This is a genomic window from Streptomyces sp. NPDC006643, from assembly GCF_042870175.1.
In the GTDB taxonomy this organism is placed as follows: Bacteria; Actinomycetota; Actinomycetes; order Streptomycetales; family Streptomycetaceae; genus Streptomyces.
Genome location: NZ_JBIAHA010000014.1, coordinates 142,136 through 199,546 on the forward strand (window position 1 = coordinate 142,136; position 57,411 = coordinate 199,546).

Annotated in this window: 47 protein-coding genes and 1 pseudogene (2 of these 48 only partly in view); 22 read left to right on the top strand and 26 right to left on the bottom strand. The window is 70.0% G+C overall.

Annotation, left to right across the window (positions count from 1 at the left end; translation table 11 throughout):
* A protein-coding gene (locus ACFYNU_RS20170; protein WP_356591345.1) for an aminoglycoside phosphotransferase family protein crosses the window boundary here: on the bottom strand, nt 1-787 show its 5' portion. It extends 44 nt beyond the left edge of the window; the window shows 787 of its 831 coding nt (coding positions 1-787); the start codon lies at nt 785-787; the stop codon falls past the left edge of the window.
* Nucleotides 788-938: 151 nt separating this feature from the next.
* Between ACFYNU_RS20170 and ACFYNU_RS20175 the strand changes: the two genes are divergently transcribed.
* From ACFYNU_RS20175 to ACFYNU_RS20185, 3 genes are all read left to right on the top strand, one after another.
* Entirely contained in the window at nt 939-1,550 is a 612-nt protein-coding gene (locus ACFYNU_RS20175) for a hypothetical protein (RefSeq protein ID WP_356591343.1), read from the top strand.
* A gap of 299 nt (nt 1,551-1,849) precedes the next feature.
* On the top strand, nt 1,850-3,022 hold the full coding sequence (locus ACFYNU_RS20180; RefSeq protein WP_356591516.1) for a hypothetical protein: 1,173 nt from the start codon (nt 1,850-1,852) through the stop codon (nt 3,020-3,022).
* Nucleotides 3,019-3,486 (top strand): hypothetical protein, encoded by a 468-nt coding sequence (locus tag ACFYNU_RS20185; RefSeq protein ID WP_356591341.1) that lies wholly within the window; start codon nt 3,019-3,021, stop codon nt 3,484-3,486. The genes ACFYNU_RS20180 and ACFYNU_RS20185 overlap by 4 nt, the downstream gene beginning before the upstream one ends.
* Before the next feature lie 37 nt (nt 3,487-3,523).
* On the opposite strand, the gene ACFYNU_RS20190 is transcribed toward ACFYNU_RS20185, so the two are convergent.
* On the bottom strand, nt 3,524-5,707 hold the full coding sequence (locus tag ACFYNU_RS20190) for a tetratricopeptide repeat protein (protein WP_356591339.1): 2,184 nt from the start codon (nt 5,705-5,707) through the stop codon (nt 3,524-3,526).
* A 205-nt stretch (nt 5,708-5,912) separates the two neighbouring features.
* Between ACFYNU_RS20190 and ACFYNU_RS20195 the strand changes: the two genes are divergently transcribed.
* On the top strand, nt 5,913-9,185 hold the full coding sequence (locus ACFYNU_RS20195) for a tetratricopeptide repeat protein (RefSeq protein ID WP_356591337.1): 3,273 nt from the start codon (nt 5,913-5,915) through the stop codon (nt 9,183-9,185).
* 265 nt (nt 9,186-9,450) lie between these two features.
* Here ACFYNU_RS20195 and ACFYNU_RS20200 read toward each other — a convergent pair whose 3' ends face one another.
* From ACFYNU_RS20200 to ACFYNU_RS20260, 13 genes are all read right to left on the bottom strand, one after another.
* On the bottom strand, nt 9,451-10,239 hold the full coding sequence (locus ACFYNU_RS20200; protein ID WP_356591335.1) for an NADase-type glycan-binding domain-containing protein: 789 nt from the start codon (nt 10,237-10,239) through the stop codon (nt 9,451-9,453).
* Nucleotides 10,240-10,523: 284 nt separating this feature from the next.
* Nucleotides 10,524-11,105, bottom strand: coding sequence for a phage tail protein (locus ACFYNU_RS20205; RefSeq protein WP_356591333.1), 582 nt, complete (start codon nt 11,103-11,105; stop codon nt 10,524-10,526).
* A gap of 4 nt (nt 11,106-11,109) precedes the next feature.
* Nucleotides 11,110-13,128 (bottom strand): putative baseplate assembly protein, encoded by a 2,019-nt coding sequence (locus ACFYNU_RS20210; RefSeq protein WP_356591331.1) that lies wholly within the window; start codon nt 13,126-13,128, stop codon nt 11,110-11,112.
* Nucleotides 13,125-13,556, bottom strand: coding sequence for a GPW/gp25 family protein (locus ACFYNU_RS20215; RefSeq protein WP_356591329.1), 432 nt, complete (start codon nt 13,554-13,556; stop codon nt 13,125-13,127). The genes ACFYNU_RS20210 and ACFYNU_RS20215 overlap by 4 nt, the downstream gene beginning before the upstream one ends.
* 9 nt (nt 13,557-13,565) lie before the next feature.
* Entirely contained in the window at nt 13,566-13,856 is a 291-nt protein-coding gene (locus tag ACFYNU_RS20220) for a PAAR domain-containing protein (protein ID WP_356591327.1), read from the bottom strand.
* A 69-nt stretch (nt 13,857-13,925) separates the two neighbouring features.
* Nucleotides 13,926-15,890 carry a VgrG-related protein gene (locus ACFYNU_RS20225; protein ID WP_356591325.1) on the bottom strand — a complete coding sequence of 655 codons (1,965 nt, stop codon included), beginning with the start codon at nt 15,888-15,890 and terminating at the stop codon, nt 13,926-13,928.
* Nucleotides 15,890-16,735, bottom strand: coding sequence for a peptidase M23 (locus ACFYNU_RS20230; RefSeq protein WP_356591323.1), 846 nt, complete (start codon nt 16,733-16,735; stop codon nt 15,890-15,892). Before ACFYNU_RS20230 ends, ACFYNU_RS20225 begins: the two co-directional genes overlap by 1 nt.
* A 4-nt stretch (nt 16,736-16,739) precedes the next feature.
* On the bottom strand, nt 16,740-17,177 hold the full coding sequence (locus tag ACFYNU_RS20235) for a phage tail protein (protein WP_356591321.1): 438 nt from the start codon (nt 17,175-17,177) through the stop codon (nt 16,740-16,742).
* A gap of 12 nt (nt 17,178-17,189) precedes the next feature.
* Nucleotides 17,190-17,702, bottom strand: a complete 513-nt coding sequence (locus ACFYNU_RS20240; RefSeq protein ID WP_356591319.1) for a hypothetical protein — start codon at nt 17,700-17,702, stop codon at nt 17,190-17,192.
* A gap of 1,227 nt (nt 17,703-18,929) precedes the next feature.
* Entirely contained in the window at nt 18,930-19,073 is a 144-nt protein-coding gene (locus tag ACFYNU_RS20245; RefSeq protein ID WP_007457431.1) for a DUF6760 family protein, read from the bottom strand.
* Nucleotides 19,070-19,507, bottom strand: a complete 438-nt coding sequence (locus ACFYNU_RS20250) for a hypothetical protein (RefSeq protein ID WP_356591317.1) — start codon at nt 19,505-19,507, stop codon at nt 19,070-19,072. Before ACFYNU_RS20250 ends, ACFYNU_RS20245 begins: the two co-directional genes overlap by 4 nt.
* The gene (locus ACFYNU_RS20255) at nt 19,507-19,950 is read right to left on the bottom strand and encodes a phage tail protein (protein WP_189108417.1); all 444 of its coding nucleotides are present in this window, start codon (nt 19,948-19,950) and stop codon (nt 19,507-19,509) included. Before ACFYNU_RS20255 ends, ACFYNU_RS20250 begins: the two co-directional genes overlap by 1 nt.
* Before the next feature lie 60 nt (nt 19,951-20,010).
* A complete protein-coding gene (locus tag ACFYNU_RS20260) occupies nt 20,011-21,564 on the bottom strand; it encodes a phage tail sheath subtilisin-like domain-containing protein (RefSeq protein ID WP_356591315.1) in 1,554 nt (517 codons plus the stop codon).
* 239 nt (nt 21,565-21,803) lie between these two features.
* Between ACFYNU_RS20260 and ACFYNU_RS20265 the strand changes: the two genes are divergently transcribed.
* Entirely contained in the window at nt 21,804-25,529 is a 3,726-nt protein-coding gene (locus tag ACFYNU_RS20265; protein ID WP_356591313.1) for a hypothetical protein, read from the top strand.
* A gap of 52 nt (nt 25,530-25,581) precedes the next feature.
* Complete coding sequence (locus tag ACFYNU_RS20270) at nt 25,582-26,148, top strand: hypothetical protein (RefSeq protein WP_356591311.1); 567 nt, start codon at nt 25,582-25,584, stop codon at nt 26,146-26,148.
* A 72-nt stretch (nt 26,149-26,220) separates the two neighbouring features.
* Here the strand turns inward: ACFYNU_RS20270 and ACFYNU_RS20275 are convergent.
* The 4 genes and pseudogenes from ACFYNU_RS20275 to ACFYNU_RS20290 form a co-directional block, all read right to left on the bottom strand.
* Nucleotides 26,221-28,264 (bottom strand): annotated as a pseudogene (locus ACFYNU_RS20275) (ATP-binding protein).
* Complete coding sequence (locus ACFYNU_RS20280; RefSeq protein ID WP_356591309.1) at nt 28,261-29,013, bottom strand: DUF4255 domain-containing protein; 753 nt, start codon at nt 29,011-29,013, stop codon at nt 28,261-28,263. Before ACFYNU_RS20280 ends, ACFYNU_RS20275 begins: the two are co-directional and overlap by 4 nt.
* 31 nt (nt 29,014-29,044) lie before the next feature.
* Nucleotides 29,045-31,012 carry a VWA domain-containing protein gene (locus tag ACFYNU_RS20285; RefSeq protein ID WP_356591307.1) on the bottom strand — a complete coding sequence of 656 codons (1,968 nt, stop codon included), beginning with the start codon at nt 31,010-31,012 and terminating at the stop codon, nt 29,045-29,047.
* Nucleotides 31,013-31,504: 492 nt separating this feature from the next.
* The gene (locus ACFYNU_RS20290; RefSeq protein WP_356591305.1) at nt 31,505-32,131 is read right to left on the bottom strand and encodes a response regulator transcription factor; all 627 of its coding nucleotides are present in this window, start codon (nt 32,129-32,131) and stop codon (nt 31,505-31,507) included.
* Nucleotides 32,132-32,344: 213 nt separating this feature from the next.
* Between ACFYNU_RS20290 and ACFYNU_RS20295 the strand changes: the two genes are divergently transcribed.
* The gene (locus tag ACFYNU_RS20295; RefSeq protein ID WP_356591303.1) at nt 32,345-33,691 is read left to right on the top strand and encodes a hypothetical protein; all 1,347 of its coding nucleotides are present in this window, start codon (nt 32,345-32,347) and stop codon (nt 33,689-33,691) included.
* Nucleotides 33,692-33,753: 62 nt separating this feature from the next.
* On the opposite strand, the gene ACFYNU_RS20300 is transcribed toward ACFYNU_RS20295, so the two are convergent.
* Nucleotides 33,754-34,590: a DUF4157 domain-containing protein gene (locus ACFYNU_RS20300; protein WP_356591301.1), complete on the bottom strand. Its 837-nt coding sequence runs from the start codon at nt 34,588-34,590 to the stop codon at nt 33,754-33,756.
* Nucleotides 34,591-34,903: 313 nt separating this feature from the next.
* Here ACFYNU_RS20300 and ACFYNU_RS20305 point away from each other — a divergent pair, with 313 nt between their 5' ends.
* Nucleotides 34,904-35,845, top strand: a complete 942-nt coding sequence (locus ACFYNU_RS20305) for an SDR family oxidoreductase (RefSeq protein ID WP_356591299.1) — start codon at nt 34,904-34,906, stop codon at nt 35,843-35,845.
* Nucleotides 35,846-35,877: 32 nt separating this feature from the next.
* Nucleotides 35,878-36,711: a helix-turn-helix transcriptional regulator gene (locus tag ACFYNU_RS20310; RefSeq protein WP_356591297.1), complete on the top strand. Its 834-nt coding sequence runs from the start codon at nt 35,878-35,880 to the stop codon at nt 36,709-36,711.
* Nucleotides 36,712-36,735: 24 nt separating this feature from the next.
* On the opposite strand, the gene ACFYNU_RS20315 is transcribed toward ACFYNU_RS20310, so the two are convergent.
* Entirely contained in the window at nt 36,736-37,173 is a 438-nt protein-coding gene (locus tag ACFYNU_RS20315; RefSeq protein ID WP_356591295.1) for a VOC family protein, read from the bottom strand.
* An 87-nt stretch (nt 37,174-37,260) separates the two neighbouring features.
* Nucleotides 37,261-37,422, bottom strand: coding sequence for a hypothetical protein (locus ACFYNU_RS20320; RefSeq protein WP_356591293.1), 162 nt, complete (start codon nt 37,420-37,422; stop codon nt 37,261-37,263).
* On the opposite strand from ACFYNU_RS20320, the gene ACFYNU_RS20325 reads away from it, so the two are divergent.
* From ACFYNU_RS20325 to ACFYNU_RS20335, 3 genes are all read left to right on the top strand, one after another.
* The gene (locus ACFYNU_RS20325) at nt 37,421-37,969 is read left to right on the top strand and encodes a hypothetical protein (protein ID WP_356591291.1); all 549 of its coding nucleotides are present in this window, start codon (nt 37,421-37,423) and stop codon (nt 37,967-37,969) included. The two genes, ACFYNU_RS20320 and ACFYNU_RS20325, sit on opposite strands and share 2 nt — an antisense overlap.
* A 122-nt stretch (nt 37,970-38,091) precedes the next feature.
* Nucleotides 38,092-39,006 carry a metallophosphoesterase family protein gene (locus tag ACFYNU_RS20330; RefSeq protein ID WP_388766909.1) on the top strand — a complete coding sequence of 305 codons (915 nt, stop codon included), beginning with the start codon at nt 38,092-38,094 and terminating at the stop codon, nt 39,004-39,006.
* Entirely contained in the window at nt 39,003-39,659 is a 657-nt protein-coding gene (locus ACFYNU_RS20335; protein ID WP_356591289.1) for a 4'-phosphopantetheinyl transferase superfamily protein, read from the top strand. Before ACFYNU_RS20330 ends, ACFYNU_RS20335 begins: the two co-directional genes overlap by 4 nt.
* A 98-nt stretch (nt 39,660-39,757) precedes the next feature.
* On the opposite strand, the gene ACFYNU_RS20340 is transcribed toward ACFYNU_RS20335, so the two are convergent.
* Nucleotides 39,758-40,180, bottom strand: a complete 423-nt coding sequence (locus ACFYNU_RS20340) for a DUF350 domain-containing protein (protein WP_356591287.1) — start codon at nt 40,178-40,180, stop codon at nt 39,758-39,760.
* 372 nt (nt 40,181-40,552) lie between these two features.
* Here ACFYNU_RS20340 and ACFYNU_RS20345 point away from each other — a divergent pair, with 372 nt between their 5' ends.
* Nucleotides 40,553-42,679: a glycoside hydrolase family 3 N-terminal domain-containing protein gene (locus tag ACFYNU_RS20345; RefSeq protein WP_356591512.1), complete on the top strand. Its 2,127-nt coding sequence runs from the start codon at nt 40,553-40,555 to the stop codon at nt 42,677-42,679.
* A gap of 239 nt (nt 42,680-42,918) precedes the next feature.
* Nucleotides 42,919-43,272, top strand: a complete 354-nt coding sequence (locus tag ACFYNU_RS20350; RefSeq protein WP_356591285.1) for a GNAT family N-acetyltransferase — start codon at nt 42,919-42,921, stop codon at nt 43,270-43,272.
* A gap of 395 nt (nt 43,273-43,667) precedes the next feature.
* Here ACFYNU_RS20350 and gndA read toward each other — a convergent pair whose 3' ends face one another.
* On the bottom strand, nt 43,668-45,107 hold the full coding sequence (gene gndA, locus ACFYNU_RS20355) for an NADP-dependent phosphogluconate dehydrogenase (RefSeq protein ID WP_356591283.1): 1,440 nt from the start codon (nt 45,105-45,107) through the stop codon (nt 43,668-43,670).
* A 365-nt stretch (nt 45,108-45,472) separates the two neighbouring features.
* Between gndA and ACFYNU_RS20360 the strand changes: the two genes are divergently transcribed.
* The 8 genes from ACFYNU_RS20360 (at nt 45,473) to ACFYNU_RS20395 (ending at nt 55,139) form a co-directional block, all read left to right on the top strand.
* Entirely contained in the window at nt 45,473-46,570 is a 1,098-nt protein-coding gene (locus ACFYNU_RS20360; protein WP_356591281.1) for a DUF1996 domain-containing protein, read from the top strand.
* Between the two features lie 173 nt (nt 46,571-46,743).
* A complete protein-coding gene (locus ACFYNU_RS20365; protein WP_388766941.1) occupies nt 46,744-48,462 on the top strand; it encodes a discoidin domain-containing protein in 1,719 nt (572 codons plus the stop codon).
* Nucleotides 48,463-49,016: 554 nt separating this feature from the next.
* Nucleotides 49,017-49,778, top strand: a complete 762-nt coding sequence (locus tag ACFYNU_RS20370) for a DeoR/GlpR family DNA-binding transcription regulator (protein WP_356592519.1) — start codon at nt 49,017-49,019, stop codon at nt 49,776-49,778.
* A gap of 169 nt (nt 49,779-49,947) precedes the next feature.
* Nucleotides 49,948-51,306 carry a sugar ABC transporter substrate-binding protein gene (locus tag ACFYNU_RS20375; RefSeq protein WP_356592517.1) on the top strand — a complete coding sequence of 453 codons (1,359 nt, stop codon included), beginning with the start codon at nt 49,948-49,950 and terminating at the stop codon, nt 51,304-51,306.
* The gene (locus tag ACFYNU_RS20380; RefSeq protein WP_356592515.1) at nt 51,303-52,286 is read left to right on the top strand and encodes a sugar ABC transporter permease; all 984 of its coding nucleotides are present in this window, start codon (nt 51,303-51,305) and stop codon (nt 52,284-52,286) included. The genes ACFYNU_RS20375 and ACFYNU_RS20380 overlap by 4 nt, the downstream gene beginning before the upstream one ends.
* Nucleotides 52,283-53,200: a carbohydrate ABC transporter permease gene (locus ACFYNU_RS20385; protein ID WP_356592513.1), complete on the top strand. Its 918-nt coding sequence runs from the start codon at nt 52,283-52,285 to the stop codon at nt 53,198-53,200. Before ACFYNU_RS20380 ends, ACFYNU_RS20385 begins: the two co-directional genes overlap by 4 nt.
* On the top strand, nt 53,197-54,186 hold the full coding sequence (locus ACFYNU_RS20390) for a zinc-dependent alcohol dehydrogenase family protein (RefSeq protein ID WP_356592511.1): 990 nt from the start codon (nt 53,197-53,199) through the stop codon (nt 54,184-54,186). Before ACFYNU_RS20385 ends, ACFYNU_RS20390 begins: the two co-directional genes overlap by 4 nt.
* Nucleotides 54,183-55,139 (top strand): PfkB family carbohydrate kinase, encoded by a 957-nt coding sequence (locus ACFYNU_RS20395; protein WP_356592509.1) that lies wholly within the window; start codon nt 54,183-54,185, stop codon nt 55,137-55,139. Before ACFYNU_RS20390 ends, ACFYNU_RS20395 begins: the two co-directional genes overlap by 4 nt.
* Nucleotides 55,140-55,215: 76 nt before the next feature.
* Here ACFYNU_RS20395 and ACFYNU_RS20400 read toward each other — a convergent pair whose 3' ends face one another.
* Complete coding sequence (locus tag ACFYNU_RS20400) at nt 55,216-56,571, bottom strand: GH1 family beta-glucosidase (protein ID WP_356592507.1); 1,356 nt, start codon at nt 56,569-56,571, stop codon at nt 55,216-55,218.
* 47 nt (nt 56,572-56,618) lie between these two features.
* Nucleotides 56,619-57,411, bottom strand: partial view of a carbohydrate ABC transporter permease gene (locus ACFYNU_RS20405; RefSeq protein ID WP_356592505.1) — the 3' portion only. 86 nt of this gene lie beyond the right edge of the window; 793 of the gene's 879 nt are visible here — the last part of the coding sequence; its start codon lies off the right edge, out of view; it ends in the stop codon at nt 56,619-56,621.

Below are 57,411 nucleotides of genomic sequence, written 5' to 3' on the forward strand. Positions count from 1 at the left end.
GGCGTTCGGCCGTTCCCGGCGGATTGCGAGGCTGCTCGGGGTTGTCGAACGACAGCAGGAACAGCCACACCAGCGCGAGAAGCCTCCGGCAGTACCGCAGCCGAGCGTGTTCCCCGGCGTTCAGGTCGAACTCGGCCAGGAACGTGTCGACATCGAGCGGGTGGTCCACCCAACTGCCCACATGCTCGGTGATCTCCGCCAGCTCGAAGGCGCGGTCGCTGAGGCCCGAGTCCTCGAAGTCGACGATCCGCACGCGCGTGCCGTCCCAGAGGTAGTTGGCCGGATTGCCGTCACCGGGCCCGAGCACGCGCGGCACATCCGGTCGCCCGGCTCTCTCCATGCCCGAGCGGGCCAGCCACTCCAGCCCCAGGTCCATCGCCCGACCCACCGCGTCGCCGACGCGTGGGCGAGCCCGCGGCGCCCAGGTGTGAATCTGGGCGATAAGCTGCTGCTGCCGCCCAGGTCTGTCGGGCACCTCCTCCAGTACGTGGCCGGGCACCGCCGCGTACAACTCACCCAACGCGACTGCCAGCGCTTTGAGTTGCCGACCGGTGAGCGGCTTTCCCCGGAGCTGTTCGCCCGGCAGCCGGGACATCACCATGACCGGCTCGTCGGCCGTGAGGTCCACGCGGAGAGGGACGGGCGCGAGTCCGGGGGCGTACGTCGCGAGCAGCGTCAGCGCCCGCCACTCCCGCTCGCACCGCTCTCGGCTCCCACGTCGAAATCGCTTGGTCACCTCGGCGGATCCCAGCTCGACGGCGTGCGTGCTCCAGGGGGCAGAACTCATGAGACGCGATCCTGCCAGGCGAGGGCGGAGACCCCGGGTCGCGTCTCGGAACCACGTCGGAGCGGTCAACTCCCTTCCATAGCGCGGCATATGCGATAGATTCACCATCCCCCCACGTTCTGCGCATACGTACAGCCTGAGGGGACATCACATGATCCGCCTACGTACCGCCCTCGCCGCAGTGGCGGCCGTCGTGCTTCTGCCGCTCACCGCCGCCTGCGGCGACAGCGGTCAGGGAACCGCCGAGCGCGCCTCCACCGAGGAGCAGACCGACGCCGCCCCGGCCGACGACGAGCCCGTCGCCGAGGAGGAGCAGGCCGCCGACGAGGAGCCGGCGGAGGACACCGAACTCGCGGTCGGTGACGGCTTTCGCTACAAGGACGGCGTCAAGGTCACCGTCACAAAGGTGAGTGAGCTGAAGGCGGCCGACTTCGGCGAGTACGACGTCAAGCCCGAGGCGGACCAGACCGGTTTCCGGGTCTCGTGGGACATCACCAACGGGTCCAAGAAGCCGATGGACCTCGACGCGTGGGGCTTCGACGCGAAGGGAGCCACCACCGGCGGCACGACGGAATCGCTCTCCGCCGAGAACGGGTCCCGGCTCATGGGCGGCCGGCTCGCCCCGGGCAGGACCGGGAAGTTCACCTCCGAGTACGCACTGCCCAAGGCCGACGGTCGCGACATCGTGTTCACCATGACCCGGATGGACGAGAACGTCGACATCCTGGCCGAGGACCCCCACTGGACCGGCTCCATCAAGTAACACCCGCTGGTCCGGACCCTGCGAGCGCCACCGCAGCCCCTTGCAAGGTTCTCGCAAGGGTCCGTCAAGCCTTCCGTCCCCCCTGCCGGGCATTTCATTGGCAGAAGGAAGTTCGTGGCACTCGGAAGAGAAGTCAACAGGGGGACGCCATGTCGGCGTTGAGCACGACCGGATCGAGCACGACCGGATCGAGTACGACCGAAGCCAGCAGGTTCGAAGCCAGCAGGTTCGAAACAGGCTCCATCGCAACAGGCGCCGTTCCGGCGAACGTGGGCGAGTCACGACAGTGGCTGACCCTGGTGGGGCGCAAGAAGGTCCTCGCGGTGGTCCACACCGTGACGTACGGGAAGCGACTGCTCGACGTCCTGTCGCTGCTGGAAGCCGACTTCCGGCTCCAGGTCGTCTTCACGTCGCCGCCGCACGCCTTCGGCGACGACGTACCCGCCTTCCTCGCGAGGCTGGGCAGCATGGTGCTCCCCTGGGAGCAAGCGACGCGCATGACCTTCGATCTGGCCCTTGCCGCCGGGCCGCGCGGCGTCCAGTACATCGACGCCCCACTGATCACACTGCCGCACGGGGCCAACTATCTGAAGAGGGTGGTCGAGGGAGCGAACTCGGGTGTGGCGGGGCTGCGCAGGCAGGATCTGCTCCCCGGTGGGCGGTTACCGGCCGCCGTGGTCGTGCCGCACCAGGCCGAGCTGCGCGAACTGGCGCGCGAATGCCCGGAGTTGATCCCTCTGGCGCATGTGGTGGGCGACCCCGTGCATGACCGGATCGCCGCCAGTCTGCCGCTGCGCGCCACATACCGTCGCGCGCTCGGCCTCGTCGACGGGCAGAAACTGGTGGTCGCGGTCTCCACCTGGGGCGAGCAGTCGTCCTTCGGCCGGTTCGACGCGCTGCTGCCCCGGCTGATCGGTGAGCTGCCGGCGCCGCACTACCGTACGGCCCTGCTCGTCCACCCCAACGTGTGGGCGGGGCACGGTGCTTATCAGGTCAGGTCGTGGCTCGCCCGGTGCGCTCAGCTGGGGATCGGAATCGTGCCGCCCGAGGCGGACTGGCGCAGCGTCCTGATCGCGGCGGACCGGATCATCGGTGATCACGGCTCGGTCACTCTCTACGGGACGCTCACCGGCGCGCCGATGCTGCTGGCCGTCTCGCCCGAGCGGGAGATCAATCCGTCGTCGCCCGCCGCCGCCCTCGCGGCGCACGCGCCGACGCTGTCGCCCACCCACCCGCTGGTGGACCAACTCGACTACGCCGCACGGGAGTACCGGCCCGACGAGTACGCCGCGATCGCGTCGCGCATCACCTCGGAGCCCGGCCGGTTCAACCGGAACATGCGCGGCCTGATGTACGGACTGCTGAGGATGGGCCAGCCCGCGCACGAACCGGTGACCGTCCCGCTGCCGGAACCGCCGCCGCTGCCGCTGCCCGCGTGGGCCGCTTCCGGACGCGGGGAGGTGTCCGCGTGACACGCTTCGTCGTGCTGGAGACGAGATCCTTTCCCGGCGGGCTGCACGCGCGCGTGCGCCTCGCCACCGGGACCACGGGCCACGTCCGGTGCGCGACGGTCGTCGACGAGCACTTCGTCGTGGACGTGGACACCTGTGGGGACGGCCGCCTGCTCGACTGCGCGGATGTACTCCAGGGAAGCCGCGCCGCCCACTCGGTCGCCGACGCGATGCGCCGCCTGACGGACCTCACCTCCGCGCACCCGGCGTACGGTATCGCCGCGATACCCCTCGCCGATGTGGCGGGTACGGGCGGCTGGGCCGTGGCCGGCGGCGGCCCCGCCCGGGCCTCGGTCCTCGTACCGTACGGGCCGTATCCGGCTTCCGGCGAGCGGTCGTTGCTGCCGTCGTGCCTGCATGCCTGGCTGGTGGCGGGCCGCTCGCTGCGCGAGTGGCCCTGTGCCCGCAACGCACCGGCCGACTGAGCGGCACCACCCCGTCCCATCGGGACCGGGCCGTCCATCACGGCCCGGTCCCCGATCCCGATCCCGATCCCGATCCCGGTCCCACCTCGCCGAGCCGGCGCGCGTCGGCGGGGCTCGTGGCCTCGAACAGCGCGAGGGCCCGCGTACGGAAAGCCGCTGCGGCCCTCGCGTCCCCGTTCTCCGCCGCGCTCTCACCCAGCATCTCCAGGGTGCGCGCCTGCCAGAAAGCCGCCCCGGATCCGGTGAAGACGGCGAGCGCTTCGTTCATCCTCGCCATACCCTCCGCGTACGCCCCCGCCCGCACACCGGCGCGCCCCAGGAAGGCGAGGGCGCGCGCCGCGTCGTGCGGGTCGTTCACCGCCACCATCGTCGCGTGGGCTCGGGTGAAGCAGTCGACCGCCTCGTCCGGCGCGTCCGCCGCGAGCGCGATCTCGCCGAGAGTGGTCCGGGCCAGAGCCGCGCCTCGTGGGTAACCGCACTCCTCCCACACCTCGATCGCGTGAGTCAGGTGAGCGACGGCCTCGGCGGGCCGCCCGGCCTCGCGATGGCACGCGCCGAGGCCCAGCAGCGCCTGTCCCTCGTCCCGTACGTCACCGGCGTCACGGGCCGCCCGCAGGGAGGCCTCGTACCAGGCGGCGGCCTCCTCGGTACGGCGGGCGGCCCCCAGGCCGATGGCTCCGGAGTTGAGCATCTGGCGCTCGGCCGCCTTGTTCCCGGCCCGCCGGGCGGACTCCAGACCGATCTCGTGCGCCTCGATCCACGACGCGTAGTGCCGTAATCGCAGGAAGAGCGGCCACATGGCGTCCACGAGCATCCAACTCGTGTCGTACCAGCCGCTGTCCGCCGACGCCCGTACGGCGCCCAGCAGTTGGGTGCGGTGGGAGTCGAGCCAGCCGAGCGCCGCCACGTCGTCGGCGAACGGCAGCGGCAGGTCCGGCCGGTGGTCGTAGGTCCTGGGCAGAGTGAACTGCGCCGGGGTCAGGCGCTCCTGAGCCGCCGTCGCCGTGTGCAGGCACCAGTCGCAGAATCGGCGCAGTGCCTCCTCGCGCGCGGCGTCCGTGTCGTCCTCGTGCGCGCGGTCGTGCGCGTGGATCCGTACGAGATCATGGAAGCGGCAGCTCTCCGGGCCGACGTCCTCCACCAGATTCGCCTCGATCAGCTCGTCCAGTCGCCGCTCCGCCCAGTCCAGCGACTTCCCGCAGGACGCCGCGGCGGTCATCGCGTCGAACGTGCGCACCGGGAGCAGACCGAGCGTCCTGTACAGCCGGGCGGTCTCCTCGCTCAGCACCGCGTACGACTCGTCCAGAGCTTTGTGCACGGAGGTCTCCCCTTCGACTTCGAGCGCGGCCAGCCGGCCCCCGCCCGCGTTCCTGGCGAGGGCGTCGGCGAGCGCCCCCACCGACTGTCTGGGCCGGGTCGCGAGCCGGGCGGACGCCAGGCAGACCGCGAGCGGAAGGCCCGCGCACAGGGTCACCAGGCGGCGGACCTCGGGAAGTTCACCCGCGACGCGGTCCGCGCCGATCCCACGGCTCAGCAGCTCGACGCCGGCGGCCGGACCGAGGGCGGCGAGCTGGTGGAACCCCGCTCCCTCCATGCGCAGACCGGTCAGCCTGCGGCGGCTGGTGACGACGACGAGTCCGCCCGGCCCGCCGAGCAGCAACGGTCGGATCTGGGCGGCCGTGAAGGAGTTGTCCAGCATGACCGCGATCCGCAGATCGGCGGTGAACGAGCGCCAGAGCGAGGCCAGTTCGACCGTGTCCGTGGACGACGGCCCGGCGCCCAGCGCCCGGAGGAACTGGCCGAGGATTTCCGCCGGTCCCACCGGCCCGCCCGCCGAGTGCCCGCGCAGGTCCGCGTAGAGCTGGCCGTCGGGAAACTCGGTGCTGAGCGAACGCAGCCATTTGGACACCAGGGTCGTCTTGCCGATTCCGGCCGGACCGCTGACGACGATCAGCGGCAGCCCGGTGTCGCGAAGCCCGTTGAGCGACGCGACGTCCTCCTCCCGGTTGGTGAAGTGGGCCGGAACGGGGAGCAGTTGGCGTGGTGGCGGCGGACGTGTGGCGGCGGCCGGCGCGCCGGGCGCGGGGTGGAGATGGATGCCGCCGTGCACCTCACGGGCCTGCACGGTGGGGCCGAACAGTCTCGCCTCGCCGCTGATCTCATTCCCGTGCGGTCCTTGCGAGCCCTGCGGGCTTTGCGAATCCGTACTCGAATCACTCATCCATCTGCCCCCCACAGATCGATTGCCATTTACATGGACTGTTTCGGGTCCTACCCCGGAGCGGGTCGAAATGACCATCAGGATTAAGAACGGATCGCGCCAACTATGGCAACGGTGTCTGGCGACATTCGCCGCGTGATGTCATGCTCGTGGGCCATCCGACGTACCAGCGGGGGCGCTGGTGGAATTCCAGATTCTCGGACCAGTGGGGCTTCGGCTGAACGGGCGCTGGCTGAAGCTCGGATCGGACAAAGAGCGGATTTTACTGGCCTCGCTCGCCCTTGACGTGGGACGTCCTGTCGCGATCAGCGAACTCATGCATCGGCTCTGGGACGGCGATCTTCCGGACCGCGCCCGCGAGAACGCGCACACCTATGTCTCACGCATCCGCCGACTGCTGAAGTCGGCCGGCACGGGGCCGGGCGCGCCCAGCATCGAGGGCCGGGCGCACACGTACATCCTGCGGGCCGCTCGGGACTCCGTGGACCGGCAGCGTTTCCAGCGCTTCGTCGACGCGGCGTTCGCGGCCGACGGCGGCGACGCGAGGGCGGTGGAACTGCTCTCGCGCGCAGAGGAGTTGTGGCAGGGCGAAGCCCTGGCGGGACTGCCCGGCGACTGGGCGGAGACCGTACGGACAGCGCTCGCGGAGACGCGGCTGAGCGCCGGCGCGTCACGCATCGCCGCCGGGCTGCGGCTGGGGCGCTTCGCGGAACAGATCGGCGAGTTGACCGTACTGGTCGACCGGCACCCCGGGGACGAGACCCTGCTCGGCCAGCTGATGCTCGCCTACTACGGAAGCGGACGTTACGCGGACGCGCTCCGCGTCCATCAGCGGGCCCGGCAGTCGCTCATGGCGGACTACGGGGCGCTGCCCGGCGTCGAGTTGAACGCCATCCACCAGGGGGTGCTGGCCCGCGTACCGGCACGCGAACTGGCGCACGGGGCCGGTGCGGGGCGGCCGGGAGCCCCGCCCCTAGTGGTGACACCCGCCGCGCCCGCGCCCACGGGCGTGCCCGCGTCCACGACCGTGGCCGCGCCTGAAGCGCCCGCGCCCGTCGCGCCGACGCCCGACGCGGTCCCGCCCCGGAATCTGCCCCACCAACCCACCCTCGTGGGGCGCCGGTCGGAGTTACGGGCCCTGAGCACGATGATCACCGACAAGGGCGCGGACCGCGGGTCGGTCGTCACCGTGGAGGCGGTCAGCGGCATGGCGGGTGTCGGCAAGACGGCACTGGTGGTCGCCACCGCCCATCTGCTCGCGGGGCGATACCCGGACGGCCAGCTGTATCTCGATCTGCGCGGCCACTCACCCGCCCAGGAACCGCTCACCCCCAGGGCGGCGCTGGCGACCCTGCTGAGGCTGCTCGGCGCGCCGGCCTTCTCCATCCCCGCGGAGCTGGAAGGGCGTACGGCCCTGTGGCGGACCATGCTGGCCGAGCGCCGCGTGGTCATCGTCCTGGACGACGCGACCGGGGCCGAACAGATCGGTCCGCTGCTGCCGAGCGGATCACCGTCCCTGACCATCGTCGCCAGCCGCCGCCATCTGACCGGGATCCCGCAGGCGTTGTCCGTCCCGCTGGACGTCCTGTCCAAGGAGGACGCCATCACGCTCTTCCGGGGCTTCGCGGGCGAGGAACGGACACGGGACATCGCGGAGATCGAGCGGATCGTTCGCCTCTGCGGATATCTGCCGCTCGCGATCGAGTTGGTGGCGCATCGATTCCGGGCCCGTACGTCCTGGACGCTGGGAGTTCTGGCCGAGCGCCTGGCCCGAAGTCCCGGGCGGCTGGCGGAGATTCGCACCGCGGATCAAGAGCGGGAAATGACCCGGGCGTTCGCACTGTCCTACCGGACTCTCACCGCGCAGCAGCGGACGGCCTTCCGCCGGCTCGGGCTGCATTCCGGACCGGATTTCACCGCCGACGCGGCGGCGGCCCTGCTGGGTCTGCCGGCGGATACGACGGAGCGACTGCTTGAGGGTCTGCTGGCATGTCACCTGCTCAGAGAGCCCGTACCGGATCGCTATCGCTTTCACGACCTGCTCCGTGAATATGCCTATGGTTTATCCCAGGCGGATGACAGTGAGCAGGAACGCCGCCAGGCCGTAGCCCGCCTGACGGACTTCTACATCACGACGGCCGACCGTGCGGACCGCGCGGCATATCCCCGGCGCGTACGACCCGGGCCACCGGCCCCGCCGACGCCGGGCCCCGCCTTCGCGGACACCGCCGCCGCGCGAACCTGGCTGGCGGCGGAACGCGGCAATCTCCTCGCGGTCGAGGAGCAGACGCGACGCGACGGCGCCCCCGAACGCGCGGCCCGGCTCGCCTGCACCCTGGCCGGCTTCCTCCAGGCGGAGTGCTACTGGCAGGGCGCCAAGAAGCTGCTGCTGCACGCCGTCGCCCACTGGGAGGGAGCGGGCGACGAACCGGCGCTCTGCAGCGCCCTGATCGACCTGTGCGCGGCGGACGCGAGCATCGGGAGTTACGCGGAGGCCGCCGAGGCGGGTGAGCGGGCGTTGGAACTCGCGCGTGCGCTCCGGGACGAGCCGGCGGAGGCCGAGGCGCTACGCGTGCTCGGCACGCTGAACTGGCATCTCGGCGAGAACCGGAAGGCTCTCGTCCTGCTCCAGAAATCCCTCGCCATCAGATCGATTTCGGGGGACGTCTGGGACAGGGCGCGGAGCCGAAACAATGTCGCGGTGACCCTGTTGTTTCTCGGGGAACGCGGTCGGGCGCTCGATCATTTTCGCAATGCCCTTGCAAACTTCAGAGAAGCGGGTGACGTCACGGCGTCCGCCCAGACGCTGAACAACATCGGGCGCCTGCAAATACGGTCCGGTGAATTGGAAGCGGCCCGCCGTTCGTTCGAGGAATCGATGGCACTCCTCGAGAATTCAGGTAGTCGATACGACCGGGCCACGGTACGCAGAAACCTGGCCGAAGTCCTGGTGGAGTCGGGCGAATCCGCCGCCGCTCTCGTCATTTTCGGCGAGACGCTGTCGGAATTCCGTGCGCTCGGAGACCGAAAGAGCCAGGCCGAGAATCTGATCGGTATCGGTGAGGCGCGCTGGCAGCTGGGAGACCCGGAGGCATCTGTCCGGGACCATCGTGAGGGGCTGCGGATCGCCCAGGACATAGGGGCGGCTCGATACGAGGTCCAGGCCCTGCGCGGTCTCGGGCGGGCGGCCTTCGTCGAGGGGCGGCCGGCCGAGGCGACGGACCTCCTCAGGACGGCTGTCGCCGTCGCCGCCCGCACCGACGACCTCGATGAGGAAACGGCCGCGCGGATGCTCCTCGCGGAGGTGCGACTCGCGGCGGGCGACATCGATGAAGCGCGCATGACATTGCGGCAAGCATTCGAGTCGGTACGCCATCGGGACAATGTTGATGCGCGTAGAGTCGCCCGTCGCCTGGATGAGGTCGAGCGCATGGCCGGTGGCGGGGCGGGGGAGAGTTCCGTGTCGCGCGACCAATGACGTGCGGAACGGAACGCGAGTCCGCCTGAATTCGGATATTCATTCGACGTGAGATAGCCTGCCCACTCGTTCTTGATCAACAGTGGGAAGGGAATACGCACGTGCAAAGAGTGTTGGCGGTCGTAGGCCAAGTCTGTCTGGCCGCCGTGGTGGCGGGGTCGCTGTACGACTGCATCATGATCAACAGCCCGTTCGGCTGAGGCCCAGCCTCGCCGGGGTGGTCGCGAGACCACCCCGGCAGGCCCCGGCCGGTGGTACGGCTCCGTCACGGCCGGCGGCCGAAGAACTCCACCTCCGCCAGGGCGATCCGGCGGTCCTTCGCCGCACCGTAGGCCGAGTTGACGGTGAGTCTGGCCCGTACGGTGTCGGTGCCGCGCAGATCGAAGGTCTGCTCGCCCGCCTGGTCCCGCAGCCGGATGGTGCGGCTCGTCCGTTCGCCGTCCCGCGAGGTCAGTTGGACGCTGATCCACGCCGGGCGGGCCTGGGTGAGGAATTCGTCCTTGCGCGCCGAGGTCCCCGAGAACACGAGCAGCTTCATCACCCGCACCGGCTCGGCGAAGTCGCACTCCAGGAACTCGCCGATGCCGTCACCGGTCTCCTTCGGCGCCCAATAGCGGTTGTTGAAGCCGTCCACCGCCGCGGCGGCCGGATGGCCCGACTGCGCGGTGGAGGCCCGGCATTCGGATGGCGGTACCGACTCCGGCTTCCCCGTCTCCTCCTTCGCCAGGCCGAACAGCCCGGACATGTGCGGGAGCGCGAACCAGATTCCCACCGCCAGCAGGATCAGCACGATCGGCAGCCCGACCCGCGGCCGACGCCATCCCCGTCGCGGCCTGGTGCCGGCGACGGGGGACTGGCGTGGGCCGCGGTTGAGGATCCGGCGCCACCAGGGCGGGCGGATCGCTGGGGGCGGGCCGGGGTCCAGGAGGAGGGCGCAGCGTACGCAGAGGGTGCGGTCCGGGGTGTTCTCCGTACGGCAGTGGGGGCAGACGATCGGCGGCCCGGTGACGGTGGGTGGTGGTGTCGGCTCGGCGGCGGGCGTGTGCGCGTGCATGTCGGGTCCCGGGGCGGGGGTGTCCGCGCTGTCGCCGGGACGTCTCGGGGCCGCGACCGGGGGATCGGGCCGTGGGGGTGGGGGAGTTGCAGTGGGTGGCGGGGTGGGCGGCACGGGTGGCGGTGAGTGCGGCTGCGCGGCCGGTGCGGAGGGCTCCGGTGCCGTCGTCGGAGGTACGGGTGGCGGAGTCATCGTCCCCTCCTCCGGCTCCCACGCGAGAAACGCCTCGCACGCGGCGCAGAACTCCCGCCCCGGCGTGTTCCGGTGGCCGCACGCTTCGCAGATCACTCCCCAGCACCTCCCACGCCCGTGCCCGAATTCCCGTCCGGCGGGAGCAGTTCCAGCGTGAACCCCACATGCGCCGGGACTTCCGTGGCGATCAGCTCCTCCAGCCGTACCCGGTCCAGTGGCCGCCCCTCACCCGCCCTGACCCGGATCGTCACCCAGGGGACGGCGTCTCCCGGCAGCGGGGTGTTAGGAGTTGTCGACCAGACGGCGCCGCCGCTCTCGACGATCTCCGGCTCCGCGCCGCCAGTCGCCAGCCGCACCGCCTCGGCCAGTCCGCCGACCGTCCCGCGCCGCGCGTGCCGGGCCACCGCCCCGCGTATCTCCGCGCGCCGCCGGTCCACGGGGCTGTCCTCGTGCGGTTCCACCGCCACCCAGCCCGCCAGCCAGTCCAGGAAGTCGTCGGGCGCGCTGCGGTGGTCCAGATACGCGGGAACGTTGTCGATCGTCAGCAGCACCGGGGCGAGCACGTCGTCGAGCGCCGCGAGGAAGCGCCGCAGGAAGTCCTGTTCCAGGTAGACGGCGGGCAGTTGCTCGATCAGGGGATGCGGGGTCGGCAGACCGGGGACGTCGGCACGCATCGGCTCAGGCTCCTCTCACCCGGAGCTGGTGTTCGTAGCTGAAGACGAGCGCGTGCCGGTCCAGCGGGATCTTCGTGGTCGCGTCGGTGCGTTCCCCGGTGACCGGGTCGGCGCGGTAGAGCCGTACGTCCTCCACGAGGTCGACGCCCGGCACCCGCTGGAGGACGGCGAAAGCCTCCCCCGACTGCACCGGCCTGCCGAACGGCCAGCCCTGGCCGCCCGGTCCGCCGGTGAGCGGGTTGAAGTACCCGTACAGCGCGGCCAGCGCCGCCTCCCGTACCTTCTCGGCGACCGCCCCGCGCTCGGTCTGGACGGACGCGACGACCGTGACGCCCTGGTAGAACGGCGGCTCGACCGCCAGCCGGGTGCCGATCGGCCGCCGGGCGTTCAGGTGTTCGCGAATCATGCTGAGCGTCTGCTCGGGCGGTACGAGTTCGTCGAACTCGATCCGGCCCCGCGCGTCGCCGCGTCCGGCCGGGACGATGAGCAGCCGCACCCCGCCGGCCTCGACCGAGCCCGCGTCGCCCCCCTCATCCGTACCACCCGCCGCAGCACTTGCCGTACCACCGGCGCCACCGGCACCGTCTGCCCGGATGCAGTGCACGCGCGCCGCGTCCGGGGCGATCTCGCGCGCCAGTAGTTCGTAGTCGTGCGGGACGACGGCCCGGTGCAGGGTCCGCAGCGTCATCGGCCCGCGCACCCGCGCGCTGTCGACACTCTCGCCGTCGACCCCGCCGAGGGCCGGCCGGCGGTTCTCGACCCGGGCCACGTACGGGATCGCGCCGCGCAGGACCCGCAGCGTGGAGCGGGCGACATTGCCGCGCAGCCCCCCGCCGGTGCGGTAGGACCGCACCCGGACCGTGGCGCCCTTGGCCGGGACGCGGCCGTAGTAGCGGATGCCGCCGTCCCGTTCACGTACGGCGGGACCGAACTCGACCCGGCCGGAGTTCGCGTCGAGCGTGACGTGTCGGTCCTCGGGTCCGGAGTGGGCGAAGTCGTCGACACGGGTCCACCGTTCGGCCTCCGTCCCCGGGCCGGGACCGGTCACCTCGACCATGAACTCGCCCGGTACGACCGGCGGCCGGGCCAGCGCGAACGCCTGGCCGGGCACCCCCTCCGCCTGCCCCAGCACCTCGTCGGTGACGGTCTCCGCGTGCTCGGCCGGGACGGTCGCGCCGATCGTGAACGCGGTGATCCCGCGGACCACGGGCGGTGAGATGTACGTCGGCTGGTCCGCCTCCGCCTCGATCAGCCGGCAGCGCACCCAGCCACCCGTCCGCCGCACGACCGCCGCCGCGGAATGGGTCTTCGGCAGATGCAGGATCAGCTCGCCGGACCGGTTGAAGCCTCCGGTGTCGTCCTTCTCGATGTCACAGACCGTCCAGGCGTTGCCGTCCCACGCCTCCCACAGCACCGGCGGTCGCCGTGGATCGACACCGACGCCCTCCACCGTGCAGTCCAGCCGCAGCACGACAACGCCCGCCGGTACGGCGGCGGACAGGCCCACGTACAGACAGTCGCCGGCTGCGGGAGCGGCGCCGAAACAGGGCACGTCCCGGCCGAGCGCCAGCTCCTCCGTCCGGTCGACGGCCTCCGCGGACGCCGGCCGGGTGGCCAGGTGGGCGAAGGCGCAGGGCACGATCGACAAGGGGGCGGAGGTCGTGAAGACGACCGCCTCCTCCGTCTCCGTACGGACGGTGGCAACCTCCGTCCCGGCGCGCACCACCACCGGGTCCGGGCGGGGCGCGGACAGCCGGAACGTCACATCGGTGTGCGCGGCCGTCGGCGGGTGGAGCCGTACGCCGATCAGATCGAGGAAGGCCAGATAGTTCTTCTCCGGCACCCGGTTCACCCGGTAGACGAGCTGGTCCACCATGGTCGCGAACGCCTCGATCAGCGTCACACCGGGGTCCGAGACATTGTGGTCGGTCCACTCCGGGCAGCGCTGCTGGACCCGGCGTTTGGCCTCGTCCACCAGGCCCTGGAAGGTGCGGTCGTCCAGATGCGGACCGGGCAGCGTCACGCGCCCGCCTCCTCGTCGTCGGCCGATTCCTCGGCGTGCTGCGGAATCACGTAGAACGGGAAGACGAGATTGCGCGGGTCGTTCGCGCCGCGCACGGTGTAGCCGATGTCGATGTAGAGGACGCCTGAGTCGGCCTCGTCGAACCGGACGACGACCTCGGTGACCTCGATCCGGGGCTCCCAGCGCTCCAGCGCCAGCCTTACCTCGTACGCGAGTTGACCGGCCGTGCCCGCGTCGGCGGGCGCGAACACGTAGTCGTTGATGGCGCAGCCGAACTCCGGGCGCATCGGCCGCTCGCCCGGCGAGGTCGCCAGGATCAGCCGGATCGACTCCTCCAGGGCATGCCTGCCGCGCACCAGGGCGATGGACCCGGTGGCGTCCGTACGCGGCGGGAACGCCCAGCCCGCACCGATGAACTGCTGTCCCATACGGCCCGCTCACCCCCCGATCAGTACGGTCGCGCAGCCCGACACCACCGGTGAACCGCAGCCCGCCAGATCGCCGACCCGGGCCGCCGGGCTGCCGCCGATGAGCACGCTCGAACTGCCGGGCGGCGCGATCACCGACGGCGGATGAGCCGCGGGCGACGCGCAGTTGTGTACGGTGCCGACCGTCGCGGCCGGCTTCCCGCCGATCAGCACGGACGGCACACCGGGCGGTCCGACCGTGCCCGGGTGCCCGGTGGGGTCGCCGACCCGGACGGCCGCGGCTGCTGCTGCTGCCGACATGCGGTCCACTCCTGTTCGTATCCGGTCCCTACGTGTGTCTGGTGGTGCGTCTGTGCGTCTGATGCACCGTCAATTGAGCTTGATCATGGGGGCGTTGACCGACACCGAGCTGCCGCTCTTGATGTCCGTACGGCGGGTGCCATCGACCGTGACCTGGCCGCCCCGCACCTCCACCGAACCACCGCTGGAGAGCGCCACCTTGCCGGTCCCGCCGTCGACCGCTACCCCGCTGCGGGAGGTCAACGTGACGCTGTCACCGGCGAGTTCGAGCGCTCCGCGCCCGGCGTCCAGCGCCACGCCGTCGGCCGCCTTGATGGAGACCCGCTCCTTGGCCTCGATCGTCACGGTGCCGTCGCTGTTGACGACGATCGCGGTGTTCGTGCGGTCGAGGTCGATCGTGAGCTTGCCGTCACCCGTGCGGAGTCGTACGCCTTGCGGGCCGTTCGCCGCTTCCAGCAGCTCCAGTTGGTTACCGCTCCTGGACGCGAAGGCGCGGCGGTTCACGGCGCCGCTGGTGGGATCGACCAGGTCGCCACCACCGCCACCACCGGCCCCGCTGCCACCGGCCGCGCCGCCGCCACCGCCGCTCGAACCTGCGGCACTGGCACCGGCACCGCCACCGGCGCCTCCACCGCCACCGCCCGGCCGGTCCTTCCCGTTGTACAACCCGGCCAGCACGAACGGTCGGTCCAGATGCCCGTGTTCGAAGCCCACCAGCACCTCGTCACCGACCTCCGGGATGAACGCCTCGCCCCCACCTGTCCCGCCCGACTGTGCCGTGCGCGCCCAGTCGCTCGCGTACTCGTCCGACAGCCAAGGGAAGCGGACCTTCACCCGCCCCGACCCCTCCGGGTCCTGCGTGTCCGTCACCGTCCCGCTGACCAGCCCCGCACACCGTCCGCCCGCACCCGCGCCCGACCCGCCCGGCCCGGGAGAGCCACCGGTCAGCCCGAACAGCGAGCGCTCCTGCTGCCCCGAGACCGTGATCCACGTCTCGTACCCGCGTACGGCGTCGAAGACATGGCGCGACGACGTCACGGTGTACCGGCCCTCGAACGGCGCGCCCACCGCGTTCAACGCCACCGCCGTACCGGCCCGGACCGCCGGATTCCCCCGGATCACCGCCTCCAGCTCCGCGAACGACCCGGCGATCCGCTCCGCCAGGGCCTTCGCCGCCTGATCCACCTGGGCCTGCGTCCCGTATGCCGCGTCCGTCACCACGAACCGCGCCTCGCCGAACGGGGCGGACACCTCCGCCGCCGACACCCCCAGCTCCAGCGTCGAGGACTTCCCCGCCGGCGCCTTGCCCACCAGCGGCTCCTTGGCCTGGACGTCCCAGCCGCGTACCTCCACCTCGGAGACCTGCTCGGCGGCGGACACCCCGGCCCGGCAGCGGATCAGATTGCCGCCCAGCTCAAGGACGAGAGGGTTGCGGTCGGCCCGCGCCGAACCGTCCGGCGCCGAACTCGCCTCGGCGGGGCGGGTGATGTGCAGCTGCCCGTCGCGTACGTACGCCTGGGCGCCGGCCTCCTCGGCGAGTCCGCGCACGAACTCCCAGTCGGTCACGTTGGGTTGGGCGATGTGCTCGATCACCGGCCCGGCGATGTCCACGGTCCCCGGCTTCAGCCCGGCGCGCTGGGCGACCTGACCGCAGATGTCGGCGAGCGTCATGTTCTGGTAGCTGGCCACCTGCCGCCCCCGGAACAGCCGGTGCGACTCGTCCAGCCCTCGTACGACGGTGAACGTGCCCGTCTCGTCCAGCTCCACCTCCAGGGCGGTGACCACCCCGTCGAGCAGCGGCTTCGGCGCCGAGTCCCCGCCCGCGCGGGCCAGCAGCCGGGCCTCGCCACCGATCTTCAGCCCCGTCTGCTCCAGCAGCACCCGGTCGGGGTCGCGGAAGCGCAGTAGGAACAGGTCCGGCAGCGTACGGCTGTCGTCCACGTACCCCTCGACCAGGGTGTTCGCGAACTTCGGCGGCAGCGGCGCGCCGCCGAACTCGACCACCAGCGCGGTGGCGACGCCCTGTTGGGACATCAGCCCCGCCCCCCGACGGCCGGTGGGAGGGCGCCGGCGATCTCGTGCCCGGACCGCTCCCGGTCCGCGCCGTCCTGGAGCCGGTTCAGCTCGTCCAGCGCAGGCAGGAGGAGCTGGGTGCCCGGGGCGAGGCGCATCGGGTCGTCGATACCGTTGGCCTCGGCGATCACACGCCAGGCCCCGGCGTCCCCGTACTCCCGGTGCGCCAGCGACGGCAGCGAGTCCCCGGCGTCGACGCGGTGCACGCGCCGGGCGGCCAGCGCGCCGGAGGTCGGATTCTGCCCCGGCGTCTCCCCGCTGATCTCCTCCATCGTGACCTGGCAGACCGCCCGGATCGGCACCCCGGAGGTGGTGAACAGCGTGTATTTCGCGGCCACTTGACTGACGTAGCCGGGAAATCCCGTGAGCCCGCCCCAGTGGAAGACCACCCACGGCGGCGAGGCCCGCTGCTGCTGCCGGGTCTCGTTCGTCGGTACGCAGCACGCGAACAGCTGCTCCACCGAGGTCACCACGCGGGTGTCCTGGGTGTCGCTGGCGTCGAAGAACATCTCGACGGTGAGCTTGCTGGGCTGCGAGCCCTGGTACTCCGGCGGCCCGGAACTCTTCGCCCCCTTCGCCGGCGTCCGCTTCCACGACGCCGCCTTCGTCAGGCTCAACTCCTTGGGGTTGAACTGGAAGTCGATCCGGCCGGACGGGGCGCCGGGCGTCAGTCCGCCACCCGTCGGCGGAGTCCGCAACTCCAGATAGGCGTGCTCCAGCTTGGGCCGGGCCGAGCCGCCCTTGGCGGCGGAGGCCACACCGGACGTACCGGCGGCGCTGAAGGCGATGGGTCCCGCCGGGCTCATACCGTCAGCCCTCCATCACATAGCCGTGGTGGGCGATCTCGATCGTCTCGATCGCGACCTTCGGCGACTCGGGCGTGAACGAAGGACCGGTCCAGCGGACGGGTACGACCTCAAGCAGCCCCCACTGGGCCACTTTGCGACCGTCACCGGTACGTGCCTCGATGTGCGCCGTCTTGCGGCTGAACCCGGTCGTCATCGTGGCGAACCAGCGCGCCACCTTCTCGGTCTCCCGGGTGAGCGGTCGGGACAGCTTCACGTTGGAGTACTTGAGGCGGGTCGGCAGCTGCCACACATGGTTGTTGTTGCCGCCCTCCTCCCGGGTTTCGAGCACCACTTCGCAGCCGAGGCCGTCACAGGTGTTGAACGATCCCAGCTCGATGTCGTCGATCGTCACGACGAAGCAGACGCTGACGGCGGGGTCGTTGTCCGGGGCGGTGGCCATGACACGTACCTCTCAGTGGCGGGTGTTGATCAGAAAGCCGGCGCGTTCGCGTTCCAGTCGGAGGTCGGCCTTGAGGAGTCGGCTGAGCGGTGCGTACAGGGCCCGGACGAGTTCGTCGGTGACGGCGGGGGCGCCGCCGGGGCGGGGGGATGTGGCTGCGGCGCCGGAGGGCGCAGGGGCACCCTCTTCGTCTGCGGAGGCGGGCTCGGGACCTGGCTCGGGACCGGGCTCGGAGGCGGGTCCGGTCGGACCGGCTGTCTCGCTGTCCGTCGGCGGTGGCTCCTCGCTGAGTTCGGCGTCTCGCTGTACGACGGGCGCCGAGGTGCCTGACGAGTACGAGCCCGACGAGGAGCCGAAGACGACGCTGCCGTCGGGCATCCGCTGGGCGACTCCGGCGGCCACGGCGAAGGCGCCGGCCGTCGGAAGCGGGGCACCGGCGGTGTCGGTACGAGGCAGCGACCCCGGCACCGGGGGTCCGCCCGCCGCCCCCGCTGCCTTCCGCTGCACATGGAGGACAGCGGGCACGGGTGCGGATATCGGTGCGGGGGGAGCCGGTCCCCGGGGGGCGACGGTCGAGCGCTGCACGGGTGCGGAGGCGGACAGGGTTGGCGAGGCCGACAAGTCCTGGCCGGATGTCGTCCACCGCACGGGGACGGCCACGGGCGTGGAGGTGGGCGGGTGTACGGGCATCGGCGCCGGCGCGGACCCCGTCTGCGGAGGCTCCGCGCCGCCCCTCGCTTGACGCTGGACGGCGGTATGGAGGGTCAACGGTCGGTCACCGAGCAACGGGACGGTGGGCGCCGCGACGCGTGGCGGCATCGGGGGTCGCGGCGCGGTGCCGACGACCGACCGCTGAAGGGAGGGAGCGGGTACGTGGGTCCCGTCCCCGGTCACAGGCGAACCCGCCGACGGATCGTCACCGAGGAGCGGATCGTCACCGAGAAGGGGATCATCGCCGAGCAACGGAGCGACCGGCTGTGGCGCGCTGTCCACTGCCGGAGAGGCTTCGGGCACGGTGGGCGGACGGACGACCGGACCCGACGATGCCTCCGGTGGACCGCTCCCCGGTACTGACGCGGCGGCCTCCCGCTGAGCCGTCGGCGGCAGCGCGGCGAGCGGCGCTCCGAGTCCGGGCGTGCGTCGGGACGGCGGCTCCCGCACCGGCTCCGGTGCGGGCGGCGTGGTTTCCTGTGGGGTTGTGGACCCGGGTAAGAGGGGCTGCTCGCCCAGGAGTTGACGTACAGGCAGGTCGGCGACGACGGACGTGCCGGCGGCGGAGGTCAGGACGGACGACGCGCGCTGCACGGGAACAGCCATGGGCGAGGTCGTCGATGCGGGTACGGGGACAGAAGGCGTTCCCGGCCCCCTGGGGGAATGCTGCGGCATGTCGACCGACCGCTGAGCCGACGGCACCGGGCTCCCCGGTGCCGGACCGGCGATCCCGTGCAGCACTCCGGTGGGCGCGTCGGGGCTGACCAGATGCCCGAGCGGCGTACTGAGCGCGGTCGGTTGCCGGGTGGTCAAAGCCCCCTGGAATCCGGTGGGATTGATGAGGAGACCCTGCTCGGGAACGGTCCGCCCCATGGGTGCGATCCGCTGCACATCGACCCGGTCGGTCCGGTCGCCCTGCTCGGGCGGGCCGTCAGGCACCCCGTGGCCACCGTCACCGCCCCCCTCGCCGACCGAACGGCCGCCGCGCAGCCAGGACATCAGCCCCATGGATCTCCCGCCCCCCTCGTACCGTCCGTACCGTCAGTGCCCGTTGAGGCGAGCGACCTGCGCGACGAACTTCAGCCGTTCCGGATGTTCCAGATCCAGCAGGTCGTCGAGCGGCCAGTGGAAGTGATAGGCGAGGTACGCGACTTCCTCGTACAGCAGGTCGGCCGCGTACGTCACGATTCCCCCAGGCGGCCACCGGCGAGATCCACCGTGAACTCCTCCTGGCAGGAAGGGCAGTTGACGGCGGCGCGGGTGTGGCCCTCCGCGTTGATGCGGCGGTAGAAGTCCTGGAGGAACGCCAGGTCGGAGGCGAACAGGTCCTCGATGACCCCAGGATGGATGTCCTCGACGGTGCCGATCCTGGTCACCACGCGCGAGATCAGGACGACCGACAGATACGCGGAGTTCTCGCGCACCCGGTCGTCCCGCAGGGGCACCAGCTCGTCCCGCGCGGTCGCGAGCCGCATCACGCCGCTGCGGTGCACGGTGCCGGACTCGTCCACGTACCCGCGCGGCAGCTCGAAGCCGAACTCGGTGCGCAGCGGCTCGGGTTGACGCGCCTCCCGTTCGGCGCGCTCGGGAGGAGCCTGGAACTGAACGGTGCGGCGCATCAGCCGAGTTCCATGCTCTCGTAGGTGATCGCGAGCTTCTCCGTCAGGACCGAGGTGTCACCGGCCTTGAGCGTCCCGATCTCCAGCGACTTCGGCCAGGCGTTGATCAGCGTGTAGCGCTTGATCGGTATGCCCTCGTAGTCGTAGACGATGACCGCGCCGTTGCGACGGGCGTCCGTCATACGGCCGAACCGGGAGTCCCTGATCCACCGTTCGAAACTGTTGTCCTCCGTGAGCCCCCGGGTCACGGTGACCTCACCGGCCTTGGGACGGCCCGGCAGCTTCTTGATGGCGTACTTGCCGTCGGCGGTGTTCTGCTTCAGCTCGATGACGTCCTGCTCCATCTTCAGACCACTGACCTCGGTGATCTGTTTGATGATGACGCTGTCGAACTCAAGGCCGAAGGAATGCCCGACGGAACTGTCGAGATCGGGAAGTGGCACAACAGACTCCTTACGCCGTGCTCAGAAACGGACCGGACTGACGTCGGCGGACCACGCGGCTCATTCGTCGATCCCGCCGCTGCCGCCGGTCAGTTGGGCGAGCCGGAACACCACGAACTCGGCCGGTTTGACCGGTGCGACCCCGATCTCGCAGACGACCTGACCGGCGTCGATGCTCTCGGGCGGGTTCGTCTCGCGGTCGCACTTCACGTAGAACGCCTCGTCCGGAGTCAGCCCGAACAGCGATCCCTTGCGCCATTCGTTCACCAGGAACGCTGAGACCGTGCGCCGGACCCGGGCCCACAGCGCGTCGTCGTTCGGCTCGAAGACGACCCACTGCGTACCGGCGAGGATCGACTCCTCCAGATAGTTGAAGAGCCGCCGCACATTCAGGTACCGCCAGGCCGGGTCCGACGCGAGTGTCCGCGCGCCCCACACCCGGATGCCGCGTCCCGGGAAGGAACGAATGCAGTTCAGTCCGATCGGATTGAGCAGATCGTGCTCGCCCTTGGTGAGCTGGGTCTGGAGCGCCACCGCGCCCCGTACGACCTCGTTCGCCGGCGCCTTGTGCACCCCGCGCGTGTCGTCGTTGCGTGCCCAGACGCCGGCGATGTGTCCGCTCGGCGGTACGAGGGTGGCGCGGCCGGACGCGGGGTCGGCGACGCTGATCCACGGGTAGTAGAGCGTGGCGTACTTCGAGTCGAAGTTCGCCCGGTCCGTACGCCAACTCCGGGCCTGCTGCGGCGAGAGACCCGGCGGCGGGTCCAGGATGGCGACCCGGTCGCCCATCAACTCGCAGTGCGAGATGAGCCCTTGCTGGACCGCGATCACCGACTCCAGGTCCAGCAGCCCGCGTTGGTAGGCGCTCATCAGGTCCGGTACGGCGATCATCGTGATCTCGTCGACCGCCTCAAGCCCGCCCAGACCGGTCCGGCGGTCGGCGTCACCGACGTACACCTCGGGGGCGAGCGCCCCCGCACTGCCGGCGGCCGGGGCCGCGGGCGCGGCGGGAGCGAGGGCCACCGTCTGCGGCTCGGGCCGGGCGGGGGCGGCGCCGCGCCCCGGGTCGCGTATCTCGATCAGCTCCGACTTGGCGTTGACCCGGGTGGCGACGTTCTCCTTGCTGCGCTTCGTCGTCACGGTGGGGTACGTCTCCGCGACCTGCCCGTCGCGCCGCACGATGAGCTGGAAGGTGTCGGAGGGGGGATCGTCGCCCTCGGCGTCGGTCACCTCGACGGTGATCTCACCGGCCACACCCGGCCGGGGCTTCACGGCGTACGGCCCGATCTGCACCTCGGCCCCGACAGCCAACTCCCCGGTTCCATCAGCCTCTTCGTCGCCCACCGAGGCGCCGTCGCCGATCCGTACGACGTAGCAGATGCCGCCGCCGTTGGAGAAGAAGCCGTAGACGGACGAGGCGAGGTACGTACCGTCGACGAAGTCGCCGAAGGTACTCACGTACTGGCTCCAGTTCGTGATCAGCGTCGGCTCGTCGAACGGGCCCTTCTGGGCGAAACCGACGAAGGCGGCTGTCGAGGTGCCCACCCCTTCGATCGGCCGGGACCCGGACTCGACCTCTTCGACGTAGACGCCGGGGGACAGGTACGACGGCATAGGTGCCTCTCTCTTCGGCCGGGGAACGTCGGCCATTCTCGCCACTGCGCCGATCACCAGGAACGGATACGAGGCCGCCCTGCCGTGCACGGACGACTGCCCGAAGAGGCAACGCGACCGCTCCCGCCGGGCCGGCCCGGTTGCCCTCACCCCGGTCCGCGCAACCTGCCCCTCACGGGCGGAGGCCGCGCACCCTGACAAGTGCCGAAGGGGAGGGGCGAAAGGGGAGGGGCGAACCGATGAAGGCGGTCCCGGAGAAGGGCGACAGCCCCACCCGGCCCGGCTCGGCCGCTGTCGCCCGTACGGAGTCGGCGCCGGCGCGCCCGGACCGCCGCAACCTGCAACTGCTTCAGAGCGCGGCGGGCAACAGGGCGGTCTCCCGCCTCGTGGCGCAGCGCTACACGGCCCCGGTGAAGCCGTCGCCGGCTCAGGCGGCGGGCTTCCGCAAGGTCAAGGCGGACGTGGCGGCGAAGAAGACCAAGATCGCAGTCCACCCGCCGGCGGCCGGTGAGGCGAAGGCGTCCCAGGACGCGGCGGTGGCGCCCCCGGACGACAAGGAAGCCCAGGGCAAGGCCGCGAACGCCGAGAAGATGAACGAGGCGAAGCCCGGCGAGTTCGACAAGAAGGCGTTCGTCGACGCGGTGAACAAGGCGATCGACGCGCAGGCGCCGAAGAATCTCGACGAGGCGGACAAGTTCTCCAAGTCGGGCAAGGCGGACCAGGTCAAGGCGGAGGTCGACGGGAAGGTCACGGACGGCAAGGAGTCGTCGGCCAAGGACATCGACACCGCGACCAAGGCCGCGCCGGACACCTCGGCCGCCAAGGACAAAGAGGTCACCCCCCTCACCCCGGACCAGGCCCCGGGCAACCCGGGCGCGCCGTCCGCGACGGACGCGGTCCCGGAGAAACAGCCCGCCGCGGTGACGGACTTCTCGGAGGGGCCGGCGCAGAACGACCAGGCGATGGCGGACGCCGAGGTTACCGAGGAGCAGTTGGCGAAGGGCAACGAGCCGGAGTTCAACGAGGCCCTGTCCGCGAAGAAGACCTCCGAGGCGGATGCCGCGAAGGCCCCGGCGAAGGGGAGGGCGGCCGAGGACCAGGAGCTGGCCACGGCGAAGGAGGGCGCGGCGGCGTCCGGCGCCCAGGCGATGACCGCCCTGACCGCGACCCGGAGCGCGGCCGGGAAGCAGGTGGACGGCGGGAAGGGCGACACCAAGACGAAGGACGAGAAGAAGCGCGCCGAGGTCACGGCGAAGCTTCAGAAGGTCTACGACGGTACGAAGAAGGACGTCGAGGAGACGCTGTCCGGCCTGGACAAGAAGGTCGACACGGCGTTCACGGCGGGGGAGAAGGCGGCGCGGGACGCGTTCACGGCGGACCACAAGCGCCGGATGAAGAAGTACAAGGACAAGCGGTACTCGGGCTGGACCGGCAAGGCCCGCTGGGTGAAGGACAAGTTCGCGGGGATGCCCGAGGAGGCGAACGACCTCTACCAGGAGGCCCGCAAGCTCTATGTCTCCCAGATGCAGACCGTCATCTCATCGGTCGCGGACATCATCGGCACCGAACTGGGCCGGGCGAAGGCGCGGATCGCGCAGGGCCGCGCGGAGCTGAAGGCGGAGGTCGACAAACTCCCCGCGGATCTGAAGGCGTTCGGGGAGGAGGCGGCGAAGGACTTCGAGGGCAAGTTCGAGGACCTGGAAGCGACGGTCGACGAGAAGTCCGAGCAACTGGTCCAGGACCTGGCGTCGAAGTACACGGCGGCGTTGAACAAGATCGACGAGGAGATCAAGAAGCTCCAGGAGGCCAACCGGGGCCTGATCGACAAGGCGAAGGACGCGATCGTCGGCGCCATCAAGACGATCAACGAGCTGAAGAACCTGCTCCTGGGGATCCTCGCGAAGGCCGCCTCCGCGATCATGAAGATCATCAAGGACCCGATCGGTTTCCTCGGCAACCTGGTCAGGGCGGTCGGCGCGGGCCTGAACCTCTTCGTCACCAACATCGGCGACCACCTCAAGACCGGCGTCGTGTCCTGGCTGCTGGGCACCGCGGTCAAGGCGGGCCTGGAGCTGCCGGCGAGGTTCGACATCAAGGGCATCATCCAGATCATCGGCTCCCTGCTGGGCCTGACTTGGGACAACATCCGCGCCCGCGTCACCCGCAAGGGCGTCCCCGACGAGGCGATGTCGGCGGTTGAAACGTCGGTCCCCGTGGCCCAGAGCCTCGCCCGCGAGGGCCCGGCCGGCGCGGTGAAGGAGATCCAGGCGGAGACGGGCGACCTGAAGGCGACGATCCTCTCCAAACTGACGACGTATCTGATCCCGACGGTGATCGTCGCGGGCATCACCTGGATCCTCTCCCTCCTCAACCCCGCGTCCGCCTTCATCAGGGCGGTGAAGGGAATCATCGACATCGTCACGTTCATCGTGACGCAGGGCGCCCAGATCATCGAATTCGTGAACGCGGTCCTGGACGCGGTGATCCAAATCGCCAACGGCGGCCAGGCGGGCGTCCCCAAACTGGTCGAGGCGGCCCTCGCGGCCAGCATCCCCCTCCTGATCGGCTTCCTGGCGGCGCTGCTTGGCATCGGCGGCCTGGCGAACAAGGTCAAGTCGGTGTTCCAGTCGGTCTCCCGTCCGGTCACTCGCGCGATCGACAAGATAGTCGACTTCATAGCCAAGAAGGGCAAGGCCCTCTGGTCGAAGAGAAAACTTGAGGATAAGGGAAAAAAGGAGAATCCGAACCAGAGTGGGCGTGCGAACAAGAGCCTCCGGGAGAAGGAGGAGGATCTCAAACGAATAGTGGCCATCCTCACTCCGAGGATAGTTGAGTACGTTGGCTCTGGGAAATCTCGCGCAGCGCTGGAGTCCAAGCTTGCCACTTGGCGTCGGCAGTTCCGTCTCACTAGCCTGGCTGTGGCGGGAGATGGCTCCATTGAAGCCAAGCTCAACCCGTCAATCACCATCAATAAGATAAGCGTTAAGGATCGAGAGTTGGCGCAACTCATTATTCCAGCCCTTGCGGAAGTGGAGCAGGAGTACTTCGCGCATCTGCTTCTGACCGACGACCGCGGCCCAGTGCTGACCAAGGCGATCTACGGCTGGACCAACGGCCGATCGAATGCCCTGGCTGAACTCTCATCGTTCGAGAAGGCCATGACAATGGCGTATTTCCGCCCTGGAGTCAAGGTTCTAGCAATCGAGAAGGGGGTTTCGATATTCACGCCTGAAAGTCAGCGTAGAGATCCTTCCGTAGGCGTGATCGGAAGGGTTAATAATGTCGGAGCCTACGCCGCTAAGCAAAAGATGAACAAGAAGGGTAAGCTTATCGATGTGCTGAGCGCCGCCGAGGACTTGCGGAAGAAGTCTCAAAGGGCGTACGGCAACCCCTTGAGTGATCAAGAGATAGCTGAGAATCTGAGTTCGTCTGAATTCGATGCAGAGGCTTTGCGGAACGTGAGCAGGCCGGCGACTAAAACAGCAGCCAAGGCGCTGGAAGTTTTCATCCGCGCAATGAGGAGGAATCACAGGCTTGTGCAATCGGTGGAAACCGGACGAATGCACGGAGTGCCGAGTGCCACGTCGATGCGTAATGCGCTGGTGCAATCTGGGATTGTAACGGAGTTGGATCCCATCCTTGAAATGGATGGCTCGATGAATATTATGGCACCTCTCGCTCAGGATCCTGATCAGCAGAAGAAGCGAGAGGAGCGTCTCGGTACCGTAATTATCGAGCTGATTAAATCCGCCCCGGTTGCGAGAAATTCACATGCCGTAGGTGAGGGCTTACTCGTCGCAGTCAATCTGCTTGTAGCGGACGGTTACACCGTCAATGCGTTGGCTGAGCAAATTGAGCGCTATGCGGAGGCGAAAATATCTGGCGCAAGTCCAGAGCAGGTTGAGCGTGAGTTTAGAATGCTCAAGGTTGGGGTAAGGGAGATGCTTGAACGCACAAACAGATAGCGGAATCTAAAAGCTGCAGGCTGGCCACCCGGCCCTCACTCAAAGGCTGCCCATGCGATTGAATATGGTCTTCCGGGATGCCATTGACCCACAAGACTTTGCCGATTTTGCTGAAGAGGTTCAGTGGGTATTCCACGGAGCCCATCCCGCTGTTGAATCAGCCCCTGCGGAACTCACTTGGGCCACACCGGCGGGTGTGGGGGTTCACTTGATTGAGGACGAGGTGCTCGGATTAATCTACCTTTCGATCGAGAATTATTCGATCGAGGGAGTGTCCGAAAGAGATCTGATAGAAGCGTCGAGACTGGTTTCGGGGGCATTTGAAACAATTGACGCACGGGAACTGATTGGTCTCTACCATGGCGAGTCGGAATGGAACGGAAAAGTAGTTGCATTGATGATGGTCGCAGCAGTGGCTGGGGAGTATTCGCCAGGGATTTGTGAAGTGGTCGGGGCAGGCCTGGAATCTCAGAATGTCGATGTGAGGAGAGCTGCTGCGATTGCCTCGATGTACACTCCATGGGAGGACCTGAAGGGCGTGGTTGAGACTGTTGCCGACCGTGACCCTGATGATCAAGTCCGCGATCTCGCCGCGACGTCCCTGTTGAATTTTCCGTAATTCTACAAAGTCCTCCTCTGGTGCGAGTGTGCCGGACTGCTCCATTTTGGAGTCATGCCCCCCATGAATCAGTCAGGGTGTTCGGGCTGAGGTCAGCAAGCGAACGTACGGCCCGAACTCCGACGCCAGGGTCAGTCGGCCCAACTTCTGGTACTCCCGTTGGATCGCGTGGATCAGTGTCGTCATCGTCACCGGTTCCGACGTGTCCGCCGCCAGGTACGCCGAGGTGATCGCTATCGAGCGGATGTTGCCGCCTGCCAGCTCGAAGTTGGACGCGCAGAAGTCCAGGTCCAGGTCCGTCCCGCGAGGCAGTAGCGGGCCCAGGCAGCGTTCCCACAGCAGTAGGCGTTGGTCGGGGTCCGGGATTGGGAAGTCGATCACCAGGTCGAGGCGGCGGGTGAAGGCGTCGTCCAGGTTGGCGCGGAGGTTGGTGGAGAGGATCGCCAGGCCGTCGAAGGATTCCATGCGTTGGAGCAGGTAGGCGCTCTCCACGTTGGCGTAGCGGTCGTGCGCGTCCTTCACGTCCGAGCGTTTGCCGAAGATCGCGTCGGCCTCGTCGAAGAGCAGCACGCCGTTCACGCCCGCCGCCTCCGTGAAGATGCGCTCCAGGTTCTTCTCCGTCTCACCCACGTACTTGTCGATCACCGTCGCCAGATCGACCGTGTAGAGGTCCAGGCCCAGATCCGCCGCGATCACCTCCGCCGACATCGTCTTGCCGGTGCCCGAGTCGCCCGCGAAGAGCGCCGATACGCCCCGGCCTCGGCCGCCTCCCGGGCGCATACCCCACTCGCCCAGGACCCGGTCGCGATGGCGGGCGCGGGCGGTGAGTTCGCGGAGTTGGGTGTGGGTGTCGGGTGGGAGAACCAGGTCGTCCCAGGTCACCGTGGGTTCGATACGACGGGCCAGGCGGTCCAGGCCCGCCGCGTTCTGGGCGCGGGCCCCCTGGCGTACATGGTCGGGGGTGAGTACCCCGCCCGCCAGGCGCGCCGTCTGGGCGGCGGAGCGGGCGGCGCCCGTCACCTGTTCCGGGGTGAGGAGGAACGGGGCGAGCAGGCGGTCCGCGTCGATCGTGGGCGGGAGCGGGGCCGGGGACCGCTGTTTGTACGCGTCCGTCCACAAGGCCCCGCGTATCGACGGCTCCACCCGGGGCGCGTGCAGGAGTAGCGGGGGAGCCGTGGACCACGACGCGTCCCACGGGGCCCGGCCCACCAGGATCGTTGGGACTTGATGCGATGTCAGGAGCCGTAGGAGGTGGGGGTGTTCACGGGACACCGCTTCCAGCGGCGCGCAGATCAGGCCGGCGTTCGTCAGGCGGGCCTCGCGGACCAGGGCCCGTACCGCCTCCGCCGGCGCCGGATCCTCCGCCAGCCGTGCCAGGTCCAGGCCCAGCACACCCAGACCCGCCGCCGTCAGCGCGGACGCGGCCAGGGCCGTACCCGCACCGCCCTGGTCCTCGCTGAGGTAGGTCAGTCGGACGCCGTCGGACAGGACCCTGGCGAGCGGTGCCGGGTCGCCCACGCCCCGTACCGCGTGCCACGGGGCCATCAGGTCGGCGAGTCGTGGATCCCGGGTGTCGTCGCCCAACAGGTGGGCCGTGACCCGGTCCGGTACGCGCAGGGCCCGGCTCAGGAAGGGGCGGTCCAGGTCCTCGACCAGGAGCAGCCCGCCGGCCCGCAGCGGAGAACGGGCGGCCAGCCGGGCGCGTGCGGCGTGGTCCGCCGGGGACGAGCCGCAGAGGCCGAGCGCCAGGCCGATGGACGGGCGGCGACGGGTCACGTCGTCGTTCAAGTAGCCGTAGAACGCCTCGAACCGGTCGTCCAGATCCGGCACCAGCGCGATGAGCAGGATCTCGACGTCGAGCGGCGTGAGGTCGAACTCCCTCGCCAGGGTGGTGAGTCGGGAGTCCGCCACGTCATCGATCAACTGCTCGTCGGGGGGGCGGGAACGAACGGGCCCCCTCCTCGTCCAGCAGCCGCGCGACGTTCTCTTCCGTCAGATACAGACCGCGGAACGCGTCGTCCGGGTCCGGATCGGTCGCCCGCCTCGCCTCGACCGCTCGCCGGACCCGCTGCTCCACCGCGACCGCCCGCGCGAGCAGGTGGCGCAAGCTCGTCATGCGTCGGTTTCCTCTGAAGTCGTGCCGCGTGTCTCCCTGATGCGTACGGCGCGGGGCGACTTGGGCGGCGCGGGATCCCGGTGCGGCCGGCCGGGCCGCGAGCCGTACACCGGCTGACCCGCACCGGCAACCGCACCCGTACCCGCGCCCGTACCCGCACCCGCGCCCCGCTCCGGCACGTCACCGAACCGCGCCCGCAGCCCCTCGTCACCCACCGGCGGCCCCGCCTCGTAGACCGGCGACGCCGTCACCGGAACGCTGATCACCAGGTCCAGCGAAGGCTTCAACTCCCCACCCAGCGCGCTCCACACATCCGCGAACGACCGGTCCTCCGGCGGCGGCAGCGCGATCGACAACGGCACCGCGGCCCCGATCTCCGCGAGGGACCCCGTCAGCCGCTCCGGCGGCAGCGCCTCGTACCGCAGCAGGCACGCCAACAGCGATGAAAGCAGCCGGTGTTCGTCCTCCGGGCGCTTGGTCCACGCCGTGATCAGATACGACAGCTTGAAGAAGCGCGGCGGGCGGCGGCGCGCGACGATCGCGCCGCGCTCGTCGTACTCGTTGTGCAGTCCGCGCTCCCGCCGGCGCATGTCCTCGCGGATGTCGTAGAGATAGAGATTGACCATGGGCGAGTTGACCTTGGCGGCCCACTCCCTCGTCGGCGCGTCGAAGACCACCGCGATCTGGCCTCCTTCGAGGACCTCCGCGCGGATCAGGGTCCGCAGTACGTCGTCCACCTCATGGATCATCCGGCGGCCACCCCCGTGCCGGGCGCGTCGCTCATGAGCGGCCCGCGAAGTCCGGTGGTTGCAGGTTGCGTTGGACCACCAGGACCGGTTTCTGGAGCCGGGGCAGATCGTCGGCGTCCGCCCGCAGCACGCGCGGGCCTAGGGTGTCCTTGCGCAGCACCAGCATCTGCACCTCGAAGGTGCCGTCGCGACCCACCCGGATGCCGGCGCGGTCGGCCGTGATGCCGAGGGACCAGGTGAGGCGTACGGTCTCGCCGGGCGGATAGTCCTTGCCGCGAGCCAGTACGGGCTGGCCCGGCTTGGCGACCGGCGGGGTCACTTCGAGCGACGGCTTCAGGACGCGCAGCCGGTCGGTGTCCGTGTTGTTGGCCGTACGGCGGTCGGGCAGCGTCCCGCGCACGGTGGCCCGTACGTCGCCGGTGATCGCCGCCCGGTAGGTCCCCGTCTGCGTCACCTCGATACGGCCTCCGGCGGGAATCGTGCACGGCCGGGCCGCCGTACAGCGGTTCAGGGCCGGCAGGCTCCGGTCACGCGCTTCGGACGGCCGTGGCCAGCTCGCCCCGAGGACGACACCGGTCGCCGTGTCAGGTCCCGCGTTGGTGACCGTGAACCGGGCGCGCGCCGGGCGCCCGACGTACGTGCGGTCCGGGCTGACGTCCGCCCGCACCGCGACGTCCGACGTCGGCGGTACCGGTGGCGCGGGCGGCACGGGCGGCTCCAGCACCTCGAACCGCGCGGTGTCCGTACCGGTGTTGCCCGCCAGGTCCGTGGCCGAGCAGCTGACCGTGGTGATCCCCACCGGGAACAGCGCGCCGGACCCCGGGTCGCATGTCACCGGCAGCGCGCCGTCCTGGGCGTCCGTGGCCGAGGCGGTGAAAGTGATCCGTGCCCCCTCGTCGTCCGTCGCCCGGACCGTACGGTCGTCGACGGTGACGACCGGGTCGTTGATGTCGTTCACGGTGATGCTGATCCGCTGCTGGAACTCGGGGTCGGGTACGGCGGCGGGGCCGAGCGCGTCCGTTCCCGGGATCTGGGCGCCGAGTTGCAGGAACTGCACCGTGCAGGTCAGCGTCGTGCCCTGGGGTGCGTCGGCCGACACATCGACATTCTCGGTGAACTGCGCCGTCTCGCCGCTGATGAGCTGCCTCGTCGGCGGGTCCAGGGTGACGCTGAGATGCGGGTCGCAGTCGGCCAGTTCATGACCGACGGTGGTGGGCAGATTGTCGAAGCCATCGATGATGGCCTGGGCTGTCCCGTTCGGTTGAATGCCTTCCAGCAGGCGGCCACCGGTGGCATTGATGATCCGGGTGGCCTGACCGGGCGTGGTCGGCGGATCCTCGATCTGGTTGGGAAAATCGGGGTTGTTGGCGTTCCCGTTGCCGTTCAGACCGTCCCCGCGATCACTCTCCAACTCGATGCCGATCACCCGGACCCCCTTGTCCTGGAGGTCGGCGATCGTGTCGTCGATGGTGTGGCCGTTGCTCGGCGCGTGGCTGGAGGCATCGCTGATCAGCACGACGAGTGGGCTCGACCCCTCGCGGAACACCGTTTGGCCGCCTGCGCCGTTGGCGATCTCCCACAGACCGTTGATCCAGTCCTCGGACGGGCCCATGCTGAACCCGCCGAGGTTCGCGCGCAGAGCGTCGACGCCGTCCTGCACCCGTGTCATGTCGTCCGTCAGCTCGGTGAGTACCCGGAATCCGGCGTTCGGCAGGTCGACCTCCTGGTCGCCGAACGTGGCGACCGCGAAGCGTGACTCGGGCTCCGCGTCCAGGATCTTGCCGGTGATGAGGGGGAGATACCTCCGCACCTCCCGGATCGGCATGTCCATGCTGGCCGTGCCGTCCACCAGCAGCACCACCTCGGGGCGAGGCGGGATCGCCGGAGTCCGTACCTGCTTGGTCACACCCGTCGAACCGCCCGGGTCGAGCGCCTCGTCGAGCGTGGCCGGCGTGACCCAGGGGTCCGGAGGTACGGGGACGGCCGGTACCGCCGCCAACTGCCCCGTTGCCGAAGCCGAAGCCGATGCCGATGCCGATGCCGATGCCGATGCCGATGCGGATGCGGATGCCGTGGCCGATGCCGTGGTTGTCGCTGTCGCCGACACCGCAGACGCGGGTACGAGTCCGGTGGCCAGCAGGAGCAGGACGAGCGCCGCCGCGCGTGAGGAACCGCCGCGCCCGGTCCGCCCGTGCGACCGCCCTCCTGTCGCCTTTCCCGACCGCTCTCCCGGCTGAATCCACCGCACGGTGTTCCTCCCCGTCCCCTACGGCCCTGATACGGCTCCGGACATGCCGCCGCGTCTGTACGGTCCCGTACAACCCCTGTACGTACAGCGGAAGTCGAGCCACCAGGGCGGGAAGTGCCGGTTGCCCGAAAGGGCAACCGGCAGATCGCCCCGCGCAGATCGCCCCGCGCAGATCGCCCCGCGCAGATCGACTCGTCCGGATCGACTCGTCCGGATCGACTCGTCCGGATCGACCCGCGTAGATCAGATAAGGCCCTGACGCATCGCGTAAGCCACCGCGTGCGAGCGATTGCGCAATTGCAGCCGCGTCATCACGGAATGCAGGACGTTCTTGATCGTGCGCTCCGAATAGGCCAACTTCGTCGCGATATCCGCGGTGTCGTAGCCCTCGGCGACCAGCCGCAGCACATCCACCTCACGCGCCGCCAGCCCGGTGAAGTGCAGACCGCGCGGCCCGAGCACCTGACCCTGGAGCCTGCCGACCTCTTCGAGGAGGCGTCCGAGCAGATCGGAGGGGAGATGCCCCTCACCCCGTGCCACCGTCCCGATGACATGCACCAGATGCTCCGGCGTCGACTCGGACCGCCTGACCACACCGGCGACACCGCACTCCGCCGCACTCACCAGCTTCTGTTCGTCGATGTCCGTCGTGACCAGGACCGTACGGCAGTCCGTCGTGCGCTGGATGTGCCGCAGCGTTCTCAGCGCGGCCTCGTCGACGGCGTCCACGACGATGACCACGACCTGCGGCGAGACGTCGGCGTCGTCCCATTCCATGACACTGACCTCGGGACGGGCCCTCAATTGGCTGGCCACGCCCGCCTGCGATATCGGATCCTGGGCCCGTAACGCGACAGTTGTGCGCTCCATGCGAAATGCTCCCCCTGGGCAACAGCCGGAAGCGTCACAGGAAGGCACAAGCCTCACAGCTGTAATTGGCTGCCCCATCCGTTGTGAGGCGGTCTGAAGATTCCCGTGTTACCGGACAAGGAAACTGAAAGGTTGCCACGGGCAGCGAATCTGCCCGAAAGTGTTCCTTCGCGGCCGATGTCCCACCCGGTCCCCGACCTTACGGTCCGCGGTATGAGTCTCACCGCAAGCCTGGACGATACGTCCGTCGCCGCCGAGCCGGGCGCGGAGACGGCCCTTCCTCTACAGGTCCTGAACTCCGGCTCGACCGTGGAGGAGTACCGCTTCGAGGTGGTCGGCGCGTGCGCCGCCTGGTCGGCCGTGGAGCCCGCCGTCCTGTCGCTCTACCCGGGCGACTCCGGGACCGTGTCACTCATGCTGCGCCCGCCCCGTGACTCGACGGTGCCGGCGGGGGAGACGCCGTTCGGCGTCCGGGTGGTGCCGACCGGGGACCCGGCCGGGACGGTCGTGCCCGAGGGGCGGGTGACCGTCCTGCCGTTCACGGAGACGACGGCCGAGCTGGTCCCGCGCAGTTCGCACGGGGCGCTCAGCGGACGGCACCGGTTCGCGGTCGACAACCGGGGCAACACGCCCGTCACCGTACGGCTCGGGGCCCAGCCCGGCTCCGAGCTGGCGCGGGTGGACTTCGCCGCCCCGGAACTCCGGATCGAGGCGGGCCGCGCCGAGTTCGGCAAGCTGCGCGTACGGCCGGCGAAGCGGATGTGGCGCGGCGCGCCGGTCACGCACCCCTTCCAGGTGTCCGCCGCCCCGCAGCCCGCGGCCGAGGGCCAGGAGGCCCCGGACCCGGTCCTGGTGGACGGCTCCTACCAGCAGGAACCGCTCCTGCCGAGCTGGCTGCCCAGGGCGCTCATCGTCGCCGCCGTGGTACTGATCGCGCTGGTCGGCCTCTGGTACGCCCTGCTGCGCCCCGCGGTGAAGTCGGCGGCCCGCGAGGCGGTCACACCCGAGGCGGTACGGTCGGCGGTCGAGGCCGACCCGAGCCGGTCGGCGGACGGCGGAGACCCGGGCGGGGCGGGCTCGGCAGGTGGGGACTCGGCGGGCGGTGACACCGCTGGTGCCGGTACGGACGGCGGGGCACCGGGATCCAGTACGTCGCCGAGCCCCGGCCCCTCGGCGGACGCCGCGGCGGGCACCCCGACCAGCGCGCAGGTGCGGGTCAGCGACACGGTGGGCGGCGGCGCGAGCACCGGGACGGCGCTGCGGGTGCCCGCGGGCCAGACGTTCCAGCTGACGGACCTGGTGGTGCAGAATCCGCAGGGCGACGCGGGGACGGTCGTCGTCTCGGCCGGGCCCGAGACCCGGGTGCTCAGCCTCGGTCTGGAGAACTTCCGCGACTCCGACTACCACTTCGTGACACCGATCGTGGTGCCCGCCGGAGGCACGGTCACCATGACCATCGACTGCCGGCGGATCGGCAGGCCGGTGGGGGCACCCGCGCCCTCGCGGTGCACCGAGTCGCTGTTCCTGGGCGGGACGATGAGGGCCGCCACGGGCGGCTGACGGGTCCGGCCCTCCTCGGGGCGGGCGGCACGGAGCGGGGGCGCGCGCCCGCGCTCACGGCCTCAGGCGGGCGGCGCCTCTTCCTCCTCCTCGGGGTTCTTCGTCTCGGCGCGCTGCACGAACGAGCCCTGGACGTCGGCCGGTTGCTCCTCCTCGTCCTCGGCCGCCCGCTGCACGGCGGGAGCCGCCGAGGCGGCGGCCCGGTCCGCGACGGGCGGGGGCGCCGCCGGCGCGGGGTCGGCCAGTACCCGGTCCGCGTTCGCGACGGCCTCCCGTTCGAAGCGGTCCGAGGGGTCACTGACCCGGATACCGCCGGGCGCTTCCGTCCCCTCGACCGGGCCCTGACGCTGCTGGATCACATGGGTCAGCTCATGGGCGAGCGTGGTACGGCCCTGCGGCGACGACGGGTCGTACGCGTCGCGCTGGAAGACCACGTTGTTGCCCACGGTGTAGGCGTGCGCGCCGACACCCTTCGCCGATTCATGGGCGGCCGAGTCGTTGTGGATACGTACGTCGGAGAAGTCCGCGCCCATCCGGCTCTCCAGATCCGTACGGGTCTCCGTGTCGAGGGGCGAGCCGCCGGACGACACGACGTCGTGCACGGGCGAACGCCGCTCCTCCTCGGCCTGGTCCGGCGAACCGCCACGGGCCCGCTGGATCACCGGGCCGAGCGCGCCGTTGCCGACGGCGCGCTGGAGCGCGCCCATCCCGGCGGTACCGATCACATCGGTACGCCCGGTGGCCGCCGCGCGGAAGAGGTGGTGCGTCTGCCCGTCCTGGGCAGCGGCGGCGGGCGAACGGCCGAGGTCCCGCTCGTGGTCGTGCTCGTGCTGGTGCTGATGGTCGTGGTCCTGCCCGTGGTCCTGCTCGTGCCCGTGTTCCTGCTCGTGTGAGTTCATTACCGTCTCCCTGACCGCTGCGGCCCCGGCACCTCACCATCACCGGGCGCCCGTTCCCCCGTCCAGGCCCCGCACCGGCCCGGCCGGGGCAGCCGGGGATGCCTCTTTGGGCAGCGCGAGGGGGCGTGCGGGTAGCGCGTACGTATCCATGTTCTGGCGATCCATGGTTGAACGTCACCTGGATCAGACCGGTCCGCGCGAGGAGCCTGGTGGTGCGGCGGAAGGACGCCGCCGAGCGGGAAGCTCCCGGGCGAAGACAGCGAAGACAGCGAAGACAGCCAAGACGGTGAAGGCAGCGAAGACAGTGAAAGCAGTGAAGCAGGCGAAGGACGTGGCGGTACCGGATCTGCGGGGGAAGCTCGCCGTGGTGACCGGGGCGAGCGACGGCGTCGGGCTGGGGCTGGCCGGACGGCTCGCTCGTGCGGGCGCCGAGGTGCTGCTGCCCGTGCGTAACCCGGCCAAGGGCGCGGCGGCGCTTGAGCGGATCCGTGCGGCCGTGCCGGGGGCCGAGGTCTCCACCCGCGTACTCGACCTGGCCTCGCTGGACTCGGTCGAACAACTCGCGGACACGCTCAACGGCGAAGGCAGACCGCTCGACATCCTGATCAACAACGCGGGGGTGATGGCGCCGGCCACCCGGCACACCACGGCCGACGGCTTCGAGCTGCAATTCGGCACGAACCATCTCGGTCATCTGGCGCTGACCGGGCGGCTCCTGCCGCTGCTGCGCGCGGGCCGGGCCCGTGTCGTCACCCTCACCAGCGTCGCCGCCCGCTTCGGCGGCCTCGACTGGGACGACCTCCAAGGTGAGAGGCGGTACGCATCGGTGCGGGCGTACAATTCCTCCAAGCTGGCCAACGTGCTGTTCGCGCTGGAGCTGGACCGCCGCAGCACCGCGAACGGATGGCACATCGCCAGCATGGCCGCCCATCCCGGCACCACGCTGACGAACCTCTACGCGTCCGGGCCCAACCTGGGCCGTACGCGCCCCGCCCGCCACGAGGCACTGGTCCGACGGCTGGCCCGCTGGGGCCTGTTCGTGCAGTCCGTCGACGCGGGACTGCTCCCGCCCCTGTACGCGGCCACGAGCCCGGCGGCGAAGAGCGGGCGGTTGTACGGCCCCGACGGTCCGGGGCAGTTCTCCGGTGGCCCCACGGAGCTGGCCGTCTACAGGTCGGCGCGCGGTGAGGCGGATGCCGCACGGCTCTGGGAGATCTCGGAGAAATTGACAGGGGTCACCTACGGGGGAGCCTGACGTCGACGATTGCTGGAGAGGGATCAAGGAACATGGACAGAGCTGGACTTGCCGCGTTTCTCCGGGCCCGGCGTGAGGCCCTCCAGCCGGAGGACGTCGGGCTGCCGCGTGGACGCCGTCGGCGTACCGGCGGGCTGCGCAGGGAAGAGGTCGCGGCACTGTCCGACATGTCCGCCGACTACTACGGCCGGATCGAGCAACCGCGCGGGCCGAACCCGTCCGAGCAGATGCTCGCCGCGCTCGCGCGTGGCCTGCGGCTGTCCCTGGAGGAGCGCGACCACCTGTTCCGGCTCGCCGGACACCCCGCACCCGGGCGGGTGCCGGGCGGCGACCACATCAACCCCGGCATCATGCGGATCCTCGACCGGCTCGAGGACACCGCCGCCCAGGTCGTCAACAACCGCGGGGAGACCCTGAGGCAGACCCGGATGGCTGTCGCGCTGCTCGGCGACGAGACGGCGTTCACCGGGCGGGCCCGCAGTCTGCACTACCGCTGGTTCACCGACCCGGCCTCGCGGCTGCTCCGCCCGGAGAGCGACCACGCCACGCACAGCCGCCTCCTCGTGGCGGACCTCCACGGGGTCCACGCGCGCGGCGGCGAGGACTCACCCGTGGCCGAGCTGGTGGACGCGCTGCTGGCGACCGGCACCGAGTTCGCTTCGCTGTGGCGTGAGCGCCCGGTGCTGGCACCGTACTGCGCCCCGAAGCGCCTCAGTCACCCACGACTTGGACCGCTGGAGCTGCACTGCCAGACGCTGGTGGACCCCGACCAGTCGCAGAAGCTGCTGGTCTTCACCGCGGCTCCGGGCAGCGAGAGCCACGACAAGCTGCAACTCCTCTCCGTCATCGGGGACCAGCTCGGCTGAGGGGCGACAGCGCGCCGGGCGCGGTCAGACGACGCAGAACTCGTGACCCTCGGGGTCGGCCATCACCACATGGTCCGGCCTGCCCTTCAGCCCGTGCTCATGTATCACCGTCGCGCCCGCCGCCTCCAGCCGCTCGACCTCGGCGAGAACCCGGGGCCACCGTGTCTCCCAGGGGATCTCCCGGCCACCGCCGACACGGAGGTCCAGATGCATGCGGTTCTTCGCCACCTTGGGCTCCGGGACCTTGAGGAAGGACAGGGACGGCCCGACCCCGTCCGGGTCCGCGAGGTACGCCCCGTCGTCCCATTCCTCCTCAGGGACCTCACAGTCCATGAGCCACGCCTCCCACGAATCGAAACCGGCGGGCGGGGGAGGCTCGGCATACCCCAGGGCGAGCGCCCAGAATTCCGCCAGCTTCGCGGGCTGCGCGCAGTCGATCGTCAGGGTCCATTTGGTGGCCATCGTGCCTCCTCGGCTCATGTCCAAGAACCGTATCGGCCACCACTGACAACGCCGGAAAACCGCCACCGCCCGCTCCGACCATGACGTCTACGTGATCACCGCCGACGACCGCAAGGCCACTCCGGCCGCCTCGCCCGCCCCGGCCGCCTCGCCCACCCCGGCCGCCTCGCCCGCCCCGGCCGCCTCGCCCGCCCCGGCTGTCCCGCCCGCTTCCATCGAGGGCCGCCGGTCGCCCGCGCTCGATGTCATGCCTCTCTCCCTGTCGCAGTTCCGCGCCCACGGCATGCCCGGGGGCACGGACACCTGGGACCGCTACGCCTTTGTCCACAGCCAGGTGCTCCTCGACCGGCTCGACGGCACGATCACGCGGCTCGTCCAGGAGAAGGCCGTTCTCGACGGTCCCGAGGCGCACCGGTTGGTCCGCTCCGAACTCGACGCGTACATCAACTCCCTCTACCGGTCGGTGAAGAGTCACCGTGACGCCCGCCCCGCCGTCGCGCATCTCGACGCCGCGGAGAGCGTCCCGTATCTGCTGACGGTCGTGTTCGCGCTGCACCGGCGGGTCAGGCCGTACAACAAGTACCTGCTGTGGGAGCTCGAACACCACCCGCTGAGCGCTCCTCAGTGGGCCTCTGACGTGCTGTTCCCGCAGCTCCGGCGCATCGTCGCCGACGGTGACCTCGCCACGCAGCGCGCCCTGTTAGCGACCGTCGAACGGGCCGCCCGGCAGGCCGGCCACGCCTCGGTACTCGACTCCTGGGGCTCCGACATCGACCTCCTGCGACCGCGCGACTGACCGAGGCGCTCCTCCTCGTCGCGCCCCCCGGCGGCGGAGACTAGGGGTTGATCCACGCGGACACGTACATATCCTTGTGGAATGCGCTACTTGCGGGCACGTCGAGTTCGGAGCGATCGCCGGTGACCTATGAGATACGTGGCGCGACGCCGCCCACCCCCGGTACCCCGTCCCCGACAAGGCCCGGACGACTCGTCGCGACGAGTGACCTCCACATCCGGCACCCGGAGAACAGGAAGATCGCCGATTCCCTGTGGCCGGAGTCGGAGCACGACTGGCTCCTGGTGGCCGGTGACATCGGCGAGTTGGTCTCCGACATCGAGTGGACCCTGCGCACCCTGAGCGAGCGGTTCGCGAAGGTGATCTGGGTGCCGGGCAATCACGAGTTGTGGACCGCGCCCGACGACCCCGTCCAGCTCAGGGGTGACGCGAAGTACCGCCATCTCGTGGAGCTGTGCCGGGGCCTCGGGGTCGTCACGCCGGAAGATCCCTACCCCGTCTGGGAGGGCGAGGGCGGCCCCGCCGTCATCGCGCCGCTGTTCCTGCTCTACGACTACTCCTTCCGGCCCCCCGGCACGGACTCCAAGGAATCGGCCCTCGCGGTCGCCGAGACCGCCGGTGTCATCTGCACCGACGAGTTCCTGCTCCACCCGGACCCGTATCCCAGCAGGGAGGCGTGGTGCCGCGCCCGGCTCGCGGAGACCGAGCGCCGGCTGGCCGAGATCCCGCCCGAGCTGCCCACCGTCCTGATCAACCACTGGCCGCTGGTGCGCGAACCCACGGACATCCTGTGGCGCCCGGAGTTCGCCCTGTGGTGCGGTACGAAGGGCTCGGCGGACTGGCCGAGCCGATTCCGGGCCGCCTCGGTCGTGTACGGGCATCTGCACATTCCCCGGCTGATGTGGTGCGACGGGGTGCCTCATCAGGAGGTCTCCCTGGGCTACCCGAGGGAGTGGGGACGGCGCGCCCAGGAGCCGGGCCGGCCCGTACAGATCCTGCCGTTGCCGGTACGCGAGGAAGTGGGGCGGACGCCGTGATCGAGCGCATCGTGCCCGCAGGGACGCAGACGGCCGAGGCGTACGGAGACCTACCCGAGGCCACGCTCTTCCCCGAGGAGGAGCCGATCGTGAAGTCCGCCGTGGCCAAGCGGCGCGGCGAGTTCACCACCGCCAGGCACTGCGCGCGGCAGGCTCTGACGCGGCTCGGCGCCCCGGCGGGGGCGATCCTCACGGGCGAGCGCGGCGCGCCGCTGTGGCCCGAGGGGGTGGTCGGCAGCATCACGCACTGCGACGGCTATCGCGCGGCCGTCGTCGCCCGCCCCTCGCGGGTCACCTCGATCGGTATCGACGCGGAGCCCGCGCTGCCGTTGCCCTCCGGGGTCCTGGACGCGGTGGCCCTGGCCGACGAGCAGATCGCGGTCAAGGAGCTGCTGGAGTCCGTGCCGGAAGTCCCGTGGGACCGGCTGCTGTTCAGCGCCAAGGAGTCCGTCTACAAGGCGTGGTTTCCGCTGATGAGACGCTTTCTGGAATTCGAGGGCGCCCGGCTGGTCTTCGACCCGGCGGGCGGGACGTTCACGGCGCATCTCCTCGCGGGACCGGCGAAGGCCGGGAGCCGTACGTTGCACACGTTCGACGGTCGCTGGCTCTCGGAGAACGGCATCGTGCTGACGTCGGTCACCGTCCCCGCGTAATGGCCCCTGGCCCCTGACCGCGTGACCGCGTGACCGGGCCGTCCGAGGACGGACGCCCGGTCACACACCACCGCGACCCGCAGACCGCGCCCGCCTCCTCAGGCGATCGACGCCGAAACAATCGCCGCCACCGCGATGTTGCACGACGCCGTCACCCACACCGCGGGGTGCGGCTCCGCCTCCACCAGCGTCGCGCCCAGCTTGCCCGGCGTCACCAGATCCACCACCAGGAACGCCACCGCCATCATCACCAGGCCGAGGACCCCGAACGCGGCCGTCGACGCCAGGCCCTTGCCGAAGTCGTCGTACGTCGTCCAGATGGACGTGAAGACGATGCCGCCGATCCCGAGCAGCGCCGAGCTGAGCAGGAGCGCGCAGTTGCGGTTCCGCTCCTCCCAGATCTGCTTCCCGAGCTTCCCCGGTGTCAGCAGGTCGACGAGGACGATACCGAGGATCAGAAGGACCACACCGAGCGCGCCGTACGCGCCCGCTCGGCCAAGTCCGTTGACTATGTCGTTCATTGGGAAGCTCGTCTCCGCAGCTGAAGATGATCGTGGCAAAGGCGTCGGAAAATGTATCGCACGGTGTACGAGCCGCGAGGACGAGCCGGGAACCGGGGCCGAACCGCGTCCTGACCGTGCCCGGAAGTCCGTGTTCCGCGCCCGGATTATCGATCAATGCTGCTGAGTTGCCGCTATGTCCCGCTGTGCGCGGCGCGCGGGTCGGTCACCGGCACGCACCTCACCGGGCGGTGCGCCCCGCTCACTACGATCGATGGGACCGCCGCCATCGGCGGCTCCGCGCCCCCCACCGAGAGGACCCCACTCGTGCAAGCCGCCTCCCCGGCCTGGAACGATCCTTACGACCGTTCCGTCGCCGAACTGCTCGCCCGGATGACCGACGACGAGAAGCTCGGCCAGCTCCAGCAGCTCGCCTGGGCGGGGGCCACCGGCCCCGGCGGCACCCAGACCCGGGAGGCCGAAGAGGCCGCCCGCGCCGGTCTGTTGGGCTCCGTGCTCAACATCCACGGCGCCAAGGAGTCCAACGCGCTCCAGCGGATCGCCGTGGAGGAGTCCCGGCTCGGGATCCCGCTGATCTTCGGTCTCGACATCATCCACGGCTTCTGGACCACCTTCCCGATCCCGCTCGCACAGGCGGCCAGCTTCGACCCGGCGGTGTCCGAGCTGGACGCCTCCGTATCGGCGGCCGAGGCTCGCTCCAACGGCGTGCACTGGACGTTCGCCCCGATGATGGACGTCACCAGTGAGCCGCGGTGGGGCCGGATCGCGGAGTCAGCAGGTGAAGACCCCTATCTGAACGCGGTGTTGGCGGCTGCCAAGGTACGCGGCTACCAGGGCGGCGATCTGAAGGCCAAGGACCGGATCGCCGCCTGCGCGAAGCACTACGTCGCGTACGGCGGGGCCGAGGGCGGTCGGGACTACAACACCGTCGATGTGTCCGAGGCCCGGCTGCGCAATCACTACCTGCCGCCCTTCAAGGTGGCCGTGGACGCGCAAGTGGCCACCGTCATGGCCGCGTTCAACACCATCAGCGGTGTCCCCGCACACGGCAACGAGCACACCCTCACCCGAATCCTCAAGCAGGACTGGGGATTTGACGGATTCGTCGTCAGCGACTGGACCGGCGTCCAGGAACTGATCCCGCACGGCTTCGCCGCCGACGGCGCGGACGCGGCCCGCCTCGCGCTGGGCGCCGGCGTCGACATGGAGATGGTCAGCACCCATGTCGCCGACCACGGGCGGAAGTTGCTGAGCGAGGGGCGCGTCGACGCCGCGCGACTGGACGACGCGGTGACCCGCGTCCTGCGCGTCAAGTTCCGCCTCGGGCTCTTCGACGACCCGTACGTACCCGAGCACGCCGAGATCACCGGCCCGACGGCGCGGGCCCGGTCGGCGGCCCGTACGGCCGCCGCGCGTTCCATGGTGCTGCTCAAGAACGAGGGCGGCGTCCTGCCGCTCGCCAAGTCCGTCCGTTCCCTCGCCGTCGTGGGGCCGTTCGCGGACTCCGCCGATCTCCAGGGCACCTGGGCCGGGCCCGGCGCCGAGAAGTTCCCGTCCGTCACGGTGCTCGACGCCGTACGGGCCGCCCTGCCGGACACCGAGGTGACCCACGCCGTCGGCACCGACCCGGCCGGCCAGGAAACCGGCATGCTCCCCGCGGCCGTCGCGGCGGCGCGCGCCGCCGATGTCACGGTCGTCGTCGTCGGGGAGAGCCCCGCCATCAGTGGCGAGGCGAACTCGCGCAGCGACATCGGACTGCCCGGCCACCAGGACGAGTTGATCGAGGCGATCGCGGCGACGGGCAAGCCCTACGTCGTCGTCCTCGTGAACGGCCGGCCGCTCGCCCTCGGCGACTGGGCCGACGACGCCCCGGCCGTGCTGGAGGCGTGGCACCCCGGCATGGAGGCCGGCAACGCGGTCGCCGACGTACTGTTCGGCGACGTCGACCCCGGCGGGCGGCTCCCGGCGTCCTTCCCCCGTACGGTCGGCCAGCTCCCGGTCAACTACAACCACGAGCGGACCGGCCGCCCCTACGACGCCGCCGACCCGGACCAGCGCTATGTCTCGCGGTACCTGGACGTGCCGGACGGCCCGCGCTACCCGTTCGGCCACGGACTGAGCTACACCACCTGCGTGCTCACCGAGCCCGCCCTGAGCCGGAACTCGATCGCCGCCGCGTCCCTGCGCGACGGCGACACGGTCGAGGTCAGTGTCACCGTACGCAACACGGGCGAGCGCGACGGGGACGAGGTCGTCCAGCTCTATCTCCACGACCCGGTGGCGAGCATCGTGCAGCCGGTACGGCGACTGCGCGGATTCCGCCGGGTGGGTCTCGCGGCCGGGCAGTCCACCACCGTGCGCTTCAGCCTCGGCGCGGAGGACTTCGGCTTCTGGACCAACGATCCGGACGGCCGGTTCGTGGTGGAGGAAGGCACGGTCGACATCATCGTCGGCACCAGCTCGACGGCCACGGCGAAGGACACGCTGACGATCACCTGAGGCCGAACCTGGCCGGTCGGACCTGGCCGGTCGGACCTGGCCGGCCGGACCTGGCCCGTCGGACCTGGCCCGTCGGTCCCGACCCGTCGGACCTGCCACCGACCGAGCCGGCCCACTTGCCGCACGACGAGGCCCGCCGGATGATTCCGGCGGGCCTCTGCCTCGCACGGAGAGCACCCGGAGAGCACCCGGAGAGCGATTTCTCCGACGATCAGGACGATCAGGGAGACGAACCCGCCATGGCAGAGATCGACATCCGCGACAACCGCGCACAGGGCCGGCTGGAGGCGTACGAGGGCGACGAGCTGGTCGGCGTCGTCGGCTACTTCGTGATGGCGGGCGCCCCCGCCGCGCTCGTGGCCGTCCACACGGTGGTGGAGCAGGGCCACGAGGGCAAGGGCATCGCGGGCGCGCTGGTGAAGGAGTTCTACGAGACGGCTGCCCGTGAGGGCGTGCCCGTCGTACCGCTGTGCCCGTACGCCGCCAGGTGGGCGCAGCGCCACCCGGACGAGGTCGCCGTCGCGCCGGCGGCGGCCGAGGAGACCGTACGCGCCGCCGAGGCCCAGCTCAAGGCGGACTCCGCGCGCTGGTGAGGGCCGAAAGGGTGACGTACGGGCGGTGCGCCGGGCCGATCATGAATGGACCCGGCGCGCGTGGGCACGCGCATCGCGAGACATTGGGAACGCACGAGTCCGTACTTTTGGAGGACTGGCATGACCCACCCGTATCCCGACCCCGTACCGCCCACCCCGACGCCGGGCCCGCCCGGACCCGGTCCGGCCCCGGACCCCGGGCCGCTGCCCGGCCCGGCGCCCGTTCCCGCGCCGTCACCGGACCCGATCCCCAGTCCGCCGGGCCCCGACCCGGTGCCGGACCCGGAGCCCCAGCCGGGGCCGCTCGGGTGATGCCGAATCTGAACGGCCGGTTGCCGGCGGGCAGTTGACCCGCCGGCAACCGGCCGTTCGGTGAGCGCGCCCTACGGCGAGCGTCAGCCGGAGACCTCGGAGCGGTCGCCGCCCCACAGGGTGTGGAACGACCCCTCACGGTCCGTACGCCGGTAGGTGTGCGCACCGAAGAAGTCCCGCTGCCCCTGGGTGAGCGCGGCCGGCAGCCGCTCCGCGCGCAGCGCGTCGTAGTACGAGAGCGCCGCCGCGAAGCCCGGCGTCGGTACGCCCTGCCGGACCGCCGTCGCGATCACCTCGCGCCAGTCGTCCTGCGCCGCGCCGATCTCCTCGGCGAACTGCTTGTCCGCCAGCAGGCTCGGCAGATCACGCTGCGCGTCGTAAGCACCCCGGATCCGGTCCAGGAACGCCGCCCGGATGATGCAGCCCGCCCGCCAGATCGCGGCGACGGATCCGAGGTCGATGTCCCAGCCGTACTCCTCGCTGCCCGCCTGGATCTGGTGGAAGCCCTGCGTGTACGAGACGATCTTCGACGCGTACAGCGCCTGCTCGACCTGGTCCGCGAAGCGCGCCGCCGCCTCCTCGCTCAGCGCGGTCGCCGTCGGGCCGGGCAGTGTCCGCGAGACGTCCCGCAGCGCCGCGTGCCCCGACAGTGAGCGCGCGAAGACCGCCTCGGCGATGCCGGAGACCGGCACACCGAGGTCGAGGGCGATCTGCACCGTCCAGCGGCCGGTGCCCTTCTGCTCGGCCTGGTCGACGACCACGTCGACGAACGGCTTGCCGGTCTCGGCGTCCGTGTGGGCCAGCACCTCGGCGGTGATCTCGATCAGATACGAGTCGAGCCGCCCGGTGTTCCACGTCCGGAACGTCTCGGCGATCTTCGCGGGGGAGTAACCGGCGACCGCGCGCAGCAGGTGGTACGCCTCGGCGATCAGCTGCATGTCGGCGTACTCGATGCCGTTGTGCACCATCTTCACGAAGTGCCCGGCGCCGTCGGGGCCGATGTGGGCCACCGTCGGAGTCTCGTCCGGCGCCTTGGCGGCGACGCGCTCCAGGAGCGGGCCGAGCGACGCGTAGCTCTCCTTGGATCCGCCCGGCATGATGCTCGGTCCGTGCAGCGCGCCCTCCTCGCCGCCCGAGATGCCCACGCCGACGAAGTGGATGCCGCGCTCGCGCAGTTCCTTCTCGCGGCGCCGGGTGTCCGCGAAGTGCGCGTTGCCGCCGTCGATGATGACGTCGCCCTCTTCGAGGAGCGGCGCGAACTCCTGGATGACGGCGTCGGTCGGGTCGCCCGCCTTCACCATGATGACGAGACGGCGCGGTCGCTCCAGCGCGGCGACGAACTCCTCCGCCGTCTCCGCGGGCACGAACACGCCCTCCTCGCCGAACTCCTCGACCAGGGCGTGGGTCTTCGACGCGGTGCGGTTGTGCAGGGCGACGGCGAAGCCGTTGCGGGCGAAGTTCCGGGCGAGATTGCGGCCCATCACCGCGAGTCCGGTGACGCCGATCTGGGCAGTGCCACTCATGCGTGTGCTCCTGGGTCTCCGTCGGATGTACCTCGTGCGGCGGTAGGGATACGTGCCGCCGCGCAAGGGTGTTCATCGATCTTCAAGCCGCCCGCATTCTTCCGCATTCCGGGTCTGCCGCGTCGGATCCGTTCATCTCTTGGGCAGAAGCGCGGTCCGTACGGACCATCGTTCACCAACTCTTGACACTCTCTCAGCGGCGGCGTAACACTGGCCTGGCTTTGGAGAGCGCTCTCCCACAGTGATCCCGGTGTTCCTGACAGACCCGGATCCGGGGCCGCCCTCCGCGGTGCACCGTCCAGTACCACTCTCTCCCCCCACCGCATACGGCGCGTATGCGGACGAAGAGCGGCATGGAGGTCCGCATGGCCGAAAGACTCCGCAGATCCACCCTGGTGTCCGCGTTGCTCGTCCTCACCGCCCTGGCCCTGGTGGCCATGGGTCTGACCGCGATCACGGACACCGCCACCGCCGAATCCAAGAGCGACCGCGGCACCACGGCCGCGTCCCACAAGGGACACAAGATGCCGCCGGCCGTCCCCGTACCGTCCGGGGACGATCCCGACGGCGACGGCTACATACCGGCGAATCCGCCGGTCACCGGCGTCGTACCGTCGGACGAGATACCGCCGCACCGCTACTTCCACGAGTTCCAGGCGAACTGCGAGGTCACCCACACCAGGCCGGACGACCCGATCGTCTACCCCGGCCAGCCGGGCGCCTCGCACGACCACACCTTCATGGGCAACAGGACCACCGACGCCAACAGCACCACGGCGTCGCTGGACTCCGGCACCACCGCGTGCAAGGCGCCGGGCGACCGGTCCGCGTACTGGATGCCGACCCTGCTCAACGCGGACCAGCCGGTCCGGCCCATCGGTCCGCAGGTCATCTACTACAAGGCGGGAGTCACCGACTACCGCACCGTCCGGCCGTTCCCGAAGGGCCTGCGGTTCGTGGTCGGCAGCCCGATGCAGTCGGCGGACGAGTTCCGCAACCACCCGGGCTGGGTGGAGGGCTGGGAGTGCGGTGACTCGTTCAACAACACCGAGATCCCGGCCAGTTGCCCGGCCACCCAGGATGTCCAGCTCAACCTCCGTTTCCAGGCCCCCAGTTGCTGGGACGGAAAGTATCTGGACACCCCGGACCACAAGAGCCACATGGCCTATCCGCTCGTCATGGGCGCCAACCAGGACGTCTGCCCGACGTCGCACCCGGTGGCGCTGCCGATGGTCGAGTTCAAGATGGCCTGGCCCGTGAACGGCGACATGTCCAAGGTGAGACTGGCGAGCGGAATGGGTCACTCCTTCCACTACGACTTCTTCAACGCCTGGGACGACGCCACGCTGCGCAAGATGGTCAACCACTGTGTCGTCGGTGGTCTCCAGTGCGACGCGCGCGGTTACGACCAGAACAACCCGGGGGCCGGCGCGGCCCTGAACGAGGACTACGAACTGCCGTAACCGGGACCGCTCTCCCGCCGGGGTGTATGCCGCCTCTGTGGGAGAGCGCTCTCCCACCTGATCCGCCGTACTGCTCGCCCCGCTTTCCATATCCCCGCCCGCACTCTCCCCACAGGTGACTCATGAGAGCTTCAAGACTCCTCCCGAGGACCGCGCCCGGCCGCCTGCGCGCCATGGCGTCGGTCGCCGCCACCACACTCCTCGCCGCCTTCGCCGTGACCGTCCCGGCCGCCGCACCCGCGCAGGCGGCCGGCAGCGTCGTCAAGGTCACCGGATCCCAAGGTGCCTGGCAGCTGACCGTCGACGGGGCGCCGTACCAGGTCAAGGGCCTGACCTGGGGCCCGTCGGTCGCCGACGCCGGCACCTATATGCCCGACGTGGCCTCCATGGGCGTCAACACGATCCGGACCTGGGGCACCGACGGCACCACCAAGCCCCTCCTCGACTCGGCCGCCGCCAACGGCATCAAGGTCATCGCCGGTTTCTGGCTCCAGCCCGGCGGCGGCCCCGGCAGCGGCGGCTGCGTCAACTACCTCACCGACACGCAGTACAAGAACGACATGCTCGCCGAGTTCCCCAGGTGGGTGGAGACCTACAAGGACCACGCCGGTGTACTGATGTGGAACGTCGGGAACGAGTCCGTACTCGGCCTCCAGAACTGCTACAGCGGCGACGCCCTGGAGCAGCAGCGCAACGCGTACACGGCCTTCGTCAACGAGATCGCCAAGAAGATCCACTCGGTGGATCCGAACCACCCGGTGACCTCGACCGACGCGTGGACCGGAGCCTGGCCGTACTACCAGCGCAACGCGCCCGACCTCGACCTGTACGCGGTCAACTCCTACGCCGACGTGTGCAACATCGAGGAGACCTGGAACGCGGGCGGCTACACCAAGCCCTACATCGTCACCGAGGGCGGCCCCGCCGGTGAGTGGGAGGTCGACGACGACGTCAACGGAGTCGCGTCGGAGCCCACCGACGTGGCGAAGGCCCAGGGCTACAAGGACGCCTGGAACTGCGTCGTCGGCCACGAGGGCGTCGCGCTCGGGGCGACGCTCTTCCACTACGGCACCGAGTACGACTTCGGCGGCGTCTGGTTCAACCTGCTGCCCGCGGGCCAGAAGCGTCTGTCGTACTACGCGGTGAAGGAGGCGTACGGCAGGAGCACCGCGGGCGACAACAAGCCGCCGGTGATCTCCAACATGGCCGTCGACGGCGCCACGGCCGTGCCCGCCGGACGTCCGTTCAAGGTGACCTCGGACGTGACGGACCCGAACGGTGACGCGCTGAGCTACGAGGTGCTGGTGAACAGCAAGTACATCGACAACGGGGGGCAGTTGACCCCGGCGCAGTTCACCGCCGACGGTAACGGGGACTTCACCGTGACCGCGCCCGACAAGCTCGGCGTGTGGAAGGTGTACATCAAGGCGTCCGACGGCAAGGGCAACGTGGGGATCGAGACCAAGTCCTTCAAGGTCGTGCCGCCGCCCGTCGACGGCACCAACGTGGCCAGGGGGAAGCCGGCCTCGGCCTCGTCCTTCCAGCCCGACAGCGTCGGCTGCCCCTGCCCAGCGTCGAACACCGTCGACGGCGACTTCGGCAGCCGGTGGGCCAGCGACTGGTCCGACCCGCAGTGGGTCCAGGTCGACCTGGGGACGCGTACCGCCTTCAAGCACGTACAGCTCGCCTGGGAGGCCGCGTACGGCAAGAGCTACACCATCCAGACCTCCGACAACGGGCAGGACTGGAACACGGTGAAGACCGTCACCGGCGGCAACGGAGGCATCGACGACATCGAGGTCAACGGCGAGGGCCGCTATGTACGGATGCACGCGACGGAGCGCGGCACCGGGTACGGCTACTCGCTCTACGAGTTCGGGATCTACAGCTGACACACCCCGGGCCCGGCTCCGACTCCGGCCCCGGCTTCGGCTGACCGGCTGACCGGCCGGCGGCCGGACGCTCCTGCCGCGCCGTGCTCTCCCCGCCGGCGGCGCGGTGGTCCCGCGGCGGGTCACGGAAGATCCGTGACCCGCCGCGGGCTTCCGCGTGCCCGTCTCGGGCCGTCCCGCCGCCCGTATGTCGGGCGCGCGACGGTGGCGCTACACGCGTGATTCGTGCGTGGGGCCTACACGTTTCCATGCCCGTTTCGGTGACCGTTTCGAGGGGTCGGACGGGACGCAGCTCACGTTTAACCGGCCGATCCGCGGAAGCCCAACCACCGCTTCGGGCGCCGTTCGGGCATCGATCGGCGTCAATCGGTCACCGAACCGGGCGCCGAAGGGGGTTACCCCCCGTACGACCAGCACGTACGCTGCCGAGCAAACGGGCATGAACGGGCACACTCAAAGCGGCGAAGAGCCTGGTCGACCCGGGGCTCTTGCTTGTACAAACGACGCATGAGCCCGAACGGGTGCTGAGCCGCAGCAGAGCAGGGATGTGTGCAGTGGACACGGACGAGCGCCGACGAGAGATCCTTGAGATAGCCCGACGCGACGGGTCGGTGGAAGTCACCGAGCTGGCCACGAAGTTGAGCGTCGCCAAGGAGACCGTCCGGCGCGATCTGCACGCCCTGGAGGAGCACGGCCTGGTACGGCGTACCCACGGCGGCGCCTATCCCGTCGAGAGCGCCGGCTACGAGACGACCCTCGCGGTGCGCACCACCCGTCTCGTACCGCAGAAGTCACGCATCGCGGCAGCCGCCGCCGATCTCATCGGTGACGCGGAGACGGTCTTCATCGACGAGGGCTTCACCCCCCAGCTCGTCGCCGAGGCCCTGCCCAGGGACCGCCCGTTGACCGTCGTCACCGCATCGCTTGCGGTCGCCAACGGACTCGCGGACGCCGACAAGATCGCCGTCCTGCTGCTCGGCGGCCGGGTGCGCGGCGGCACCCTCGCCACCGTCGACCACTGGGCGACCCGGATGCTCGCCGACTTCGTCATCGACCTGGCGTTCGTCGGCGCGAACGGCATCTCACGCGAGTACGGGCTGACCACCCCAGACCCGGCCGTCAGCGAGGTGAAGGCCCAGGCCATGCGCAGCGCGCGCCGCAAGGTGTTCGCCGGTATCCACACCAAGTTCGGCGCCGTGAGCTTCTGCCGGTTCGCCGACGTCGGTGACTTCGAGACGATCGTCACCGACGTCGGACTCCCGTCGGCGGAGGCGCAGCGTTACTCGCTGCTCGGCCCCCAGGTCATCCGCGTCTGACCCGCCCCAGCCGTCCCAGGACCCCCGCCGTACCGGCCAGGGGGCGGGCCCCGTACGGCCCACGACACCCCGCGGCACTCCCTACGACACCACCGAGAACCTTTCCACCCCTCACGACCACCAGCCATCAGCTCGGCAGTTATCGCCACCGAATGATCAGGAGATTCTCATGCCCCTCCAGCAGCGACGACGTGGAATAGGCGTACGTGTGGGCGCGGGAGCGGCCTTGACGGCACTCCTCGCCGGGTGCAGCGGCGCCGGAGGCACCGCGTCCGACAGCGGTGACACGATCAATGTGCTGATGGTGAACAACCCGCAGATGGTCGAGCTCCAGAAGCTGACCGCCGCGAACTTCACCAAGGACACCGGTATCAAGGTCAACTTCTCGGTGCTGCCGGAGAACGACGTACGCGACAAGATCAGCCAGGACTTCTCCAACCAGGCCGGGCAGTACGACGTCGCGACCATCAGCAACTTCGAGGTGCCCTTCTTCGCGAAGAACGGCTGGCTGCACTCGCTCGACGAGTACGCGCAGGCCGACAAGGCGTTCGACCAGGGCGACATTCTCAAGCCGCTCCAGGAGTCGCTGACGGCCGAGGACGGCAAGCTCTACGGCCAGCCGTTCTACGGCGAGTCGTCCTTCCTCATGTACCGCAAGGACGTCTTCGAGAAGAAGAACCTGAAGATGCCCGACAACCCCACCTGGCAGGAGGTCGCCGACCTCGCCGCCAAGACCGACGGTGCCGAGAAGGGCATGAAGGGCATCTGCCTGCGCGGTCTGCCGGGCTGGGGCGAGGTCATCGCCCCGCTCACGACCGTCGTCAACACCATGGGCGGCACCTGGTTCACCGAGGACTGGAAGGCGCAGCTGACCTCGCCCGAGTTCAAGAAGGCCACCAAGTTCTATGTCGACCTGGTGCGCGAGCACGGCGAGGCGGGCGCGCCGCAGGCCGGTTACGCGGAGTGCCTCAACAACATGACGCAGGGCAAGACGTCCATGTGGTACGACGCCACGGCGGGCGCGGGCTCGCTGGAGGCCAAGGACTCCCCGGTCAAGGGCAAGATCGGCTACGTACCGGCGCCCGTCGACAAGACGGACAGCTCCGGCTGGCTCTACACCTGGGCCTGGGGCATGCAGAAGGCGTCCAAGAACACCGAGAACGCCTGGAAGTTCATCTCCTGGGCGTCCAGCAAGGAGTACGAGGAGCTGGTCGGCAAGGAGATCGGCTGGTCCAACGTCCCGGCGGGCAAGCGCGCCTCGACCTACATGAACGCGGACTACCGCAAGGAGGCGGGCGCGTTCGCCGACGTCACCTCGGAGGCGATCTCCAGCGCCAACCCGCGTGACCCCGGCACCCAGCCCCGCCCGACCGTCGGCATCCAGTTCGTCGGCATCCCCGAGTTCACCGACCTCGGTACGAAGGTCTCGCAGGAGATCAGTGAGGCCATCGCCGGCCGCCAGTCGGTCGACGAGGCCCTTGAGGCCTCCCAGAAGCTGGCCGAGAAGGTAGCCGAGGAGTACCGGTGAGCACTTCCGTCAGCGACGCGCCGGCGGCCCCGCCGGACCCGTCCCCACCGGCCAAGTCCCGCCCCCCGGCGGGGCCCCGGTCGGGCCGGGCCCGCGCCTGGGCGACCAGGGCCCCCCTGTTGCCGGCTCTCATCTTCCTGATCGCCGTCACCCAACTCCCGTTCGTGGCAACGCTGTTCATCTCGCTGTTCGACTGGAACTCGCTCAACCCGGACGCCCGGAGCTTCTCCGGACTCTCCAACTACGGCTCCGTGTTCAGCGACGCGGACCTGCGTGACTCGGTCTTCACGACGATGCTGCTCACCGCGACCGTGGTGATCGCCAGCGTTGTGTTCGGACTGCTGCTCGCGCTGCTGCTCGACCGCAAGTTCATGGGCCGGGGACTGGTCCGTACGCTGCTCATCACCCCGTTCCTGCTGGTGCCCGTCTCGGCGGCGCTGCTGTGGAAGCATGTGCTCTACAACCCCGAGTACGGCCTGCTGAACGGCGGTTGGGCCTGGTTCACCGGACTGTTCGGCGTGGAGAACGCCTCGCAGCCCGACTGGATCTCGGACATGCCGCTGCTCGCCGTCGAGGCGTCCCTCATCTGGCAGTGGACGCCGTTCATGATGCTGATCCTGCTGGCCGGGCTCCAGAGCAGGCCCATCGACATGATGGAGGCGGCGCGCCTCGACGGTGCGAACGCCTGGCAGATGTTCGCCTTCCTGACGCTGCCGCATCTGCGCCGCTACCTCGAACTCGGCGTCCTGCTCGGCTCGATCTACATCGTGCAGAACTTCGACGCCGTGTTCACCATCACCGCGGGCGGTCTCGGCACCGCCAACCTCCCCTACACCATCTACCAGACCTTCTACCAGGCTCACGAGTACGGACTGGCCTCCGCGGCAGGCGTGGTCGTCGTGATCGGCACCATCGTGATCGCGACCTTCGCCCTGCGCGTCGTCTCGTCCCTCTTCAGCGAGGAGGCAGGGCGCTCATGAGCACACTCTCCGCACCGAAGACCGCCGGCACCCCCGGCAGGGCGGCCACCCCTGCTCAGCGGACGGACACCTACGGCCCCGCGGCCCGGCGCGCCAAGCGGCGCTCCACCGCGCTCGGCCTGCTGGCCTGGGTGGTCGGTGTCGTCTTCTGCTTCCCCGCGCTGTGGATGTTCCTCACGTCCCTGCACTCGGAGTCGGACGCGGCCACCAACCCGCCCTCCCTCACCGCCCCGCTCACCTTCGACAACTACAGCACGTTCTTCGGCACCGAAGGCGGGGCGAGCCCCTGGCCGCCGCTGATCAACTCGGTGACGGCGTCCGTGTTCTCGACCCTGTTCGTCCTCGTGCTGGCGCTCCCGGCGGCGTACGCGCTGTCCATCAAGCCCGTCCGCAAATGGACGGACGTGATGTTCTTCTTCCTCTCCACGAAGATGCTGCCCGTCGTCGCCGGACTGCTGCCGGTGTATCTCTTCGCCAAGAACGTGGGGATGCTGGACAACATCTGGCTGCTCGTCATCCTCTACACCTCGATGAATCTGCCGATCGCGGTCTGGATGATGCAGTCCTTCCTCGCGGACGTGCCGGTCTCCATCATCGAGGCCGCCCAGGTGGACGGCGCCCGGCTGCCCACCGTCCTGATCCGGGTCGTGGCGCCCGTCGCCGCCCCCGGTATCGCGGCCACCGCGCTGATCTGCTTCATCTTCAGCTGGAACGAACTGCTCTTCGCCCGGGTCCTGACCGGCGTGACAGCTCAGACCGCGCCCGTCTTCCTGACCGGATTCGTCACCAGCCAGGGCCTCTTCCTCGCCCAGCTGTGCGCCGCTTCCGTCGTCGTGTCCCTGCCGGTGCTCGCCGCCGGCTTCGCCGCCCAGGACAAGCTGGTCCAGGGCCTTTCTCTTGGAGCCGTCAAATGAGGGCAGCGATCGTCGAAGGTGTCGGCAAGGTGTCCGTCACCACGGTCCCCGATCCCACTCCGGGCCCGCGCGACGTCGTCGTGTCCGTCGCCGCCTGCGGCATCTGTGGAACCGATCTGCACATCCTCCAGGGCGAGTTCGCGCCGACCCTGCCGATCCTGCCCGGCCACGAGTTCGCCGGCGAGGTCGTGGGGCTCGGTTCGGAGGTCACGGAGCTGGCGGTGGGCGACAAGGTCGCCGTCGACCCGTCCCTGTACTGCCACGAGTGCCGTTACTGCCGGGCCGGACGGGGCAATCTCTGCGACCGCTGGAACGCGATCGGGGTCTCGGTCCCGGGCGGCGCCGCCGAGTTCGCGGTCGCGCCCGTGGCCAACTGCGTCAAGCTCCCTGACCATGTGGACGTACGGGACGCGGCGCTCATCGAGCCGCTGTCCTGCGCCGTACGCGGTTACGACGTGCTGAGCAGCACGCTCGGCGCCGAGGTGCTGATCTACGGCTCGGGCACGATGGGCCTGATGATGCTGGAGCTGGCCAAGCGCACCGGCGCCGCGGGCGTCGACGTGCTCGACATCAACCCCGAACGGCTGGCCACCGCGTCCAAGCTCGGCTGCTCCCGGACCGCCGCGTCGGCCGAGGAGTTCGAGCGGCCGGGCGGCTGGGACTTCGTCATCGACGCGACCGGCAACGCGGGCGCCATCCAGGACGGCCTCGGCCGCGTCGCCAAGGGCGGAACGTTCCTTCAGTTCGGGGTCTCCGACTACGCGACGACGGCGGTCATCGAGCCGTACAAGATCTACAACCAGGAGATCACCATCACCGGCTCGATGGCGGTGCTGCACAGCTACGAGCGGGCCGCCGCGCTGTTCGCCACCGGGGTCCTGGACCCCGCGGTGTTCATCAGCGACCGGCTGCCGCTCGAGCAGTACCCGGACGCCATCGAGAAGTTCAAGGCGGGCCAGGGCCGCAAGATCGTGGTGGAGCCGTGACCGACGCCCCCGGCGCGGCACCGGACCCCTTGCCGGGTCCGGGCGCCGTCCTGGTGCTCGGTGAGGCGCTGATCGATCTGGTGCCCACGGGTGACGACGCCGAGGGGCATCTCGCCCAGCCCGGCGGCGCCCCCGCGAACGTGGCCACCGGACTGGCCCGGCTGGCCACGCCGAGCTGGTTCGCCGGCGCCCTCGGGAACGACGGGTTCGCCCGGTCGATCGAGCGGCGGTTGGTGTCGGCGGGAGTCGAGCTGGGCCTCTGCGCCAGGCCCGACCTCCCCACGGCGCTGGCCGTCGCCGACCCCGGCCCCGAGGGCACCGGCTACCACTTCCACCTCCAGTCCACGGCCACCTTCCAACTGCCCGAACGCATGGACGTCGAGCGCTTCGCCGCCGTGTACGTGGGCGGTCTCGCCGCCGTCGTCGAGCCCGCGGCCTCGGCCGTCGCGGCGGCGGCGCGCGCGGCGGCGGCCGGCGGTCCGCTGCTGGTGGTGGACCCGAACGTGCGCGAGGACCGCACGCTCGACGCGGAGAGCGGCGGGCGCCGCCTGCGCGAACTGTGCGAGCTGGGCCAGGTCGTGAAGGCGAGCGACGAGGATCTGGCCGCCCTGTGGCCGGACTCGACGCCGGACGAGACCTGCCGCAGGCTCGCCGCCGGCGGTCGGCTGGTCGTTCTGACCAGGGGATCGCGGGGGAGTACGGCCTACTTGGGCTCCGCCGAACCGGTCTCGGTGCCCGCGGTGCCGGTCGAGGTGGTCAACACCATCGGCGCCGGTGACGCCTTCACGGCGGCCGTGATCACCTGGATGGTCTCGCTCGGTGTCCACCCGGGCGGCGTACGGGAGTTCACTGCCTCGTCGGTCGAGGAGATGCTGGCCTTCGCCTCACGGGTGGCCGCGTCCGTGGTCGCTCAGGCGGGCACGGAACCCTCGCTCCCCGAGGCACGCGTCTGACACAGCGTCAGTGAGCCGAAGCAACTCCTGTCCCCGGCGGCTGTTTTGATCGCCGCCGGGGACAGGCGTGCGCGGCTCAGGCCGCCTTGTGGTTCCGGGCCGCCAACTGCCGGATGATCTCCGCGTACCGGTACCCGCTCGACTTGATCGTCCGTCGCTGCGACGCGTAGTCGACATGGACGAGGCCGAACCGCTTGTCGTAGCCGTAGGCCCACTCGAAGTTGTCCAGCAGCGACCACGCGAAGTACCCGGCGAGCGGCACCCCCTTGCGCACGGCCCGCGCGCACGCCTCCAGATGCTCCTCCAGATAGCGGGTGCGCTCCGGGTCGTCCACCGTGCCGTCGTCCCGCAGGACGTCGGGGTAGGCCGAACCGTTCTCCGTGACGTACACGCGCTGGGCGCCGTACTCCCTGGTCAGCCGGAGCAGCAGGTCCTCAAGGCCGTCCGCGTGCACCTCCCAGTCCATGCCCGTGTGACGTACGCCGGGCAGATAGACCTGCTTGGCGTACGGCGCCGGCCCCGCCGGGTCGTCGGCGACGACCTGGCGGAAGTAGTAGTTCAGCCCCAGCCAGTCCAGCGGCGCGGCGATCGTCTCCAGGTCACCGGGCCGCTCGGGCAGCTCCACCCCGTACAGGTCGAGCATGTCCTGCGGGTAGCCGCGCCCGTGGATCGGGTCCAGCCACCAGCGGTTGATATGGCCGTCGGCGCGCACGGCCGCCGCCCGGTCGGCCTCCCGGTCGGTGGCCGCCTCGATCGGGCTGAGGTTGTTGACGATGCCGATCCGGGCGTCGGAGGAGGCCGCGCGGACAGCCTGGACGGCGAGCCCGTGACCGAGGTGCAGATGGTACGAGGCGTGCACGGCGGCCTTGAGATCGGTGAGCCCTGGGGCCATCCGGCCCTCCAGATGGCCGATCCACGCGGAGCACAGCGGCTCGTTGAGGGTCGCCCAGTCCTTCACGCGGTCGCCCAGGCGCTCGGCGACGACGGAGGCGTACGCGGCGAAGTGCTCGGCCGTCTCGCGGGCCGGCCAGCCGCCCCGGTCCTGGAGCGTCTGCGGGAGGTCCCAGTGGTAGAGCGTGGCGAACGGCGTGATGCCCGCCTCCAGCAGGCTGTCCACCAGCCGGTCGTAGAAGCCGATCCCGGCCTCGTTGACCGGTCCGTCGCCGCCGGGCACGACACGCGGCCAGGCCAGCGAGAAGCGGTACGCGCCGGCCCCGAGGCGCTTCATCAGACCGATGTCCTCGGGCACCCGGTGGTAGTGGTCGCAGGCGATGTCACCGGTGTCGCCGTTGTCCACCTTGCCCGGGGTGTGGGCGAAGGTGTCCCAGATGGAGGGTGAGCGGCCGTCCTCGGCGACGGCGCCCTCGATCTGGTAGGCGGCGGTGGCGACGCCCCAGAGGAAATCGTGGGGGAGGGCGTTGAGTTCGTTCACTGACTGCCTTTCCGGGGAGGCCGGTTGAGGAATGAGCTGACGGTCCGTCACTTCACCGCTCCCGCCGTCAGACCGGCGACGAGATAGCGCTGGAGAAGCAGGAACCCCGCGACGACGGGCACGCTGACGACGAGCGAGGCCGCCATGATCTGGTTCCAGTACACGTCGTTCTGGGTGGCGTAGCCCTGGAGGCCGACGGCGAGCGTGCGGGTCTCGTCGTTCGTCATGACGGACGCGAAGAGCACTTCTCCCCAGGCGGTCATGAACGCGTAGACGGAGACGGCCACGATGCCCGGCACCGCGGCCGGCACGACCACCCGGAACAGGGCGCCGAACGGGCCGCAGCCGTCCACCATCGCCGCCTCGTCCAGATCTCTCGGGATGGAGTCGAAGTACCCGATCAGCATCCAGATGGAGAACGGCAGCGAGAAGGTCAGATAGGTGAGGATGAGCCCGCCGCGCGACCCGTACAGGGCGACGCCCGTGCTGTTGCCGATGTTGACGAAGATCAGGAACAGCGGCAGCAGGAAGAGGATGCCCGGGAACATCTGCGTGGAGAGCACCGTGACGGTGAAGACCCGCTTGCCCCTGAACCGGTAGCGGCTCACGGCGTACGCGGAGAACACCGCGATCGTCACCGACAGCACCGTCGCCGCGCCCGCCACCATCAGGGAGTTCATGAAGTAGTGCGCGAGCGGGACGGTGTCCCAGATGTCGAAGTACGGGCGGATGGTGATCTCGGACGGGATCCACTGGAACTTGCCCGTCACGTCCTGGAGCGGCTTCAGCGAACTGCTGACCATCACATAGACGGGCAGCAGCGCGAAGGCGGTCAGGAGC

Bases quoted from the DNA above. Each gene is read 5' to 3' on its own strand.
- ACFYNU_RS20350 (WP_356591285.1), top strand. From the start codon at position 42,919: ATGGCAGAGATCGACATCCGCGACAACCGCGCACAGGGCCGGCTGGAG.
- ACFYNU_RS20175 (WP_356591343.1), top strand. From the start codon at position 939: ATGATCCGCCTACGTACCGCCCTCGCCGCAGTGGCGGCCGTCGTGCTT.
- ACFYNU_RS20205 (WP_356591333.1), bottom strand. From the start codon at position 11,105: ATGCGTGCCGACGTCCCCGGTCTGCCGACCCCGCATCCCCTGATCGAG.
- ACFYNU_RS20270 (WP_356591311.1), top strand. From the start codon at position 25,582: ATGCGATTGAATATGGTCTTCCGGGATGCCATTGACCCACAAGACTTT.
- ACFYNU_RS20345 (WP_356591512.1), top strand. From the start codon at position 40,553: ATGACCGACGACGAGAAGCTCGGCCAGCTCCAGCAGCTCGCCTGGGCG.
- ACFYNU_RS20385 (WP_356592513.1), top strand. From the start codon at position 52,283: ATGAGCACACTCTCCGCACCGAAGACCGCCGGCACCCCCGGCAGGGCG.
- ACFYNU_RS20225 (WP_356591325.1), bottom strand. From the start codon at position 15,890: ATGTCCCAACAGGGCGTCGCCACCGCGCTGGTGGTCGAGTTCGGCGGC.
- ACFYNU_RS20300 (WP_356591301.1), bottom strand. From the start codon at position 34,590: ATGAACTCACACGAGCAGGAACACGGGCACGAGCAGGACCACGGGCAG.
- ACFYNU_RS20250 (WP_356591317.1), bottom strand. From the start codon at position 19,507: ATGCGCCGCACCGTTCAGTTCCAGGCTCCTCCCGAGCGCGCCGAACGG.
- ACFYNU_RS20310 (WP_356591297.1), top strand. From the start codon at position 35,878: ATGGACAGAGCTGGACTTGCCGCGTTTCTCCGGGCCCGGCGTGAGGCC.
- ACFYNU_RS20200 (WP_356591335.1), bottom strand. From the start codon at position 10,239: ATGCACGCGCACACGCCCGCCGCCGAGCCGACACCACCACCCACCGTC.
- ACFYNU_RS20260 (WP_356591315.1), bottom strand. From the start codon at position 21,564: ATGCCGTCGTACCTGTCCCCCGGCGTCTACGTCGAAGAGGTCGAGTCC.
- ACFYNU_RS20325 (WP_356591291.1), top strand. From the start codon at position 37,421: ATGCCTCTCTCCCTGTCGCAGTTCCGCGCCCACGGCATGCCCGGGGGC.
- gndA (WP_356591283.1), bottom strand. From the start codon at position 45,107: ATGAGTGGCACTGCCCAGATCGGCGTCACCGGACTCGCGGTGATGGGC.
- ACFYNU_RS20215 (WP_356591329.1), bottom strand. From the start codon at position 13,556: ATGGGACAGCAGTTCATCGGTGCGGGCTGGGCGTTCCCGCCGCGTACG.
- ACFYNU_RS20340 (WP_356591287.1), bottom strand. From the start codon at position 40,180: ATGAACGACATAGTCAACGGACTTGGCCGAGCGGGCGCGTACGGCGCG.
- ACFYNU_RS20230 (WP_356591323.1), bottom strand. From the start codon at position 16,735: ATGAGCCCGGCGGGACCCATCGCCTTCAGCGCCGCCGGTACGTCCGGT.
- ACFYNU_RS20295 (WP_356591303.1), top strand. From the start codon at position 32,345: ATGAGTCTCACCGCAAGCCTGGACGATACGTCCGTCGCCGCCGAGCCG.
- ACFYNU_RS20265 (WP_356591313.1), top strand. From the start codon at position 21,804: ATGAAGGCGGTCCCGGAGAAGGGCGACAGCCCCACCCGGCCCGGCTCG.
- ACFYNU_RS20390 (WP_356592511.1), top strand. From the start codon at position 53,197: ATGAGGGCAGCGATCGTCGAAGGTGTCGGCAAGGTGTCCGTCACCACG.
- ACFYNU_RS20360 (WP_356591281.1), top strand. From the start codon at position 45,473: ATGGCCGAAAGACTCCGCAGATCCACCCTGGTGTCCGCGTTGCTCGTC.
- ACFYNU_RS20220 (WP_356591327.1), bottom strand. From the start codon at position 13,856: ATGTCGGCAGCAGCAGCAGCCGCGGCCGTCCGGGTCGGCGACCCCACC.
- ACFYNU_RS20320 (WP_356591293.1), bottom strand. From the start codon at position 37,422: ATGACATCGAGCGCGGGCGACCGGCGGCCCTCGATGGAAGCGGGCGGG.
- ACFYNU_RS20290 (WP_356591305.1), bottom strand. From the start codon at position 32,131: ATGGAGCGCACAACTGTCGCGTTACGGGCCCAGGATCCGATATCGCAG.
- ACFYNU_RS20375 (WP_356592517.1), top strand. From the start codon at position 49,948: ATGCCCCTCCAGCAGCGACGACGTGGAATAGGCGTACGTGTGGGCGCG.
- ACFYNU_RS20280 (WP_356591309.1), bottom strand. From the start codon at position 29,013: ATGATCCATGAGGTGGACGACGTACTGCGGACCCTGATCCGCGCGGAG.
- ACFYNU_RS20235 (WP_356591321.1), bottom strand. From the start codon at position 17,177: ATGGCCACCGCCCCGGACAACGACCCCGCCGTCAGCGTCTGCTTCGTC.
- ACFYNU_RS20190 (WP_356591339.1), bottom strand. From the start codon at position 5,707: ATGAGTGATTCGAGTACGGATTCGCAAAGCCCGCAGGGCTCGCAAGGA.
- ACFYNU_RS20365 (WP_388766941.1), top strand. From the start codon at position 46,744: ATGGCGTCGGTCGCCGCCACCACACTCCTCGCCGCCTTCGCCGTGACC.
- ACFYNU_RS20315 (WP_356591295.1), bottom strand. From the start codon at position 37,173: ATGGCCACCAAATGGACCCTGACGATCGACTGCGCGCAGCCCGCGAAG.